The organism is Streptomyces sp. MI02-7b, from assembly GCF_033793585.1.
Classification (GTDB): Bacteria; Actinomycetota; Actinomycetes; order Streptomycetales; family Streptomycetaceae; genus Actinacidiphila.
On record NZ_JARAWX010000032.1, the window covers coordinates 1 to 57671 of the forward strand.

Consider the following 57671-nt stretch of genomic DNA (forward strand, 5'->3'; position numbering starts at 1 on the left):
CCCCGGCTTCTCCCGCTCCGGCGCGACGATGTCCACCGCGCTCATCCTCGACCTGGACCGGGTCGCCGCCACCCGGCTGTCCTTCTTCCTCGGCATCCCCGCGCTGACCGGCGCGGGCCTGTACGAGCTCAAGGACGCCCTCGGCGCCGGCGTCGGCACCGCCCCCCTGGTGGTCGGCACCGCGGTCTCGTTCGTCGTCGCCTACGCCTCCATCGCCTGGCTGCTGAAGTTCGTCGCCAAGCACTCCTTCAACGCGTTCGTGTTCTACCGGGTTGTCATCGGCGTCCTGCTCCTCGGGCTCCTGGGCGCCGGAGCGCTGACCGCCTGACCACCACCGCCTTTCATAATGGAGGGGCATGAGGGCAGACGATCCAGGGAGGGGACGGTCCATGGCGGACGCGGACAGCGAGCGACGGCCTGCGGGCGAGCTGGAGGCCAGCGTGCTCGCGGCGCTGTGGGCGGCGGGGGAACCGCAGACCGCGGCGCAGGTCAGGGAGGCCATCCCGCAGGAACTCGCCCGCACCACGGTGGCGACCCTCCTGGCGCGCCTTCACGAGAAGGGAGCGGTCGGCCGCAGCCCCGGCGGGCGCGGTTTCGTCTACTTCCCGGTGGAGGACTCCCACGGCCTGACCGCCCGCCGGATGCACCGCGAGCTCGACCAGGACGACGACCGGGGCAGAGTGCTGGCCCGATTCGTCGAAGGTCTCAGCCCCGGTGACGAGGCCGAGTTGCGGCGTCTGCTGGAGGGCGACGGCGGTTGATCGCCCTGCTGCTCCTTCCCCTGGTGCTGCCGTTCGTCCTGCCGTCGCTGGCCCGGCGGGTGGTGCACCAGGTACGGCCCGGGATCGCGCTGTGGGCCGTCACCTCCGCCGCGGCCGCGTTGGCGATCGGGGTGGTGGCCTGCCTGGGAGTCCTGCTGATCCCCCTGGCCCTCACGGTGCCGCCGGTCGCCGCGCTCGCGGAGCTGATCCAGCCCCTCCGGGTCGGTCCGGGGTTCTTCGTGACGGCGGTGTCGGCCTTGGCCGCCGGGGCGCTCGTCGTCACCTCGGTCACGGCCGTGCGGCGGGCGTGGTCGGAGGTGCGACGGTTCCGCGCGGCGCACGGCGACGTCGCCGGCCTCCCGCAGGCCGGGGGGCTGTGCGTGCTCGACGACCCCCGCCCGGACGCCTACGCGCTGCCGGGAACCCGTCGCCGCGCGGGCCGGATCGTGGTGACCACCGGCATGCTCCGCGCACTGGCCCCCGCTGAGCGTGAGCCCCTGCTGGCCCACGAGCGCGCCCATCTCGCCGGGCGCCACCACCTGTTCCTCGCCGCCGCACAGCTCGCCGGGTGGTGCCACCCGGCGCTGGCCGCCGTCGTGCCGCAGGTGTCGTTCGCCGCAGAGCGGGTCGCGGACGAGGCCGCCGCGAGGGTCGCCGGTGACCGGACGCTGACGGCGCAGGCCGTCGGCCGGGCCGCCCTGGCCGTCACCCGCAGCCGGGAGCGGTCCGAACGGCCCATGCTGGCCAGGGGTGTTGTCGGCGGTCCGGTTCCTGCCCGGGTCAAGGCGCTGCTGGCCCAGGCTCCCACCCGCCGTCTCGCGCCTGTGCTGGTCGCCGTCACCCTGCTGTGCGGTACCGCTGCCGCCTCCTCGCTCACCGGCGCGCTCTGGCTGCACGACGGGGTGGAGGTCGCGCAGGGGGAGGACCCCGACCACTGCATCCCGTCATTGCCGTGACGGTCCCGCCCTCCGGGTAGGTCCGCACGCGGGAGATGAGGGCAGCCTTCCTTTGTCGTCTATAGATCTGTAGACGCGCCGGTACGCGCCGGCCGAGCCGCTGTCCGAGTTCGCCGCGGGCGTTTTCACACAGCCCGGGAAGGACACCCCGTGTTCGGCAACTACCTCATCGGCCTGCGCGAGGGCCTCGAGGCCAGCCTCGTCGTGTGCATCCTCGTCGCCTGCCTCGCCAAGACCGGCAACCGCCGCCGACTGGTGCCGGTGTGGACCGGAGTCGGCATCGCCGTCGTCCTGAGCCTGGCCTTCGGCGCCCTCCTGCAGTTCGGCTCCTCCACCCTCACCTTCCAGGTCAAGGAAGCACCGGTGGACCCGCCGGCCCCGCTCATCCGCAACCGCCCCGCGTGAGTTGGTTCTTGCGTGTTTCCAGCCGATTATTTCGTTCGGTGCGCGATGTATTGCCGATGCGTCATCGCGTCGTTACGCTCCCCGGCGCCAGGCTCCCCGTTGCCGCGTATCGCCGATGAGCCGCGGAGTGGCGGGAGTTGACAGCCGACCGGAGGAGTCCAGATGGGTGTCACACGCAGGGTCTTCCTGCAGGCCGCGATCGCGGCCACCGCCGCGGGCGGGATCGGGACCGCGCAGACGGCGCTGGCGTCACCGGCCGGTGCGGCCGGAAGTCCGCCCGGCGACGTGGTCGGCAAGATCACCGTGGGGTACCAGGGCTGGTTCGCCTGTCCCGGCGACAACGCGCCGATCAACGGCTGGTGGCACTGGAGTCAGGACTGGGGCCGGCCGCCGTCCCGGACCAACACCGCCGTCAGTTGCTGGCCCGACATGCGCGAGTACGCCCACGGTTACCAGACGGCGTACGCCAACCTGGGCAACGGCCAGCCGGCCACGCTGTTCTCCTCGTACGACCAGCAGACCGTGGACCTGCACTTCTCCTGGATGCAGCAGAACGCCATCGACACCGCCGCCCTGCAGCGCTTCAACCCCAACGGCGGGGAGGGCGCCACCCGCGACCAGATGGCGACGAAGGTCCGCGGCGCGGCCGAGTCGCACGGCGTGAAGTTCTACATCATGTACGACGTCTCCAACTGGTGGAACATGCAGTCCGAGATCAAGACGGACTGGACGACGAAGATGTCGGCGCACACGTCCTCGCCCGCGTACGCGCGCCAGAACGGCAAGCCGGTGGTCTGCATCTGGGGCTTCGGCTTCAACGACGACAACCATCCGTTCTCGGTCGGCGCCTGCCTGGACGTCATCAACTGGTTCAAGGCCCAGGGCTGTTACGTCATCGGCGGGGTGCCGCGCGAATGGCGGACCGGCGGCGCGGGCACCAAGACCGGGTACACGGACGTGTACCACGCCTTCAACATGATCTCGCCGTGGATGGTGGGCGCGATCGGCAACGCCCAGGAGTCCGACAACGCCTACACCACCTACACCGTCGGCGACGAGGCGGACTGTGTTGCGCACGGCATCGACTACCAGCCGTGCGTGCTGCCCGGCGACGTCTCGGGCCGGCAGCGGGCGCACGGCGACTTCATGTGGCGGCAGTTCTACAACATGTGCCGGGCCGGCGTGCAGGGCATCTACATCTCGATGTTCGACGAGTACAACGAGGGCAACCAGATCGCGAAGACCGCCGAGACCCAGGCCTCGGTGCCCACCGACTCCGGGTTCCTCGCCCTCGACGAGGACGGCACCTTCTGCTCCTCGGACTACTACCTGCGGCTGACGGGCGACGGCGGCCGGATGCTCAAGGGCCAGATCGCCCTGACCCCGGTCCGGCCCACCCCACCGGTGGCCGGCGGCGACACCACCCCGCCGTCGGCGCCGGGATCGCTGCGGGCCACCGGCCACAGCGACACCACGGTCGCGTTGGCCTGGAACGCCGCCGCCGACAACACCGGCGTCACCGGCTACCGGATCATGCGGGTCAACGGCTCCACGAGCACCCAGGTCGGGACCGCCACCGGGACGTCCTTCACCGTCACGGGCCTGAGCCCGTCCACCGCCTACACCTTCGACGTCGTGGCCGCCGACGCGGCCGGCAACCTCTCCCAGCCCTCGAACCAGGTCTCCGTCACCACCGACCCGGGCTCGGGCACCACCGATCTGGCGCTGCACAAGCCCACCTCGGAGAGCAGCCACACGCAGGTCTACGGGTCGGGCAACGCCACCGACGGCGACCTCAACAGCTACTGGGAGAGTGTGAACAACGCCTTCCCGCAGTGGCTGCAGGTGGACCTCCAGGCGGCGACCGCCATCCGCCGGCTCGTCCTGCACCTGCCGCCGTCCACGGCCTGGGGCACCCGGACCCAGACCCTCTCGGTGCTGGGCAGCACCGACGGCGGCACCTTCACCACGCTGCTGTCCTCCACCAACTGCACCTTCGACCCGGCCACGGGCAACGCCGCGACCCTCACCCTGTCCGCCCCGGTCACCACCCGGTACGTGCGGGTGAACTTCACCGCCAACACCGGCTGGCCGGCGGGCCAGTGCTCGGGACTGCAGATCTTCAGCGCCTGACCGCCCGACCGCCCGACCGCCTGGTCGCCCGGTCGGCCCGCGGACGGACATCGTCCCCGGGCCGACCGGGCCGACACCTCGCAGGGAGTGAGCTCCGCGATCCTGGTGAACTGGTTCGGCGTCGCCGTCACCACCACCCTGAGCCGGTCCGTGGTCACCTCGGACGCGAACGGGATCCAGCGCTGCGCCAGCCGGGTCGCGGAACTCACCCCCTGACGGTGAGGCCCCCCGCCGTCCTGTCCCGCCGCGATCGGCCGTTCCGCGGCGGCACAGTGCGGCGGCATCCCATGATGGGCGCGTGGACTTCGAGCCGTACCGGGGTGAGCTGGTGGCGTACTGCTACCGGATGGTGGGGTCCTTCCACGAGGCCGAGGACCTGGTGCAGGAGACGATGCTGCGGGCCTGGCAGGCCCGCGACCGGTACGACCGCACGCGCGCGTCCGTGCGGACCTGGCTGTACCGCATCGCGACGAACGTCTGCCTGACCGCTCTCGAGCGGCGCGCGCGGCGGCCGTTGCCCTCCGGACTGGGCGCCCCGAGCGACGACCCCGGGGCGCCGCTGACGCCGGCGCCCGACGTCCCCTGGCTGCAGCAGTTTCCCGACGCGCGGTTCGACACGGGTCTGCGGGCCGACATGCGGCTGGCGCTGGTGGCCGCGATGCAGGTCCTGCCGCCGCGGCAGCGCGCCGTGCTCGTGCTCCGGGAGGTCCTGGAGTTCAGCGCCGCCGAGGTCGCGGAGCACCTGGGCACGACGGTCGCGGCCGTCAACAGCGCTTTGCAGCGGGCCCGCGCCGCCGTGGTGGACGTGGGTGAGATGAGCGATGTCGCCGAGCCGGACGATCCCGGGGTACGCGCGGTGATCCAGCGCTATGTGCGGGCGTTCGAGGCGGCCGACGTCCCCGCCCTCGTGCGTCTGCTGACGGACGACGCGGTCCTGGAGATGCCGCCGGTGCCGCTGTGGTACCAGGGCAGCCGCGACTACGGCCGGTTCATGCGCCGCGTGTTCGACCTGCGCGGGACGGGCTGGAGCACGAGGCGCCTCACGGCCAACGGCCAGCCCGCGTTCGCCGCGTACGCGCCGCTGCCCGGTGGCGGTCATCACCTGCACACTCTCCAGGTCCTGACGGTCACCGGCGGCCGCGTCGCGCACAACGTCGTCTTCGCCGACCCGCGCGTGCTCGAGATGTTCGGCCTGCCCCAGCGGATTTCCTCCGACGCGTCGCGCCCGGGGCGATGAGTCCTGCCGGTGCCGCCGGTACGTACCGGTGAGCATCGACCGGAAGGATCAACCGCTGTGAGCGTCATCGTCATCGAGTTCATCACCCTGGACGGGATCGTCTCGGACCCGGACGGGTCCGGGGGCACGCCGGCCGGAGGCTGGGCGTTCCGCCACGGCCCCGAGACGGTCGCCGGGGACAAGTTCCGGCTCGGCAGCACGCTGGACGACGGGGTCCTGCTGCTGGGCCGAGGCACCTGGCAGTTGTTCTCGCGGCTCTGGCCGCGACGCGACGACCCGTTCTCCGCCCGGATGAACGCCGTGCCGAAACTGGTCGCCTCCCGCACGCTGACCGACACCTCGGCATGGGCGAACTCGCGGGTCGTCCCCGGCGCCCTGGTCGACGCCGTCCAGCGGGAGGACCGCGACGTGATCGTCGCCGGCAGCCTGAGCGTGGTGCACACGCTGATGGCCGAGGGCCTGGTCGACGAGTACCGGCTCCTGACCTTCCCCACCGTCCTCGGCGCCGGCGAGCGGCTCTTCCCCGCCGACGGCCCGCCCGCCCACCTGGAGTGCCTGTCGGCGGAACGGGCCGGCGCCGCCGTCCTCACGCGGTACGGGAGGGCGGCCCGATAACCGCTCCGGCCCGCCCCGGCTCCCGCATCGGGGGGCCGGGGCGGGGCCGGCTGCCGGTCAATCCACCGGGCGCACCTGCACCGTGTGCCTGCCGGGCGCGATGTCCGTCAGATGCACATAGCTGTCGGCGAGCCGCACGCCACGATCCTCGGCCCTGGTGCCGGACCAGACCAGGCGGTGGTCGACACGGACGCTGACGGACCGGCCGTCGGTGGGCACCGCGATGGTGCCGCGCGTCCCCCGGGGGCTGTCGCAGCTCAGCGTGAAGTGCCCGGGCGCGGCGTGCTGCCAGTCGGCGTCGAGCGGTCCGTGCGGGGTGGGCACCCGGCCGCGCGTCCAGGCGACGGACCCCGGGTGGGGCCGGAGCGCCCAGGTCGCGAAGCCGGGGGAGGTGGGCCGCAGGCCCAGCAGCTGGTTGGTCAGGGCGGGCAGCACGCCGGTGGACCAGCCGTGCGCCATGCTCGTGTAACCGTCCTCGTACGGCGAGCCGTTGGGCCCGATGCCCTCCCAGTTCGTGATGCCGGGGTCGTGGGTGTGCATCCACCCGTAGGTGCGCCGGATCTGGTCGATCGCGGAGTCCGCCCGGCCGGTCTCGAAGCGTGCCACGAGTTCGGGGTAGGAGGTGAAGGCGTAGACCCGCTGGGAGGCCCCGGCGAAGATCGTGTCGTTGTCCATGAAGGCGTTGCCGTAGGGCAGCTTGGTCGTGCCGTCCAGGTGGGCGAGGGCAGCGGCCGCCCGCTCGGGAGAGGCCACGCCGGAGGTGATGGCGATGGCGTTGCCGTCCTGCGCGTGGCGGGCCGGGCCGGTGGCGGAGTCGAGATAGGCGCCGGCGCGCGCGTCCCACAAATGGGCGTTGACGGCGTCGGCGACGGTCCGGGCGCGCGCGGACCAGCGCGCGGCGTCCGCCTCGTGCCCGAGCAGCCGCGCGATCGCCGCCGCGTCGTCGAGCGCCTGCACGTAGTTGACGTTGTAGTAGGTGATCCGCCCGGAGCGCGGCAGGAAGGCGTAGTCCCCGTAGCCCGACGTGTTGTTGAGGCCCTTGCTGAGCAGGCCGTCGGCGTCGGTGACGGACGGGTACCAGGTGTCGAGAACCTTCACCAGATGCGGGTAGTAGTCGGCGGCGTAGTGGAGGTCACCGGTGTAGAGGACGTAGTCCCAACTGCAGGTGACCCACCACAGCGGATAGTCGAAGAGCGGCAGTGTGTAGTTGTTGATGGAGGCGGGCGGTATCCAGCCGTCGGCGCGCTGGTGGTCGGCGAGGTCGGCCAGTACGTTGCGGGCGGCCTCGGGCGTGTCGTCGTGGGTGAGGTACATGGTGCGCGCGGAGACGGCGAGGTCGCCGATGTACGGGTCCCGGTCGCGCTTGGCCCCGTCCTGCAGGACGAGCTTGCCGCGCAGCGAGGGCGTGTCGGCGCCGCGCGGGTCCACGTCACCGGAGCGGAAGGTGTCGGTGACCAGCTCATTGGTGTAGGCGGCCGCGTACCAGTAGCGGTTGAGCTCGTCGTCGGAGCTGAGGAACCAGCCGCTGTAGGTGTCGGGAGTGCCCAGGTACGCGGTGAAGTCCAGCCAGACCGAGTCGACGGCCACCTGCCCCCAGGGCAGCGCGACCGGGGCGTCCGCGTCGAGCGCGTCGAGGCTGATCCTCAGATAGCGGAAGCCGTGCAGCCCGTCCGCGTAGACCTTGCCGTCCTTCTGGTAGCCGCCGGTGTCCGTCCAGTGGGCGCCGGAGGCCGGCACGGCGAACTGGTCGGTGCCGCGGCCGGGCGCACCCGACTGGTCGGACCGGGTGAAGTCGCTGCGGTCGCTGAGGAATTGCAGCGTCTCGGAGAAGGCCAGCCGCACACCGGGGTTGTTCGCGGAGGCCCAGGCGAAGCGGACGTGCGGGTAGCCGACCACGACCTTGCCGAAGTCCAGGACGACGCTGGGGATCTGCTCCACCGGCACGACGGCGGGCCACACCTCGTTGACCCGGGTGAAGGTGCCCTTGGGGGTCTCCTGGTCCGCGGTGACCGTGATCCGGACGCCGCTGGTGGAGGCCGCGGTCTCGAACCGCACGGGGATCTGCACGGCGGCGTTGCCGGTGACGGTCGCGGCCGTCCGCCACACGCTGCCGTCCCAGGTCTCGACGGTGAAGGCACTGGGCACGCCGTCGGGGTTGGACAGCACCGTAATGCCCGACAGGGTCACGGGGGAGGGCGTGGTGATCGTCAGGACGTCCGGGTAGGCGGCGATCGTGTCGTCGTTCCAGAAGGTGTCGGGATTCCCGTCCACGGCGTTGGTCGCGTCATAGGTGCGCGGATTACCGTCGTTGCCGCTGTTCGGCGCGTGGGCCGAGGAGGCGGCCGCCGTCGTGCCGTCCGGCCAGCGCGGGGGTGCGGTGGGTTCCGGACGCTTGAACACGGTGGGCCTGCCGTGGGGACGCAGCAGTGCTTCCGGCTCGGTGACGTCACCCGTGGTGCGCAGCACGCGGACCGGCCGGACGGTGCGTTCGGCGGGCGCCTGGACGTACGGGTGCCAGCTGTGCGGGGCCGCAGGACCGCTGGGGGCGGCGCGCCCGGCGCCCCCCGTACCCGCGTCGCGCGCGGCGGCGGGAGCGGCGGAGGCGAAGGTGAGGCCGGTGGCGGCGAGCGCGGCCCCGCCGATGCCCGCCTGAAGGACGGCACGGCGCTGCGGACCGGACGGCTGAGGGGTGCCTCGTCTGGGGTTGCTCGGCATGTGCGGCTCTCCTTGTAACGATTCAATCCCTGATTGCGGGATGAGGCTACAAGGGGGAGCCCGTGAAGCGTCCAGAGGCGCGGCGAGGCCGACGACCTGCCTCACTCGGCCACTTCGCAGAGGATGGGAGGAGGTGGAGCGGTGTCCTGCGGGGCTGCTGCCGAGGCGCTCCGGTTGGCGGCAGTGGCGTGATGCTCAGACAGGTTCCGGCGAGGCGGCCGCCCATGAGGCGGGATCGGGGCCGGATGTGTCGCAGGGCCGGGCCCCCGCCCATCTGTCCTGCGTACCCGCGGTGAGGTGGCTTCGCCCCGAACGAGCAGAAAGGGTTCGCCAGCGAACTGACGAACCCTCACGCAAGATCGAGGTCATTTCCCCGTCTTCATGGACCGGTATTTCTGGCAAGCGGTCGAGAATGCAAGAAGCGCGATACTCGACGGGCGTGCGGGGGGTTTGCGAAAGAGCTCAGCTCTCTTCCCTGCAGAGGCTGGGCTGGCAGCCTGGGTCGGTGCCGACGTACTGCCAGTACACGTACCACTTGCCCCCCTCCTGCACGCACTTCACGTTGATGATCGTGCCGTTCTGTTCGTAAGCTTCCTGCTTGTATCCCAGCGCCGCGTTCCAGCACTTCGTGTAGTCCGCGTGGCCGAAATCGATCTTGTTCCAGGGGCCTGCGCGGTACCCGGAGGCATCCCCTGTCGGCCTCGCATTCTGTGCGGCGGCGGCCACCGCGTGGGCAGTCACAGGGGCCGCATGGGCCGTACTCGCGGTAGTCGCAACTCCCACGGCGGCCAGCGCAGTCAAGGCGCCGACAACGAAAAGGCGCTGCATTTGCACGGAATTCCTTTCGATTCAGTTCGGCATGCATCCGTCTCGACAATGAAAGCATGTGTCCAGCATGCTGCAATGTAATCCGTGTGCCAATCCTTCCGCTTTGTGGCGCCGGAATTCGAGCTTCCCTTTTGGGTGTTTCGTATCGTTTCCCAGGTGATGCCCTGTGGGGGATGTGTCGGGCGCTGGGTGCGGATTTGCCGGTTTTCGTGATCACCCATCCGGTTTTTCGATTGCGTCGGCCGGCATCGACATCGGTCCGGGACGCTCCTCGCGGCTGATCCACCGTCCTTGTTTCCAGCCGCCGTTCGAAGGGGGCACACAAGAGCTTTCGCGCGGCCCGGTCGTGCTCGTGTCGAACAACGTGAACACCCCTGGCCGTGTGCGCGGCCGACCCCGACCGGCTCACCGACTTCCGCCTGCCGAGTCACCCACCCGATCTCAACCGGGTGGAGGGCATCCGGTCGCTCCGGCCGTGCGGACCTGGGGGAGACGTCGCATTCACCGATCCCGACCGGCCCGCCCGGCCCCTCCAGCGCGCCGGTCGACCGCGTGCGGAGGTCCGGAGAAGGGGTGCCCGCGCGGGCACCGGCCAGCCGTGCGGGCCTCGACGGCGCCTGCGGGACGGCGGCCCGTGGAGCGGCCGTCGTGGGATCGGTGCTGTTCACCGGCGTACACTTGCTCTGGGAAATCCGAGAACGGCGGTCCGGCACCGGCCGTGATCCGCTTCCCGATCTGCCCCGGAGTGCTCGCCGACCGGTTCCGGGAGCGGGGAGGCCAGCGGCACCGCATCCTGCCGGCACCCGACAGGGGGATGGCCCGCTCAGCCGGAATCGGCAGCTTATTGTGGGCGTGTCCCACCGCACGTTCCTCGGTGTGCACGAGCCCTGCCGGACCCGGTGTCCACGCCCGCCCACGGCCCGGAGGCATCCGATGAACCACAAGCGCCCCGGAACGGGCCCGCTCACCGTGACGGTGTTCGCCTTCCCGGGAGTGCGCCTGCTCGATGTGACCGGTCCCATCGAGGTGTTCTCGACCGCGAACGAGTTCGGCGGGCGCTACCGGGTGCAAATCGTCTCCGAGGACGGTGCAGAGGTGATCACCTCCGCGGGGACCCGGCTCAGCGCCGACCTGTCCGTCGCGGACGTGCGTGAGCCCGGCGACGTCCTGGTGATCCCGGGCGGCCCGGAGTGGGAAACGCTGATCAAGGACGACGATGTCCTGAACGCCGTCCGGCAGCTGAACGAGAAGAGCCACTGCACGGCGTCGGTGTGCACCGGGGCGTTCCTCCTGGCCGCCGCCGGTCTCCTGGACGGCCGTCGCGCCGCGACGCACTGGCGGTACTCGCAGCAACTCGCGCTGCGCTTCCCGTCCGTGCGGGTCGAGCCCGACGCCATCTTCGTCCGGGACGGCCGGCTGATGACGTCGGCGGGCGTCACGGCGGGGATCGACCTGGCCCTGGCCGTCGTCGAGGAGCACCACGGTGCGGATGTCGCCCGGGCGGTCGCCAAGGACATGGTCGTCTTCATGCAGCGACCGGGCGGCCAGTCCCAGTTCAGCGCCCGGTGCCAGGCCCCGCACACCCAACAGGACACCCTACGCCGGGTCCTGGACGCGGTCGCCCAGGAACCCGGGGGCAACCACACGCTGACCGCCATGGCCCGCAGGGCGGGCGTCAGCGTCCGCCACGTGACCCGGCTCTTCTACGAAGAGGTGGGAACCACCCCGGCCCGCTACGTGGAGCAGATCAGGCTGGAGGCCGCCCAGGGACTGCTGGAGCGCGGTGACGACTCCATGGCGGTCGTCGCGCGCCGCACCGGCTTCGGCTCGCCCGAGTCGCTGCGCAGGGCGTTCGCTCGGCACCTGGGCGTGACGCCCGGCGCGTACCGGGCCCGCTTCCGGACGACCGGCGAGGACACGAAGGACTGACACCGCGGCCGGCCCGCGCCGCGGCACCCGCGGCGCGGCCCGGCCGCGTCGAGTACGTACGACGCGTCGGCACGGCGCGGGCCGGCATCGTCCCGGCCCGCTCCCGCATGCCCGCATGCCCGTGCCCGCGTGACGGCACATCACGGCACATCCCGCGGCGGGCGCCGGCGCCTGCCGCCTGCTGCCGACCGCCGACCGCGGTCGCCGTCCGTGCGAGGCCCTGCCGGAGGGCCGAATGTGCACCCCTGCTGTCCGTATCTGCGGCCAGCACGCGCGGCTCCCGGGGAGTTGAACGCAAAGAAGAACACCCAAGGACCGGGACCGTCCCGAAGCGTCGCCTCGCACAGAGGCGTCCGAGGCGCGCCGCGGTGGCCCGACCGAGCAGAAGGCGATCAACGATGGCTTCGACCAGTCCGACTCCCGCACCCGATCCGCGCAGATGGCGTGCGCTCGCGGTCATCTGTCTGGTGCAGGTGATGCTGCTGCTCGACGTGACCGTGGTCAACGTCGCGCTGCCGCCCATCCAGCGGGATCTCGGCTTCACGACCACCGGCCTGGCATGGGTCGTCAACGGCTACACCGTCACGTACGGCGGACTGCTGATGCTCGGTGGGCGGCTGGGCGACCTGCTCGGCCGAAGGCGCCTCTTCCTCGTCGGCCTGGCGGTCTTCGCGCTCTCGTCGGCGAGCGCCGGGGTGGCCCAGCAGGCCGGTGTCCTGGTCGCCAGCCGCTTCGTGCAGGGCGTCGGCGCGGCACTCGTGAGCCCGGCGGCCCTGTCCCTGGTGACGCTGATGTTCACCCAGCGCCAGGAACGGGCGCGGGCGATGGCCATCTGGAGCGGCCTGGCGGGAGTCGGCGTGGCGCTGGGTGTCGTGCTGTCAGGGATCCTGACCGACATCGCCTCGTGGCGGTGGATCTTCTTTGTCAACCTCCCCGTGGCCGCCTTCGCGTTCCTCGCCACCCCCAGACTGGTCTCCGAGAGCCGGGCCGCCGCCAGGCGCGGGCGGCCCGACGTCCTGGGAGCCGCCCTGGTCACCCTCGGCCTGCTCCTGCTGGTGTTCGGGTTGTTGGAGAAGGCGGGCCACGCGTGGGTCTCGCTCTCCGTCCTCGGCTCGGTGGGGATCGGGGTGCTCCTTCTGATCGGCTTCGTCCTGGTCGAGGCCCGGGTGTCCGCCCCCCTGGTGCCCCTGGCGTTCCTGCGTTCGCGCAACCGGAGCATCGCCAACGTGGTGCGCATCTGCTATTACGTGGGCTTCGCCACGTTCTTCTTCTCGCTGAGCCTGTACGTGCAGCACACGCTGCGGTTCTCGCCGCTGGCGACCGGATTCGCCTTCATCCCCTTCGGGTTGGTCATCCTGTTCAGCGCGACCGTGCTCGCGCCACGCCTCCTTCGCCGCTTCGGGCTGCGGATGCTCAACGGGGGAGGACTCGCGATCTCCACGGCCGGCTACCTTCTGCTCGCCGGTCTGAGCGTTCACGGCAGCTACGCGGCCGACGTGCTGCCCGGCCTGCTCCTGGTGCCGCTGGGAGGCGGCCTGGTCCTGGTCGGGTCCACCGTGGCGGGAGTCGACGGCGCGACGGGCGAGGACGCGGGCATCGCCACCAGCATGAACAACGCGTCCATGCAGATCGGCAGCGCCCTCGGCCTGGCCGCCCTGGTCTCCGTGGGCACCAGCCATGCCACCGTGCTGCGGCACGCGGGCATGGACGCGATGACCGCCACCGTGCGCGGTTACGCCCTCAGTTTCGCCATCGCCGCGTGCCTGACGGCCTTCGGCGCGGTACTGGGCTTCCTCGGGATCCACCGCACGGTGGCCGAGGTCCCGGCGGTGCCGCCGAAGCCCCGGCAGCGCGTGGCCTGATCCGTCCCGGACGGTGAGAACGTGAGCCCCCGGCCGGGATGCCGGGGGCTCACGGACCTGACCCCGCCGGCCCTCCGACTGCTGGAAGGGAATCATGAACAACATCGCTGAGAACGGCGCCGGTTCCGCGGCGCCCGTCCACGGTCAGGACTGGCGCGTCGCCTACTGCCCGCCTCCAGGACCGCCACCGGGTACGCCGTACGGCGCGGAGGTGGTGTGCGTCGTCGGTGACCGCATCCTCCTCGTCAGCGAGGACGGACAGCGCTGGCGGCTGCCCTCCTCTCCCGCCGAGCCGCGGGAGAGGTGCCGCGACACGATGCGCCGGGAGGTCCGTGAGGAAGCCTGTGCCTCGGTGGTGGAGCGCCGGCTCCTCGGGTTCAGCCGGGGCGTCTGCGTCCGCGGCCCGCAGGAGGGGCTGGTGCTGATCCGCGCGATGTGGCGGGCGGAGGTGCGACTGGCTCCGTGGGACCCGCACCGCGGGACGGCCCACCGCCGGCTCCTGCCGGTGGGAGAGGCCTTCAGGACCCTGACCATCCCCGACGGCCTCGGTCCCTTCTACCGCAGGCTGTTCGCGCAGGCCGTCGTCTCGCGCACCGCCGTCCACCACCGCTGAACCACCGGACGCACCCGCACCGGCGGAGCCCCCTCGGACCTCGGTCCGAGGGGGCTCCGCCGGTGCGGGTGGCAACCGGCCGGTCAGCGGAAGGCCGACTCCACCAGGTCCTTCTGCTCGCCCGCGTGGCGCCGGGCGGAGCCGACGGCGGGTGCCGGAGCCTGCGGCCGGCTGACACAGCCGATCCCGCGGTGCAGGTGCGGGGCCACGAAGGACCACGCGCCCTGGTTCTCCGGCTCCTCCTGCACCCACCGCACCTCGGCATCGGCCGGGAAGCGGGCCAGTTCCGCGCCGAGCTCCTCGTCCGGGAACGGGTAGAGGCGCTCCAGGCGGACGATGGCGGTGTCCGTCAGGCCCGCGTTCCGCCGGTGGGCGTCCAGGTCGTAGAAGACCTTCCCGGAGCACACCAGCACGCGCTTGATCCCCGCGGTGTCCGTCGTGCCGTCCGGTACGACGGGACGGAACGCGCCCGTGGTGAACTCCGGCAGACGGGAGGTGGCTGCCTTCAGCCGCAGCATCGACTTGGGAGTGAAGACGACCAAGGGCTTCTTGTGCCCGTCGAGCGCCTGCTGCCTGAGCAGATGGAAGTAGTTGGCCGGCAGCGAGGGCATGGCGACGGTCATGTTGTCCCGCGCGCACAGCTGGAGGAACCGCTCGATCCTCGCGGAGGAGTGGTCCGGCCCCTGCCCCTCCAGGCCGTGCGGCAGCAGCAGCGTCACTCCGGAGCGCTGCCCCCACTTCTGTTCGGACGACGAGATGTACTCGTCCATGACGGTCTGGGCGCCGTTGGCGAAGTCGCCGAACTGGGCCTCCCACAGCACCAGGGCCTCGGGCCGGGCCACTGAGTAGCCGTACTCGAAGGCCAGCGCCGCGAGTTCGGAGAGCATCGAGTCGTAGGGCGTGAAGGCCGCCGCCCGCGGGTCCAGGGAGTTCAGCGGCGTGTGCTCCGCGCCGGTGCGCCGGTCGGTGAGCACCGCGTGGCGCTGGCCGAATGTGCCGCGGCGGGAGTCCTGTCCGGACAGCCGCACCGGAACCCCGTCGAGCAACAGGGAGCCCAGGGCCAGGGTTTCGGCGGTGGCCCAGTCGACCGTCCCGGCGTCCGGCATCGCGGTGCGCCTCTGGAGCTGCGGCAGGACGCGCGGGTGCACGGTGAAGCCCTGCGGGACGCCGGTCTGGGACGCGACGACCCGCCGGACGGTCTCCTCCGTGATGGCGGTCGCCGCCCGCGGGGCGGTCACGTCCGCGGGGTCCCCGATCGCCACCGGGCGCGTGGGCTCCGGGGGAACGGGCCCCGCCGCCGCGTGGGTCTCGGCGAAGGCCTGCTCCAGGTGCGCCTGGTAGTCCCGCAGCGCGCCTTCCACCTGCCGTTCCCCGATGTCACCGCGGCGGACCAGCGCCTCGGCGTACAGCTTGCGCACCGAGGGCCTGGCGTCGATGCGGTCGTACATCGTCGGCAGCGTGATGGACGGGTCGTCGACCTCGCTGTGCCCGTTGCGCCGGTAGCAGACCAGGTCGATGACGACGTCCTTGTGGAACGTGCGCCGGTAGTCGAAGGCCAGCCGGGCCGCCCTGACGACGGCCTCGGGGTCGTCCCCGTTGACGTGCAGGACCGGGGCCTCGACCGTCCTGGCGACATCCGTGGCGTACGTGCTCGAACGGCCGCTGGCGGGCGACGTCGTGAACCCGACCTGGTTGTTGATGACGATGTGCACGGTGCCGCCGGTGCGGTACCCCGGCAGCTGGGACATGTTCAGCGTCTCGGAGACCACTCCCTGACCGGCGAAGGCGGCATCGCCGTGGACGACGACCGGCAGGACGGAGCGGGCTTCGTCACCGCCCGCGGCCAGGTCCTGCTTGGCGCGCACGACTCCCTGCGCGACCGGCCCCACGATCTCCAGATGCGAGGGGTTCGCCACGACGGAGACGGCGATCGCGCTGCCGTCCAGCGCACGGTAGGTGCCCTCCGCGCCGAGGTGGTACTTGACGTCCCCGGACCCCTGGACCGAGCGGATGTCCACGGCGTCCTCGAACTCGTGGAAGATCTCCGCGTAGGACTTGCCGACGATGTTGGCCAGCACGTTGAGCCGGCCCCGGTGCGCCATCCCGATGACGGCTTCCCCCACGCCGGCCCTGATGGACCGGAGCAGCAGGGCGTCCAGGAGCACGATCGCCGATTCGCCGCCTTCCAGCGAGTACCGCTTCTGGCCCACGTACTTGGTCTGCAGGAACGTCTCGAAGGCCTCTGCCGCGCCCAACCGGTACAGGATCTGCAGTTGTTCGGCGCGGTCCGGCCGGGGCTGCGGCGATTCGACCCGCTGCTGGATCCACCGGCGTTCCTCGAAGGCCTTGATGTGCATGTACTCGGCACCGACGGTGCGGCAGTACGAGTCCCGCAGGGCGTCCAGCACCTGGCGAAGGGTCATCGCGTCCCGCCCGGCGAAGCCGTCGACGACGAACTCCCTGTCCAGGTCCTCGTCGCCGAGCCCGAACGCCGTGATGTCGAGCTCCGGGTGCGCGGCCCGGTGTTCCGTCGCGAGCGGGTCGGTGTCGGCCACCAGATGTCCGCGCACCCGGTACGCGTCGATCAGCGCCGCGACCCGGACCGCCTTGAGCGCCGCGTCTCCCGCGTCACCCGCGCGGTGGGCGGGGGCCGTCACTCCGTGGCGCGCCTGCCGGCCGATCGCGGACGCCGGGACGGCGAAGAAGTCCCGCCACGTCTGGTCGACCGAGCCCGGGTCCTCCAGGTAGCGCTTGTACTGTTCGTCCACGAGCCATTCGTTGAGGCCGAATTCCAGCCTGCGGAGCACCGGCTCCCCGGCGTGTGACTGCGACACCATTGGGTCGTCGCCTTCTTTCCTCACTCGGAGCGATCGATGGTGGACGCGGCCGGTGTCCTTGGCCGTACCCCATGGCGTCCAAGGACCTCGGTTCCACATCTCGTCGTTGAGGCGAACCCATCCGCCGTGTCGCGCCATCGACGCTACGACCGTCCGGACGCCGGAAGGGAGAGCCGGACCTGCCACAACGGCGGCACATCCGGACATCGCCCGCGCCCGCGGCAACAGCCGGCCGGCGGCAGCCCGGGCGGCACCACCCGTCGTGTCCGGAAGTGAGGCTGTCGTGGCACACGGTGTTATGCGCCGTGCCCGGGAAACCGTCATAGCCTCCTTGCGCCAGCGAGCCAACGGGCCGACGGACTCGGCCGCGACTCGCGAGCTGTTGTGCGTGGGCCCACGTCGCCGGCCGACCACCGACGGTGTCCCCACGACGAGGAAAGAGGCGTTCTACGCCGTGCCGCCCCACCCGAGCAGTGCCCGAGCCATCCCGACCACGGACGACGCGGGCCCGAGACGTCCCGTCCACGCCCGCCCCCGGCCGCGCAGGGCCGAGCGAACGAGACGTCCGCTGCTCGGTCCCAGCTGGTTCGCGGCCGTCATGGGCACCGGGATCGTCGCCAACGCCGCGGTCACGCTGCCGCGGAGCTTCCCCGCACTGCGGAATGCCGCGACGGTGGTCTGGATGGGGGCCGCGCTGCTCCTCGTCCTGCTCACCGCCGAATACGTCCGGCAGCGGGCGCTGCGGCTGCACGCCGCCGATCCGACGCTGTCCCAGTTCTTCGGCGCGCCGCCGATGGCACTGCTGATCGTGGGCGCCGGAACACTGCTGCTCGGCAAGCCGGTCATCGGGGCACGGGCGGCGCTGGACGTGGACTGGGTCCTCTGGTCGCTCGGCACCGTACTCGGCCTCGCCACGGCCTGCACGGTGCCGTACCTGATGGTCACCCGGCACCGCTACGCACCGGATGCCGCGTTCGGCGGCTGGCTGATGCCGGTGGTGCCGCCGATGGTGTCGGCCGCGACCGGCGCGCTGCTCGTCCCGCACGCCCCGGCGGGCCAGCCACGGCTGGCGCTCCTGCTCGCCTGCTACGCGATGTTCGGGCTGGCCCTGGTGGCGATACTGCTGGTGCTGGCCATGATGTACAGCCGCCTGGTGCACCACGAGGCGCCCACCGGCGCGGTGGTGCCCACGGTGTGGATCGGCGTGGGAGCGCTGGGACAGGGCGTGACGGCGCTGGGTGCACTGGCCACGGCGGCACCGAGCACACTGCTCGCCCCCTACGCGCGGGGCGCGGCCGTCTTCGCGCTCTTCGGCGGCATCGGGGTGTGGGGCTTCGCCATGCTGTGGCTGGTGCTCGCCACCGCGCTGACCGTGCGGGAGGTCCGGGCGGGACTGCCCTTCGCGCCGACCTGGTGGTCCTTCATCTTCCCCCTGGGCGCCTGTGTCACCGGCACCGGCGCCCTTGCCGTCCGCACCGGCTCCCAGCTGTTCGTCTGGACCGCCGTCGGCTTCTACGTGCTGCTCGTCGCCGCCTGGGCCGTGGTCGCCTGGCGCTCCCTGCACCACGCCGCGGGGCACGCGGCCAGGCCGGGAGGCCGGCCGTAGCCCAGCGCCCGGCGGTGGGGTGTCGCGCGTCACATCGACCGCGCGTCACGGACCGGGCTCCCGACTCCATCCGGTGGTCGTCAACAGCGGCTCGGAGGAAGGCGGAGGGATGAACGCACAGCAGGGAGGCGGCAGGGCCGGCGCACACCGCGTCCTGATCCTGGGCGCGGCTGCGCGGGCACGGCCACGGCCGTCCAGCTCGCGGCCAGGGTCGACGGGCGTCAGGACGTACAGGTGACCCTCGTGAACGCGCAGGAGCGCTTCACCGAGCGCATGCGGCTGCACATGACGGCGACCGGGCGGCGGGTCGCCGAACTGGACGTCCCGGAGCTGCTGGCCGGCACCGGTGCGCGGTTCGTCCACGGGCTGGGCGGCGTCGAGTCGGCCGCGGAGATCGCCGAGCGGCACCCCGGCATGAACGTCGTCCTGCTCGGCCGGGCCGAGCCAGGCGCGGCCGTGGGCCCGATGGCCAGGACGGATCTGCGGGGCGCGCTCGACCGGCTGGGTGTCCCGAGGGGCTGCCCGGCGCGGTGGGGCTGACGGGCGGGGAGAGCATCACCGCCGACGTGGTCGTGTGGGCCGGTGGCACGCCGGCGGTCCCCGCGGACCCCGGGGGGCCGAACCCGGCCCGGCCCGCGGACAGGCCCGGGTCGCGGTCGGTACCGCCGGTTCACGGGCACGGTAGTCTGCCCCGGTGACATCGGATGCCCCCCTGAACCCGGACGAGGAACGCTTCTGGCGTGCCCTGATGCACGTCATGGTGGCGCTGCCGAAGGCGCTGGACGAAGACCTGCTGAAGGTGACCGGGCTGACGATGTCCGAGTACGCGGTGCTGGTCCACCTGTCCGAGGCCGCGGGGCGCGAGATGCGCATGACCGACCTGGCGGCCGCCACCGCGCTGTCCGTCAGCCGGATTTCCCGCGTGGCCGATGCCATGCAGACGCGCGGGTGGGTGGTGAAGCAGCGCGACGCCAACGATGCCCGCGGGAGCGTGGCGAAGCTGACGGCCGAAGGCCGGCGGCGGCTGCAGTCCGCGTATCCGACCAACCTGGCGAGCGCCCGCAGGCGCGTCATCGATCACCTGGACGCCGCCATGCTCGCCGGTTTCGCCGGACAGCTCGAAACCATCGCCGCTCGACTGGACTGAACCCGGCCGCGGCGCACGGACCGGTGCGACCAGGGGCGTCTGTTCGGTCATGGCCTGCGCGCCGAGCACGGTGAGCAGGGCGAGGCGTTCCGCGTCCTCCGTGCCGGGCTCGGCGGTGTAGATCATGATCCGGAGGTCGCTGCCGGCCACCGTGAGCACGTCGCAGTCCAGCCGCACCGGGCCCACCTGAGGGTGGTCGATGGTCTTGCGCGCCGCCTCGTGGCGGCCGGCCGTGCCGGCATCCCACAGTTCCGCGAAGCGGCGGCTGCGCCCGCAGTTCGCCGACCATGTGCCGCAGCCGCTGGTCGGACGGGTAGCGTGCGGCGGCGGCGCGCAGGTCGGAGACGATCGCCGTCTCGAAGGCCGCCGTCTCCTACGGGGTCCGCCGGACGCGGGTGTTGCCGGCGCCGAGGAAGTGCCGCCAGACGCCGTTGCGCTCGTTGCCGCGCCAGCCGGAGGGGTCGCCCATCAGGGCCGCGTAGGGCGGGTTGTACTGGAGCAGCGTCCAGGACGCGTCGTAGACCGCGACGGGCGTGCCCGCCATACGGTCCAGCAGCCGGTGGACGCTCGGGGTGATGTACGCGGGCACCGACTCGGGCCCCGGCGGCGCCAGCCCGGCCAGCTCGAACAGGTGGGCCCGCTCGGCCGGGGACAGCCGCAGGGCACGGGCCATGGCCTCCACGACCTGCGCCGAGGGGTGGGAGGCGCGGCCCTGTTCCAGCCGGGTGACGTAGTCGACGGAGATCCCGGCGAGCTGGGCCAGCTCCTCACGGCGCAGGCCCGCCGCGCGCCGGTGGCCGCCCGTGGGCAGACCGGCCGCCTCCGGGGACACCTTGTCGCGCCACCGGCGCACCGCACTGCCGAATTCCACCGCCCCCATGCCCCCAGTGTCCCGCTCCGGCGCCGGGAACACGTCCGCATAACGCGAGCGGGCCGCCCCCGGGATCTAATGCGTCGTGGAATCGAGGGCGGGGTAGAACGCCTGATGGGCACGGCGCTGAAATGCGTCACCGCCGCTCAGTGCACGGATCACCTCGGCGCAATACAGGTGATGTTCCCGCAGTGGCGTGCGGCCGTTCATGGACGTCGTGAGCAGCTCTCGGGGTGCGCGGAGACTCAGGACCCGCAGCATCCGTGAGAAGGTCTCCACGAGGTCCATCCCGCCCCCTATCTCCTCGAGGATTTCTCCGAGCGGGTTCGCGGTTCCCTCTTGCCGTGCATTGCGCAGCATCCGGCAGCACCGGTCGAGGGCGTCGAGGTCCGCCGGGCCGATGGCGACGGGATGGAGGCGGGGCAGGGGCGGATCCGCGCATTCGCCGGGATCGCCCTGGTCGTCCTGCCCGGAATGACATTCCCAGATCAACCGGCGGAGCCGTAGGGGGAACGCCCGCAGAACAGTCCCGTAACTGGAGTACGCGGTGTCCACGACGTCGACCTGGCCCTCGGAGATCTCCCCTCGGTACCAATAGTGCAGGGAATGCAGCAGAGGCTCTTCAACGGTACGGAATGTGGAAGCGAAGACGGGGTCTTCCGGTACCAGGGTGTGTGGCGGGATCTCCGGCTCCATTCGCACAGCGGGCCCTAGAGGTCGGTGGTGGGAGTGTATCCTCGCACGGCAGTTCGGGTGCTGCATTCCGCCGGGACAAAGGGCAACGCGGTTCCCGCGGGCACGCGATGCGGTGGCGGGCTCAAGCCGGCAACGTGTGCGTACGCAAGCACGTGGTGTGTCCCACCGCATGACCCGGACACACCGTGTGCCTCGCGTGATCCCGGTGGACCCTCCCCGTACAGGACGCCCGCGGGACGGCAGCCGGGCGGGACGGAAGCGGTCTGCTTAGGCTGAAAGGACACCTACCCGTCGGTGGTCCTCGCCGCAGGCCCATCGACGGCAGCCGACCTGCAGTGGACGCCGGCCTGCGGGCGTCACTCGCGTGACGGGACCGAGTATGGGCACTTCTTCTGCGAGCCGTCCCCCGCCCGGCGACGAGAGGATCGCCGGCTTCGTACTCGATCGGCACGGCGTCGTCTCCGCGTGGAGCGCCGCGGCCGAAGAGCTCTTCGGCTACGGCTCGTCCGAGGTCGTCGGGCGCGCGGCGGCCGAGCTGTGGCCGGAGGCCTTCGCGCACCGTTCCCGAGGGGCCGAAGGACCGGCGGATCCGGCGGTCCCCGGCCACCGCGCCGTACTCGCCCGCCGGGAGGGCCCACCCGTCGATGTCGTCCTGCACACGTCGCGACTGCAGGAGCCCGGAGACCGGTGGGAACAGGGGTGCGTGGTCATCGCCGTCCCCGTGAGCCCCTGCGCGGCCGCGGACGGGCAGGCGATCCTGGAGGCGCTGTTCACGCAGGCGCCGATCGGCATCGCGGTCTACGACCGGGACCTGCGCGTCGTGCGGGTCAACACCGCTCTGGAACGCATCCACGGCTTTCCCGAGGAACAGGCCCTCGGCCGTGCCATCACCGATCTCCTGCCGGGGGTCGACACCACGGCGATCGAGTGCAGGATCAGGAAGGTCCTGGAGACCGGGCAGCCGATCCTCAACGCCGTGCATCGCGGGCGTACCCCCGCGGATCCGGACAGGGACCATGTGTGGAACGTGTCGTCGGTGGTCCTGACCGGGCCGGACGGTGGCGTCCTCGGAGTCACCGACCTGATCATCGACATCACGGACCAGCACCAGACGCGTGAGCGTCTGTCGCTCATCGGCGAGGCCGCGGTCCGCATCGGGACGACGCTCGACGTGCGCTGCACGTCGGAGGAGCTCGTGGAGATGCTGGTGCCGCGATTCGCCGACGTCGCGGTGGTGGACCTCCTGGACAACGTCATGGCGGGGACGGAGCCGCAGTCCACGGACCCGGGACCGGTCGTGGTGCGTCTCGTCGCCCGGAAGGCCGGGAACCCGAAGATCTTCGAGGGCCTCGCGGAGCCCGGGCAGTTGCGCAGCTACCCCTACGACTCGCCGCATGTGCAGAGCCTCACCGACGGGCGGCCGCGGCTCGTGCCCCGGCTCGACCTCGATGACGCGTGGCTGCGGGATTCCGCCGACGAGCGGGTCCGGGCCATGCGCACGTACGGCATCGGTTCCCTGATCCTCGTGCCGGTGCGCGCCAGGGGCGTGACCTTGGGCTTCGTGCACCTCTACCGGAGCCACAAGAAGCCCTTCGAGGCGGACGACCTCGTTCTCGCCCAGGACGTCGTCGCACGGGCCGCGGTCTGCGTGGACAACGCCCGCCGTTACACGAACGAGCACACGGCCGCCCTCACCCTCCACGCGAGCATGCTGCCCCGCAGCGTCGCGGAGCAAAGTGCCGTCGAGGTGGCCCACCACTACCGGCCGTCCCGGGTGCACGAGGGCGTCGGCGGTGACTGGTTCGACGTGATCCCCCTGTCGGGCGCGCGGGTGGCCCTGGTCGTGGGTGCGGTGCCGGGGGAGGGGTTCGAGGCGGCCGCGTGCATGGGACATCTCTGCTCCGCGATCCGTACTCTGGCGCAACTCGACCTCACACCGGACGAGTTGCTCGGTCAGATCGACGAGATGGTGCCACGTCTCCTGGAGCGCGAACACGCCTCGGGAGCCGCCCCCGTGGTGGAGGCGCTGAAGGGTTCCACCTGCCTGTACGCCGTGTACGACCCCATCACGCGGCGCTGTGTGATGGCGAGCGCCGGTCATTCACCGCCCGCCGTCGTCGGCGAGGCGGGGCAGGTGGACTTTCCCGATCTGCCGGTCAACAATCCCCTCGGTCTGGGGGACCCGGTCTTCGAGCCGCTGGACGTCGAGCTCAGCGAAGGCAGCACCCTGGTGTTCTGCAGTCAGGACCTCCTGCGCTGCCCCGACCGGACCGGCGCCCTCGCCTCACGGCTCGGTACGGTCATCGCCGGCCGGAGCCGTCCGCTCGACGACATGTGCGGCGTCATCGCCGATCTCATCGCACCGCACCTCACCCAGGACAACGGCCTGGCCGTGCTCCTGGCCCGGACGTGCACCCTGGACCCCGAGAAGGTGGCGACGTGGACCGTGCCCCCTGTCCCGGGGGCGGTGGGCAACATGCGCTCACTCGCGCGACGGCAACTCGACCAGTGGGGTCTGGAGCACCTGGCCTTCGAACTGGAACTCATCGTCAGCGAGCTGATCACCAACGCCATTCGGCACGGCCATGATCCGATACGGCTCCGGCTGGTGCTCGACCGGACGCTGATCTGCGAGGTCAGCGACGCGTCGAGCACCTTCCCGCACATCCGCAGGGCGGCCACCACCGACGAGGGAGGGCGCGGGCTCTTCCTGGTGGCCCAGTGCTCCCACCGCTGGGGAACCCGGTACCTGCCCGTGGGCAAGACCATCTGGGCCGAGCAGGTGCTCGATCCGGTGGCCTCCTGAGAACTGGTGTCCCGTGCGTGCCGCCGTGCGGCCCCGGGGTCACGGGCCGCACGGCGTGGCACACGGGCCGTGCCGGAGCGCGGGGGTCGCCGGGCCGGCACCGCCCGTGGTGGGAGACGGGTCACAGGCCGCGGTCACCGGCCGGTTCCGCCGCGGTCTCGGCCGCGGCCATGTTCGTGGCACTGATGGTGGACGGGGCCCGCCGCAGGTTCAGGACGGCCAGTGCGGTCAGGCCGATACCGGCGGCGATGGCCCAGACAGCGGCCCTGACGCCGTCGACGACTCCGGCGGGATCGCCTTCCGCGGGCGTTCCGTTGAACGCACCGGCGAGAGCGATGCGGAGGGCCAGGCCGACGGCGCCGCCGATCTGCCGGCCGGTCGTGGCGATGCCGCTGCCGATGCCCTGGTCCTCGGCCGGAACGCCCGTCGACGCGGCGGCGAACATCGTGACGAAGACCATCCCTTGGTGCGTGCCGGCATATATTTGCTTGCGTACGCACGTACCTGGTAGAGTCGGCCGTCGTTCGGAGGATTTTCCGCGCCCTGCGGGCGAAATCCCCGACGATGTCGCCGGTGCGCGGATGTTCGCTTCCGTGAATTGTGCGTGTCCGGTAATCCGGGCGGTCTCCCGACGTGAACCGGGAGACCGGCCTGCAATTTTCCGGACGGATTTCCCTCCGTCCCTCCCGAGCCGCCGCCCCGCCGGGCGGCGGCCGCACATCGTGGTTCCCAGAGCAAGTGAGGTGTCAAGTGACGCGGGTGAACGAGCCCATGGCCGATGTACGAGACATGTTCATGGCGCACGCCATGCTGCGCCGGGAGTTCCGCCTGCTCCCGCAACTGGTACGAGAGGTGACGCCAGGTGACGTCGGGCGTGCGGACATCGTCGGCGCCCACGCGGAACACGTCTGCTTCCTGCTGCACCTGCACCACGAGGGAGAGGACGTGCTCCTGTGGCCGCGGCTGCTCGAGCGTGCCGGCGACCGGGCGACGGCGATCGTCCCCACGATGGAGGAGCAGCACGGCGCCATCGAGCGGAGCTACACCGAGGTGACCGGGCTCCTGCCGCAGTGGCGTGCCACGGCGCAGCACGGTGAGCGGCTCGCCGAAGCCGTCGAGCGACTGCTGCCCGCGCTCGTGGAGCACCTGGCGCTGGAGGAGAAGGAGATCCTTCCCCTCGCCGAGCAATACGTCACCGCGGCCGAGTGGAAGCAGCTCGGTGAGCACGGCATGGCCAGGACGCCCCAGGAGAAACTGCCGTTGTCCCTCGGTATGGCGATGTACGAGGCCGATCCCGACGTGGTCGAGGCACTGCTCGCCGAGGTCCCCGAGCCGGACCGCCTCGCTCTGACGGACGCCGCACGGCACACGTACGCGGTCCACGCCGAGCGGGTGCACGGCACGAGCACCCCGCCTCGCGTGGGCGACTGACGCCGCCGGCGCTCGGGACCCGCGGCCGGCCGGTCCGGCGGTGCCGGAGGGGCCGGCCGCGGGCCCGGGGGTCACACCCGCGCGGCCGGCGGGATGGTGAAGTTGCCGTGGAAGACGTTCTCCGGGTCGTACGTCGCCTTGATCCGGCGCAGCCGCTCCAGCGTGGCCGGCGGGAAGGCCTTGCGCAGCGCGGACTCCTGGGCGTGGCTCTCGAAGCTCAGGTACAGGCCGTCGAAGTCGAGTCGTCCCAGTCGTGAACTCGGCGGCGCTGCCGCGGGGGACCACGGCCAGGGAGAAGTTCCGCGTCCGGTGGGCTAGGCCGGGGTGTCGTTGACCGCGCCGCCCACGGAACGGACCTGGAAGCAGCCCGTCTCGCCCTCGTCGAACATCCGGCTGATGACGCCGGTGGTCCGGTCGTCCAGGTGCTCGACGAGCGCGGAGCGGAAGTTCGGGCCGCCGTGCCCGTCGTGCCGGGTGTTCTGCGGGGCCATGAACGCCGCGTACGGGGTGACGGCGGCCTGCTGGTCGAGGACCGCGCCGGGTTCAGGAACGCCTTCAGTGCCTTGGTCGCGCGGCCGGTGTCGTCGTCGGCCCAGAGGACGGTCGTATGGGCGATCCTCCGGCCGCCCTGGGCTGCCACGACGAGGAACGGCGTCAGCTCGCGAGGACTGCTCTCGGTGAGCCCCGGCCCCACGCCTGAAGGAAGGCGCCGACGTCCTGGACCTCGTGGGCGAACCGCGCGTGGATCACGTCGCCGAGTTCGGTCGCCTCGATGTCGAAGGACGTGACGATGCCCATGCCGGCGCCGGCTCCGCGCAGCGCTCAGAAGAGGTCGGGTTGGTGTCCGCGTCGGCACGCACCACCCGCCCGTCGGTCAGCACCACTTCGGCACCCTTGACGTGGTCGATGGTCAGTCCGTACGAACGGGGCAGGAAGCCCACGCCTCCTGCCGTCGGCAGTCCGCCGCCTCCCACGTCGGTGAAGTCACCGGAGCTGATCGCCAGTCGCTCCGGCGCGAGCTTCTGCGCGACCTCGCCCCAGCAAGCCCCGACGACCGCCCGGCCGAGGTCTTCGGCGGCACCACCACGCTGCTCTCCGGGCCGGAGCGCCCGTCCCACCTGCTGGTTCCGCACGTGCCGCGCGCCCCGCGGGACTCGACGTGACCCGCGCCCACTACCCGTCCACCAGGCCGGAACGCCAAGCCCACAGCGCGATCTCGACCCGGTTGCGGGCGGCGAGCTTGGTCTGGATGTTCCCCAGGTGGGTCTTGACCGTGCCGAGGGACACGAAGAGCGCGGCCGCGATCTCCGCGTTCGTCATGCCGTCGGCCACCAGCCGCACCACCTCGGTCTCGCGTGAGGACAGGTCCGACGCGGCCGAGGACACCGTCCGCGGCGGCTGGATGCCCCTCAGCAGACGGACCGTGATCGCCGGACTCACCAGGGCCTCGCCGGAATGGGCCGCCCGCACCGCCTCGGTGAGCAGCACCGGACCCGAGTCCTTGAGGAGGAAGCCGCAGGCACCGCTGTTCAGCGCCTCGTAGACGTAGGCGTCGTCGTCGAAGGTCGTGACGACCACGACCTTGGGGGCGGCCGCGGCGCCGGCGCGGTTCAGCTCGCGCAGCGCCTGCAGCCCGTCCATCCGCGGCATGCGGATGTCCATCAGCACGACGTCCGGGTTGAGCTGCCGGCTCAGCTCCAGGGCCTGGACGCCGTCCTTCGCCTCGCCCACCACCTCGATGTCGTCCTCGGCGCCGAGGATCAGGGAGAAGCCGGTGCGGACCATGGCCTGGTCGTCGGCGAGCAGCACGCGGATGGTCATCGCGGGCCTCCCGCCGGGATACGGGCCCGGACGGTCCAGCCCTCCGGGGTCCTCGGACCGGCGGTGAAGGAGCCGCCGAGCGCCACGGCCCGCTCGCGCAGACCGGCCAGTCCGTAGCCGCCCCCGGACGAGTGGCCGACGCGGCCGACGCCGTCGTTGGAGACCTCGACCGTCACCGCGTCGGGCCGGGCTTCGCGGCCCACGAGGATCTCCAGGGCCCGCACGCCCTCGGCGTGCCTGCGGACGTTGGTCAGGGCCTCCATCACCACCCGGTGCACGGCCGACTGGACGTCGATCGGCACGTCGTCGAAGTCCCCGTCGATCCGCAGCCGCACCTCCACGTCGTCGCCGGAGGTGAAGTGATCGGCGAGCGAGGCGATGTCGGTGATCGTGCCCATCGGTGTCATGCGGACCTGCGAGCCGGGTTCGTGCAGCAGGGCGACCATGCGGCGGATGGCGGTCATCGCCTCGTCCCCGGCCGCCTCGATGCGCTCCAGGGCGGGGAGCACCGCCTGCGGCTGCTTGGCCGCCACGCTCTGGGCGGCCTGGGCGAGCACCACGATGCCGGTGACGTGGTGGGCCACGTAGTCGTGCAGGTCGGACGCGATGCTGGTGCGCTGCGCCAACTGCTCGGCGATCGCCTGGCGGCGGCGGCCGGTCTGGAGCATGCGGGCCCACATGCCCGTGGCGCAGGCGATGACACCGGCCAGCGCCAGGGCGAGGGACACGACCGGCGTGATCCTCGCGGTGGACAGCTGGAGGGGCTGCAGGACCATGCCCGCCAGCAGCAGCGGGACCGCGAGCGCGGCGCGGACGGCCTCCGCGCGCCAGGCGGCCAGACCGATGACCAGGAGGGTGACGGCGGCGACGGTCAGCCCGAACGGCAGAGCCTCGTGGACCGTGACGGAGGGGCTCATCGTCGCCAGCAGCACCACCGAACCCAGGGCCAGTGCCCAGGCGCCCAGCGCCCGGCCGGTCAGCCGCCAGGTGACGGTGGCGGTGATGACCGCCAGCAGGATGACGGACGAATGGGCCAGTCCCAGCTGCAGGTCCACGATGCCCAGGCCCAGGAGGACCCCAAGGCCCGCCAGCCCCACCACGCCGCGCACCAGCCGCTCCAAGAAGCGGTTCGCGCTGTTCTCCACGCCTTCGTCTTCCCCACTGTCGTTCGCCGCTCCGGCTTGCCGGACGAGCGTTCGGCCCTCCACGGTTCCCTCCAGTGTCACCGAAGCGCCTCGGATGCCCCTGAGACGCCGCTCACTCCGGAGACCGCCCGGTGGCGCCCGGCCGGGACCGCCGAGGCCTCCGGGTGGCAGTCCTCGGGCCGGGCGGAGCCCGGGTCCGCGGTCACGAGGTCCGAGCCCGCGCCGAGGAGGGCGACTTCGAGGGCGGTCAGCGTGTAGACCCGGGCCGAGTGCAGCAGCCGGGGCAGGGAAAAGGACACGGGAAGCCTCCTGTGGTGAGGGACGGGTTCCCGGTCGCGGCCGGGAAGGACGGCATCGAGCGGGGCGGTCATGCGTGGCTCCGCCCGGCCGTGGCGCCGTGGGGGCGGACACGGGTGCCGGAGTCAGGGCGCAGGGCGCCGCGCACGAGTTCGTCCAGCAGCGCGGGATAGCTCAGCCCCTGCTGCGCGAACATCTTCGGGACCTGCGACTGCGCGGTCATGCCCGGCATGGTGTTGACCTCGTTCAGCACGGGCCCGCCCGCGGTGAGGAAGAAGTCGCACCGGGCGACCCCGCGGCACCCCAGTGCGGTGAACACGGCCAGCGACGCCTCGACCAGTTGGTCGTGCTCGTCGGCGGACAGCGGGGCGGGTATCAGGAACCGGGCCCCTCCGTCGTACTTCTGCTCGGTGTCGAAGAGGCGTCCGTCGTCCAGCACGATCTCCAGCGGCGGCCCCACCGTCAGGCTGCCGTCCGCCCGCCGCAGCACGGCGAGATCCACCTCGCGCCCGACGACCAGCTCCTCGACCAGGACCCGGTCGTCGAGCCGCAGGGCCTCGGCGAGTGCCGGGGCCAGGTCCGCGGGCCGCAGGACGAGGGAGACGCCGTGGCTGGATCCGGCGGCGACGGGCTTCACCACGACCGGGCCGTCGAAGAGCACCTGGTCCGCGTCGTCAGCGGTGACCAGGCACCCCGGGGCCACGGCGACGCCGACCGCCTCGGCCACCAGCTTGGTCGCCCACTTGTCCATGGCCAGCGCGCCGCCCCGGACCCCCGCACCGACGTACGGCACGTCCGCCAGGTCCAGCAGCGCGGCGAGCGTGCCGTCCTCACCGTAGGGGCCGTGGACGGCGGGGAACACGACGTCGCAGCCGGCCAGCAGCACCAGTGCGGCGGCCACGCTCTCCGCGGCGCTGCCCGCCAGCGGCCGCCCGTCGGCGTCCTGCCACCGTCCGTCCCGGCCGATGGTGAGGGCCAGGACGTCGTACGCGGCGGGGTCGAGGGCGGAACGCACCGAGGCGGCCGACGCCAGGGAGACTTCGTGCTCGCAGTTGCGGCCGCCGCCGATCACCGCGACGCGGACTCGGCCGGACTGCGAGGGCGCGGTGCGGTTCATGCGGCCACCGCCTGACGGCGCACGGTCCGGCGCAGGCGCGCGCCCAGACCGGTCACGATCTCGTGCTCCAGGGTGCCGGACCACCCGGCCCATTCCCCTACCGTGGGCTCGCCGCGGTCTCCCGGACCGAAGACGGTGGCGATCTCGCCGGTTACGGCCGGCCGGTCGCCGGTGTCGACGATGACCTGGTCCATCGAGATCCGGCCGGCGACGCGGCACCGGCGTCCCCCGAGCAGGACCTCCGCCCGGCCGGACGCGGTGCGGGGGAGGCCGTCCGCGTACCCGACCGGCAGCAGGGCCAGATGCGTGCGCCGTTCCGCGCTCCAGGCGTGTCCGTAACCCGCCCGGGCGCCCGCGGGCACCGCGCGGACCGACACCACGGGCGCGGTCAGCGTGAGGGCGGGGCGCAGCCGGGTGGTCCCGGTCGGGTCGATGCCGAAGAGCCCGGCGCCGACCCGGGCGAGGTCGAAACGGGTCCGGGGATCGGTGAGGGTCGCCGACGTCGCGGCCAGGTGCCGCCACCGGGGACGCAGCCCGGCCTCCGCCGCGGTGGTCACCGCGGCCCGGAACAGGGCGAGGGCGCGGTCGGTGCACGGGTCGCCGGGGGTGTCCGCGCAGCCGAGGTGGCTCATCACGCCCACCACCTCGACCAGACCGTCCGCTTCCGCCACCCGCGCCCGCCGGCACAACTCCGGCCAGGCCCCGGGCTCGGCGCCGTCGCGGCCCATCCCGGTGTCCACCTGCAGATGCAGCCGCGCCGGGCGGCGGGTCCGGGAGGCGGCGCGCACCACGGCGGCCAGGTGCGCGGATCCGGGAACGGCCAGCGAGACACCGGCCCGCAGCGCCTCGTCGAACGCGGCGTCCACCGGATTGAGCCAGCTCAGGACCGGTACCCGGAAGCCGGCACCGCGCAGGAGCAGCGCCTCCTCCACCGACGCGACGCCCAGCGACGTCGCGCCCGCGCCGAGCGAGGCCGCAGCCGCCTCGGCGGCGCCGTGCCCGAACCCGTCGGCCTTGACCACCGCCATCAGGCGGGCGGCCCGCGTGGCGAGGTACCGGGTGTTGGCGGCGATCGCCGCCGGGTCGAGCGTCAGCTCCGCACCGTCCGCGCGGCCGGGCCGCCGGGACGGCTCGACGACGCGGAGGCCGGAAGCGATCGTTGGTGCGCAGTGCATGCGGCGCCTTTCCTGGGGTCTCACGGCCGGGCCCGTGCCCAGGGGGTCACGAGGGCCGCCGGCCGTCCGGAGTGCCGAGTCCACGAGAGGGAGCTCATGACCAGGAGGCTATGAAGCCGGTGCGCGTGCCGGCTTCGGGCAGAAGTCGGACCTGTCCGGGGGCGCTACGACTTTCGGCCGAGTGCGGACGTGGTCCTTCGGTGAGCGCGGCGGAGGCCGCCGGTCACGCCGGCACGACACGTACCGCGCCGGCGCCGGCCATCGCTTCCGCTTCCCGGGTGTCGCGGGCACTGCGGTGGACGACGACATTCCCCAGAGCACGCGAGAGCCGCGCGACGAGGGCGGCGACGCCGTCCTCCCAGTCCACCGGCCCGTCGGCGGGGCGGACGACGATCAGCTCCAGCACTTCCGCGGGATGTGTCGCCGTTCCTTGGACGACGGCGCCGCTGAGCGCGAGGTACTCCGGTGCCGGGTGGAGGTGGGCCGGCATCTGTTCGCGGACCGTGTCCGCCACCCGGCGGTGCAGGTGGGTCAGCTGGTGCAGCGCGTTCCAGGCGATGTGGCCGGGGACGAGGCGTACGGCTTCTCCGCTGCGCCGGGGGGCGATGAGGCCGAGCAGACCGAGGCGGAAGAGCGCCGTTTCCAGCTGGGCCGGCGTCACCGCGGCGGTGTCGGACAACTCGTCGAGCGGCAGCGGCCGGACGGCATCGAGGGAGCGATGGCCGACGAGGGCGGTGAGGAGCCGTCCCGAGGTTCCGGGGAACAGGGCGGACAGCGGGGACCGGAAGTTCATGGGCGTCCCTCCGTGGGAGGCAGGGGTCCCGACCGGCTTCGCGGGCAGGTGGCATCGACGACGAAGCCGGCGGGAGTCCGATGTCCGGACGGCCGTTACGGCCGGCGGCGGAGCGTTACGGAGGGCCGGTCGTCCACCTTCATTGGCAGCGCGGTGACGGATTCCCGGAGCGTTTCGACGACGTCGAGGAATCCTGCTCTTCCCCACAGCGCCAGGCTCAGGGCGGCGACGAGTACGGCCGTCATGTGCACGGCCTTCAGGGACGTCCCGGAGGCCGTGCCCGGAAGAGGCGCGCAGCGCCGATGTGTCTCCGAGGGCCCACGCGCGCACGGCCTCGCCGACGGCGAGCTCGTGGTGGAGCGGGGCCGCGGCGGCGACCTCGTCGGCGTACCGGACCAATTGACCGAGCTTTCCCTGCTGTCCGGTCAATTCCATGATGCCGAGGTGGAGTGCAGCAGACCGTTCAGGAGGGCATGGACCTCTGTCCAGCCGTCCGCGTCGAGATCGGTCAGCGCCTCCCGTACCGCGATGCCGTCGTGGCGCCCGTAGCCCCGGACGACCTCGATCGCGCGCTCGTGGGACGCCTTCCCGGAATCTCGCTCATCTGGCTGACGCTATTGCTCCCCGGAGCGGCGGGAATCGGTCTCCCGGTGCATTGCGCATCGGAAAAAGGCACTGGGCCTACAGGACCCGGGACTCCCGCCGCTCCTCCAGGAAACGGATTCAGGCCCCGGAGGCGTCCAGCATGGCCTCACGGTCGACGACCTTGATGCGCTCACGACCTTCCGGCACGCCCAGAGCCCGCTCGTGGGCGTCCAGCCGGTACCAGCCCTCGCGCGTCGTGTAGCGAACGCCGCGCCGTTCGAGGAACTCGACGACGGCACCGGGGTCCGGCGCGGCCGGAGCGGGCAGCCGGCCGGCCGCGTGGTCCTCCAGGAGACAGGCGACGGTCTCGTTGGCGTCGCCCTTGGTGTGCCCGATCAGGCCCACCGGTCCGCGCTTGATCCATCCCGTCACGTAGACCGAGGTCATGGGCTCGTCGCCGTCGAGCACACGGCCGGCCGCGTGCGGGACCGTCCCCGAGACCACGTCGAACGGCAGCTTCGGCAGCTCGTCCGAGTAGTAGCCCACCGCGCGGTACACGCTCTGCACGTCCCAGTCCGTGAAGCGCCCGGTGCCGCGGACGTTGCCGGTGCCGTCGAGTTCGGTCCGTTCCGTCCGGAGCCCGACGACCCGGCCCTGGTCGTCCAGCACCTCCACCGGGGACTCGAAGAAGTGCAGGAACAGCTTGTGCGGCCGGTCGCCGACGTCGCGGATGGCCCAGTTCTCCAGGGTCTTGGCGACCATGTCCGTCTGCTTGCTCGCGCGTCGGGCGGCGATCGAGCCGTCGTCGTAGTCGATGTCCTCCGGGGCGACGACGACCTCGATGTTCGGGGAGTGGTCCAGCTCCCGCAGCTCCATGGGCGTGAACTTGGCCTGTGCCGGGCCGCGGCGGCCGAACACGTGGATCTCCCGTGCCCTGTTGCCCTTGAGGCCGTCGTACACGTTCGGCGGGATCTCGGTCGGCAGCAGCTCGTCCGCCGTCTTGGCCAGGATGCGGGCCACGTCCAGGGCGACGTTGCCGACACCGAGCACGGCCACCTTCTCCGCCGTCAGCGGCCAACTGCGCGGCCCGTCGGGGTGCCCGTCGTACCAGGAGACGAAGTCCGCGGCGCCGTAGGAGGCGTCGAGGTCGATCCCGGGAATGTCCAGCGCCCGGTCGGACAGCGCCCCGGTCGAGAAGACCACCGCGTCGTAGAACGCGCGCAGATCGTCCAGCTCGATGTCACCGGGATAGTCGACGTTGCCGAACAGACGCACCTGCGGCTTGTCGAGAACCTGGTGCAGAGCCTCGACAATGCCCTTGATCCGGGGGTGGTCCGGTGCCACGCCGTAGCGTATGAGACCGAAAGGCGCGGGCATGCGCTCGAACAGGTCGACGGACACACCCGGTTCCTGCGCGGATTCGGATTTGAGCAGCGCGTCCGCCGCGTAAATTCCAGCAGGGCCTGCCCCGACAATGGCTATGCGAATCGGACGCGACATGGAATACGTACCTCCCGAATTGCGGTACCGCGCAACGAGCAGATAATTTCCTTTCCGCGGCGACCCCGACTCTATCCGATGGCCCCCTGCCCCTTGGAACCGGCTCTTGGTCCTACGACTTTGTGCCCGGCCGAATGGCACTTCCGGCGGGTACGGGACCGTACTCAGGCGGTGCGGGGACAGGCGCCCGCCCCCGTCCGGCCGGCGACGGTGGCGTTCCCGTGCTTCCCCGCCCCGGTGTCGCACCAGCCCCGGGGCGGGGCGGTGCTCGGCGCGGCGGTACCGGCCGAGGGGCGCGCGGGCACGCGCCGGCCGGGGCCGCGGATACCGGGCGAGGGCTTTTCGTAGGGAATCGCGCACGTCGAGGCAGTGCCAAGAGAAAGCCGGCGGGACGGATACGGCACACGATTGACACTTCCGGTTCCGGGCGGCTTCCTCGCCGCAGGCGATGATCCGCCTCGTGATCGGAATTCGACGAAACGGAATTCGCTGGTCGGCCGCGGAGGGGCGCGAGGGTGCGGTGCGCACGACTCCCATGCATTCGGAGAGGGCACCGGCGGACACCGCGATCACGACGTCCGGCACAACGCCCGGCAGCCGGCGCATCCGGCGATGCGAGCTCGGCCTGCTGGACACGTCAGGCACCGGAGCCGCCGCGACCGCGCTTCTGGGCAGTCCGGCGACGGCGCGCCCGGCATGGGCGCCGTCCAGGCGTACTTCGACCTGCCGTCGACCGAGACCACCCCGAACCGGCAGGTGCGTGGTAGGCGTTCACCGCGGGCTCGGTGCGCGTCATCGCGCCGCGCAACGACGCTTCGTCCACCGGCGCGCGAGCGACTACTGCATCGCCGGCTCCTCAGGCGCCCGGCTCGCCTTCCTGGAGCGGGAGCCGAAGGCCGCCCGCGCCTCGTGCGACATCGACTGGATCGTCGTCGCCATGCACCAGGTCATGACCAGCTGCACCGACGACAGCGGCGCGGACACGGCCCTGCGCCGGCACTACGGGTCGCACCTCGACCGGTACGGCGTCGGCCTGGTGGTGTGCGGCCACGAGCACGACGACGAGCGGTCGCTGGCCGTGCGCGGCGTCGTCGCGGGCGGCGGGACCCTCACCCCGAACCCGGTCCCGCACCCCACGGACGTCGTCGGCACCTCCTTCGCCGCCGTGCACATGGTGCTCGGCGGCGGTGTGTCCGGCACGAACAACCAGTCGTTCTTCAAGGACGGCACCGCCAAGGTCGTCACCGGCTTCGACAGCACCGACGGCTCCCTCTACGCCAAGGAGCAAGCGGCCCGGTGTGGCACCCGCGACGAGGACCACCCCCCCCCACGGCCGACGTCACCACCCAGGCGGCGGGGCGGGGCGTCGGCGCGCCCCGCCCCCTCCGTTCGACCGGGTCAGTGGCCCGGCGGCGTGTGGCGCAGGTGCCGCCGTTCGGCCAGCTCCTCCGCGCTCACCACGGTCAGAACCGGGGACCCCGGAGCCGCGAACATGGTCACCACCAGCTGCGACTGGGCGTCCTGGAGGTTGTTGGCACCCAGGTAGTGGATCACGTCGCCGCCGGGCTCGAACAGGGCGTCACCGGCCTTCAGCACCCGGGGCGGCTCGCCCTCCAGCTCGAAGAGGATCTCGCCCTGTGTCACGTAGCCGAACAGCGGCCCGGGGTGCCGGTGCGGCGGCGCGCCGGGGTCGCCGGGCGACAGCGTGACGCGGATGGTCCTGGCCTCGGCGCCGTCCGGGACGCGGGGCGCCGCCTCCGGCAGGGTCGCGATCACCTCGACACCTGGGGGCAGGTGCGTGTGCTCAGCACTCATGAATTCCTCCAAACAGGGACTGTCCGCAGTGACGACCGGGCGGTCCGCCCGTTTGTGACAGCCGGAACGCGGCGAACCCGCCCCGGACGGGGCGGGGTTCCGGCGTCCGGACGCACGCGCACACGCCGGGCGGATGTGTCACAGGCGACACCGGCGGTTGTCACACCCCACCGGATTCCCCGGTCAGCTGTGAGGACCGCGATGCGACCCCGGCCAACGCGTCGCGCCGCGCCGCCCGCGCCGCTCCCACTGGAAAGGCATCTCATGGCAGGCCATGGCTCTCCCGAACCCGGCGGTGACAGTGCCCTCCCGTGGCCGCCGCGTTCCTCCCGGGACCCGGCCCTCGGTTTCGACGGCGATCAACCGGCCGTGGACAGGTACGGTGTGCTCGTCGGCTACAGCGGTTCCGCGCGCAGCAAAAGGGCGCTGTCGTACGCGGCCGGGATGGCGCGCCGTTCCGGCACGGCGCTCATCGTCGTCCACGTCGCACGACAGAGCGCGGTCGCCGCGTTCTTCGGCTTCGAGCCGCCGGCTGCCGGGCGGAATCCGTACGACGGTATGCGGACCCTGGCAGAGCAACTCGCCTGCGAGGAGCATCTGTCGGGGCTGTCGTGGACCCTCGTCCGGCGCAGCGGCGTCGTTGCCGACGAGCTGGAGAAGGCCGGCCGCACATACCGGGCGAACGCCATCATCGTGGGCCGGTCGCGTGGTGCCGGTGGCACGCTCTTCCGCTCGATCTCCCGCACACTGATGCGCCGGGCTCACCGGCCGGTCATCGTCGTCCCCTGACCGGCGCCCGCGCAGGCGCGGTCGGTGCCGCGGGCGTCAGCGCTGGGCGAGCCACTCGTCGAACGTCGTGCGGCTCGTCCGGGCGTGCGCCCCGGCAAGCAGTGACCGTTGCTGCAGGGCGGCGCCGAAGAACCAGGCGTGGGCGTCGGTGACGACGTCCCGCGTGTCGCACCGGGCCGCCAGCAGCTTCACGGCGAGTTCGTCGAGCCGGAACTCCTCCGGACCCGCGATCGCGACGGTGTCGCACAGCGGCACTCCCATGGCGACGTGCGCGACGGTGGTGGCGACCTCGTCCGAGGACACCGGCCGCATCAGGGCGGGCGCGACGCGCACGCCGCCGTCCCCTGGTGTGTCCGCGAGGACGGTGGCCTCGACGCACTCGAAGGACGGCGCGGCACGCACGATCGAGTGGGGGATCGGAGACCGCCGCACCTGCTCCTCCAGCAGCAGCTTCGCGCGGAACCAGCCGGACAGCAGCCGTTCGGTCCCCACGACGGACAGGATCACATGATGTGCGACGCCCGCCTTCTCCGCGGCGGCCAGCAGCCCGGTCGTGGCGGAGCGGAAGCAGCGCAGGCCGGCCTGCCCGGCGCGCGTGGTGGTGCACGTGACGTCCACCACGACATCCGCGCCGCACAGGGCCTGCTCCGGCCCGCGGTCCGTGACGGCGTCGGCGCCCTCACGGCGGGGGAGGGGGACGACGTCGGCACCCCGGTCCCGCAGCCTGGCGACGACCTTGGCTCCGACCGGACCGGTGGCCCCTGCGACAACGACTCTCATGCGGGCCCGCTTCCTTCCGGGGGCTCGGCGACCCCGCTGGTCCTCTGGTGGCGGTCAAGCCGGCCGCACCATCACCGTGACCGGGCCCGGACCGTCGTTGTGACACCTCGCGTGCCCGCGGGGGTGCGCTGGACCCGGGGGACCGTTCGGCCAGGACTTCGTACCGGCGGACTTCGTACCGGCCGAACCGGTAGGACTCCCTGCCGGCACGCAGGGTTCACTTCGCCCAGGCGCGCCGTGGCCACGGCCCGGGCGGACCACTCGGCTGTGCCGCCTTCGTCCCGCTGCGGGAGCCGTCCCCGAATCGGGGGCCACGGTGCGCGCCGTGCACCGTCCCGCCGCCGAGGCGGCGGTCCTCCGCCTGTGGGAAGCGATCGCCTACGGCGTGGGGGGCAGCACGGAGCGGACCGCGTCCTCGCTGCGGGCCACGACGGCCGTTCCGTCGTCCGCGGTGATGATGGGCCGCTGGATGAGGGCCGGGTGCCGGGTCAGCGCCTCGATCCACCGCTGGCGGGTGGAGTCGTCCCGGGCCCACGCCGTCAGACCGATGTCGGCCGCGACGGGTTCGCCCGTGCGCGCGATGTCCCAGGGCTCCAGAACGAGCCGGTCCAGCAACGCGGTGAGCTCGGCCGCGGTGGGCGGGTCGTCCAGGTAGCGCCGCACGGTGTACGCGGCCCCCTCCTCGTCGAGGATGGCGAGTGCCGAACGGCACTTCGAGCAGGCCGGATTGATCCAGATCTCCAAGAATTCGCCTCTTCTGTCGGAGCGAACGGCGACACGCCGAATTCACGGGGATATCCACCGCCGTCCGCCCGGACGCGTCACGGCCGACGACCCCGTCTGATCGCGTCACTCTTGTGCCATGGCACAAGAGTGACGCGTGCGACCCCTTGAACAACGGCGAGGGCGGCCGGAGGATCCAGTGATCTTTTCGCTCATCGCCCGCTCTTCGCCGCGTCTCAGGAGTCTTCCTTGCCCAAGGTTCCCATCCCCCGGCCCGGGCCGATCGCCCTCGCCGTGGCTGCCGCGCTGGCACTCGGCGTCATACCGGCGACAGCCGCTGTGTCCGCGTACTCCGTCGGTGAGGCGTCGCACAACGACGCCGGACACCGAATCCCCGGCCCTGCCGGCACGCACACCGTCACCCTGATCACGGGTGACAAGGTCACCGTCGGGACCGCCGCCGACGGCACCGTCGTGCACTCGTTCCAGGCCGCGAGCGGAGCCACCACCGGCTTCCACCGTGCTGTCCTGGACGGCGCCACCTACGTCTACCCCGACTCCGCGCTGCCGTACGTGAGTGCCGGGAAGCTCGACAAGCAGCTCTTCAACGTGACGCGGCTGATCGCCGAGGGGTACGACGACGCGCACAGCTCCCGGCTGCCGCTGATCGTGCGCTACACCGATGCGGCCGCCAAGTCCCGCACCCGGGCGAAGATGGCCGGCTCGACCGACGTCCGCCGCCTGGACAGCATCCAGGGTGCGGCACTGGCTCAGAACCACGAGCAGGCACCGGAGTTCTGGTCCTCGCTGACCGGCGGCTCCGGCGCCGCGGCCCGGTCCGCCGCGCCGTCCTTCGCGGGCGGCGTCGCCAAGGTGTGGCTCGACGGCAAGGTGAAGGCCGACCTGGCCGACTCCACCGCGCAGATCGGCGCGAACAAGGTCTGGGCGGAGGGCGACACCGGCCAGGGCGTGAAGGTCGCGATGCTCGACAGCGGCGCGGACACCGAACACCCCGACCTGGCGGGGCAGGTGTCGGACAGCGCCAGCTTCGTTCCCGGCGAGGACGACATCGCCGACTACAACGGCCACGGCACGCACGTCGCGTCCACCATCGTCGGCACGGGCAGCGCCTCGGACGGCAAGGAGCGGGGTGTCGCCTCCGGCGCCCGGCTGGCCGTCGGCAAGGTGCTCAACTCCGAGGGCAGCGGCCAGGAATCCTGGATCATCGCGGGCATGGAGTGGGCCGCCCGCGACCAGAAGGCCAGGATCATCAGCATGAGCCTGGGCGGGGGCGGTGACAAGACCGACCCGATGAGCCAGGCCGTCGACGAACTCAGCCACGAGACGGGCGCGTTGTTCGTGATCGCGGCGGGCAACGGCGGCCCCCACTCCATCAGCAGCCCCGGTGCCGCGGACTCCGCGCTGACCGTCGGAGCCGTCGACTCCACCGACACGCTCGCGGACTTCTCCAGCCAGGGTCCGCGCGACGGGGACGGCGGCCTGAAGCCGGAGATCACCGCGCCCGGTGTCGACATCGTCGCGGCGCGCTCCCACTACAAGCGAGGTTCCGGCTACTACACCACGATGAGCGGTACGTCGATGGCGACGCCGCACGTCGCGGGCGCTGCCGCGCTCCTCGCCTCCGCGCACCCCGACTGGACGGGCGCCCAGCTCAAGGAAGCGCTGGTCAGCAGCGCCAAGGCGACCCCGGCGTACACCCCGTACCAGGCGGGCGCCGGCCGGCTCGACGCACTGGCGGCCGTGCACACCACGGTCTTCGCCACCACGAGCGCCTACTCCGGCTTCTACACGTGGCCGCCGAAGCCGGGGCAGACCGACGCCCAGACGGTGACGTACACCAACGTCGGCGACGCACCGGCCGACCTCCATCTGGCGGTCGACGGCACCGTCCCGGCCGGGTTGTTCAGCCTCTCCGCCGACCACGTCACCGTGCCCGCCCACGGCACCGCCACGGCCACCCTGACCGCGGATCTGGACAAGCTGGGCGGCGACCAGTCGGTCAGCGCCATGATCACCGGTAAGGACGGCAGCGGCGCGGTCCGCGCCCGGACCCTGATCGGCGCGGCCCGCGAGGGCCAGCGGCAGAATCTGACCGTCGTCGCCAAGGACCGCTCGGGCAAGCCGCTGGAGGGCCGGGTCGTCCTGACCGCCGAGCACATCTTCACGGTGATGGACCTCGACGCGTCCGGCACCGGCACGGCGCGGCTGCCCGTCGGCAGTTACAGCGGCTGGCTCACCGGCGACGTGCAGGGCGCCGAAGGCCCGCACTCGCGCGGCATGGTGCTGCTCGCCTTCAACGACGTGAAGCTGGACCAGGACCGCACCGTCAGCCTGGACGGCCGCAAGGCGCGCCAGATCCTGGCACGCGTGCCGCAGCAGACCGCCGCCGTCGCGCCGCGCCTGGACGCCCACCGGTCCTTCGCCGACAGCCTGGTGGAGACGTCGATGCTGCCGAACCCGTCGTACGACAGCATCTGGGCGCTCCCGACCGGCAAGAAGGTCACCGACGGCGAGTTCGAGACCGGGGCCCGCTTCCGCCTCGAGCAGCCCGCTCTGACCGTGAGCACGAAGTCGACGACGTTCGACGACCCGCTGGTCAAGCGCGCGGCCACGCCACTGCCCGCCGGTACCCGGAACCTGACGGCGGTCTTCGCCGGTGACGGCACGGCCGGGGAGCTCGCGCGGCAGGACGTGCGCGGCAAGGCCGTGGTGGTGCGCGGCGCCGGCACGGAAGGGATCCAGGCCCAGGCCGAGGCCGCCGCGGCCGCCGGCGCGCGGCTGCTGCTGGTCGTCAACGACGGCGTCGGCCGCATGGAGCCCTGGGACGAGAACCCTTGGAGCCCGGAGAGCCCGGCCCCGGTGACGGTGGCGACGCTCAACGCCGACCAGGGCGCGGACCTGCTCGGCCAACTCCGGCACGGCACGGTCTCGCTGAAGGTCACCTCGCACCCCACGACCGACTACGTCTACGACGTCGTGCACCACTGGACGGGCGCCGTTCCGGCGGACCCGACCTGGCGTGAGGAGTCCAAGGACCTCGGCCGGGTGGACGTCTCCTTCCGGAACTACCGGCAGGGCAAGGCGATGGAGTTCCGTCCGGACGTCTGGCGCGGCTGGGCCGTCGGCAACCAGCTCACCGCGCCCGCCCAGGGCGAGCGCACCGACTGGGTCACCGCCGGCACCACGTGGCTGGACGACGCCTTCATCCAGGGCGAGACCGGGCAGCACTCGATCGACCCGCTGACCTACCCGGCGCGGAAGACCGGCAAGGTCAGCTGGTTCGGCCCGATCCAGCGGCCCCGCATGGGCCCGATCAACTACCAGCCGGTGCGCTACCTCGACACCATGTACATCACCGCGCCCGGCTGGGGTGACTCGGGGTCCGGCCACGTCGGCGAGGCCGGCGCGAACTTCGACGTCAAGGACTGGATGTCGCTCTACCAGGGCGACCAGCAACTCGACTGGGGCAACGCCGAGTACCTGCAGGTTCCCGGCCTCAGCGCCGAGCGGCTGCCCTACCGGCTGGTCGTCGACAACGACCGCGGCACCTGGGCCAACCCGTACTCGACGCACACGCTGACCGAGTGGGACTTCACCTCCGCGGTCACCGGCAGTGACGCGGCGGCGTCCCTGCCGCTCATCCAGCTCGACTACGGCGTGGACACCGACAAGTCCGGCCGTGCCGACCGGCACGCCGGCCTGACGGTGAGCGCCTCGCACCTGCCGGGCACCACGGCCGCCATCGGGAAGCCGACCGTCGAGGTGTCGTACGACGACGGTGCGACCTGGCAGCGGACCGACCTCAGCCGGTGCGACGACGGATGGCGCACGAACCTGCGCGCGCCGCGGTCCGCCGGCTACGTCACCCTCCGGGTCGGCGCCCGGGACACCGCGGGCAACACCGTCTCGCAGACGATCACCCGGGCCTTCGGCCTGCGCTGACGTCACACCCCGGGAGGTCACCCGGGACAGCACCGCGTGGGCGGGGCCGCAGCCGGCGGCCCCGCCCATGCGGCGTCCACGGGGCCGGGCGGAAGCCGTCACCCGGCTCGGCGGGCCGTGCCGCCGTGCCGCCGATAGAGTGATCACCACACGCCCCGCCCCGGCGTGGACGTTTTCGGACCGGCGCCGGGCAGGCCCACCGGGAAGGTGACGACGCCCATGACCGGACAGTTCAGTTGCCGGAGGATCTACGAGGACACCTCCTCGCGGGACGGCAAGCGCGTACTCGTCGACCGCCTGTGGCCCCGCGGAATGAGCAAGGAACGGGCCCACCTGTACGAATGGCTGCGCGACGTGGCGCCCTCGGCCGACCTGCGCCAGTGGTACCACCACGACCAGGAGCGCTTCACGGAGTTCCGGGACCGGTACATCGGCGAGTTGAAGGACGCGGAGCACCGGCCGGCCGTGCAGCATCTGCGCGACCTCGCCGCCCGCGACAAGGTCACCCTGCTCACCGCGACCAAGGACCTCGACCACAGCGAGGCCGCCGTGCTCGCCCAGTGGCTCGGCGCCGCCGGTAGCCCGCAGTAGGCGTGCGGCCCCCCACTTCCGGGCGAGCACCCCGCTCCAGGTGATCGTCCCGTCGGCGGCGGAGCCCCGGCCAAGCGCGGGAGAATCCCCGCCCTGTCGCTCTCCGGCGCGCGTCATGGGCCGCCCGGACGCCGTCACGCCGTCGCGTACGGCTGGTTACCGCGCCGTTAGAATCTCCTGATCGTCAGGCGTCCCCTCGGGGGCGGGACAGTGGAGAAGGGGCGTGAGGCGCGCGGTGCGCAACGTTGCTGACCCGGATCTCGGAGTGCTGGCCGGACGCCTGCTGTTCGCCGTCCAGACCGAGCTCTTCTCCCGGCTCCGCGACCTCGGCTTCGACGACCTGAAGCCCCGTCACGGCGCGGTCCTCGCCTACCTCCAGCCGCAGGGCATCCGGGCGACGGACCTGGCCCGCGTGTCCGGCCAGCACAAGCAGGTGATCGGCACGCTGGTCGACGAACTCACCGCGCTGGACTACGTCGAGCGGCAGAGCGACCCGGCGGACCGGCGGGCCAAACTGGTCTGCCCCACCAAGCGCGGCCGCGCCCAGATGGCCGCCGCGGACACGATCATGGCGGAGATGCAGGAGCGTCACGCCCAGCGCCTCGGCGGGACCGTCTACGCCGAGTTCAAGCGCCTGTTCGTGGACGTGGTCGAGCAGCAGCGCCGCGACGCGAGCACGGTCACCGGCGACTGACCGGCCGCGGGGACCCGGGACGTCGTCCCCCCTCGGTGTGCGTCGGGGAAGGTGCCGGCTTTCCGGACGGGTGCATGGTCACTGATCGTTACTTTCCGTGGTCAACGCTCATGCGAACGTGACGTCACCCGTGGGCGGGAGAGCCGCTGCTTGCGCTTGCCTGGGTCACTCCTTAGGGTCGCTAGTAAGGAAAATTGATAGTCACTGAAACTTACTACTTGCCTGCGTCGTGAGACGCCGCGTCGCCGGGAGTCCGTTCCATGTCTGTGATCGAGTTGACCACCTTCACCGTCGCGCCCGAGCGGACGTCCGCGATGCTGGCCGCTCGCGGCGCGATGCTCGCCGCGTTCCGTGAGGACCGGCGGGGGTTCGTGGACGCGCGGCTGGTTCGGGTGGCCGACCACACGTGGCTGGACGTCGTCGAGTGGGCGGACGCGCAGGCGTACGACGAATCGCGTGCGAAGGGCGGCAACCTGCCGGGGATAGCCGCCTTCTTCGCCACCATCGACACGCTGGTGAGCGCCGAGAGCGGTGTGCGCTACGACGACGCGGAGGACGGCCGGCGCACGGTGCGGACCATCGCGTACGGTCCGGAGCCCTCGCAGGTCGGAGAGCTGTACCTGCCGGAAGGGGACGGCCCGTTCCCCACGGTCGTCCTGATCCACGGCGGTTGGTGGGCGGCGATGTTCGACCGCAGGCAGTCGACACCCCTCGCGGAGGACCTGGTCTCGCGGGGGTTCGCGGTGTGGAACATCGAGTACCGGCGGATCGGTGAACCCGGCGGTGGCTGGCCCGGCACGTTCGACGACGTGGCCGCCGCGGTCGACGCGGTGCCCGATCTCGACCCCTCGCTCGACGGCGGCCGGGTGCTGGTCGTGGGCCACTCGGCCGGGGGCCTGCTCGCCGCGTGGACCGCACACCGGTCCACGCTGCCCGACGGCGTCCCCGGCGCCCGTCCGAAGCTCCGGCCGCTGGGCGTGGTGACCCTGGCCGGCGTGCTCGACCTCGTGGCTGCCGACGAGGCCCGGCTGGGGAGGGATCTCGCGGAGCCGGACGCCGAACCGCCGGCCGGTGCGCCGGCGCCGTCGCCGTTCGAGCCGGATCCGTGGCCCGGTCTCGCGTCGACGGCGCACGATGGGATGGTGGCGCTTCTGCTGGGCGGCCGAGCCGCCGACCACCCCGAGCGGTACGCGGTGACGTCCCCGGTACTGCTGAAGAACGGTGGCGTGCCGATGCTCGTGATCCACGGCACCGCCGACGAGGTGATCCCGTTCGGGTACGGGCGGACGTACGCGGAGGCGGCGGCCGCTGCCGGCGTGGAGGTCACCTTCACGGCATCGCCCGGCGCGGGCCACTTCGACGTCGTGGAACCGGACGGACACGCATGGGGCGTCGCACGGGCGTGGCTGGAGCAGCGGTCGGCGGCGGGCGGGGAGCACACGTCGTGAACGAGTGAGGGATGGGAGTGATCGTGTCCGGACGATTCGCGGGGAAGGTCATCCTGATCACCGGGGCCACCTCCGGTGTGGGCCGTGCGACCGCGGAGCGGATCGCCGGTGAGGGCGCGAGGGTCCTCCTGGCGGCCCGCGGCCGGGAGGCCGGCGACGCGCTGGAGGCCGGGATCCGTGCCACTGGTGGCGAGGCCGCTTTCGTGTCCGCCGACGTGACCGTCGAGGCGGAGGCGGCGGAACTGGTCCGGCAGGCGCTGAGCCGGTACGGCCGGCTCGACGGCGCGTTCAACAACGTGGGTGCCCCCACCGCCGTCCGCCCGGTCACCGAGATCGACGGTGACGCCTGGCGCGCGGACCGGGAGTTGAACCTCAGCAGCGTCTTCTACGGCCTGAGGCACCAGATTCCCGCACTCCGGGCGAGCGGTGGCGGCGCGATCTTGAACAGCGCCTCCACCTGCGGCGTCGCCGCCTACCCGAACATGGCCTCCTACAACGCCGCCAAGCACGGCGTGATCGGGCTCACCCAGTCGGCGGCGCTGGACACGGCCGCGGCCGGTATCAGGGTCAATGCCCTGATCATCGGCGGCGTCGACACCCCCCTGTCACGCGGACTGGCGCAGGCCGCGCCGGGCGTGCCGGAGGAGTCCTGGCGAGCGGCCGAGGAGATGCATCCGCTGGGGCGGATGGGCCGGCCGGAGGAGGTCGCGGCGTTCGCGGCGTTCCTGCTGAGCGATGAGATCCAGTTCATCACCGGGGCCGCGCTCGCGATCGACGGCGGGATGACCGCCCGCTTGTAGCTGGACTCCGTGGGGGCTCCATGAACGTGTCCGCGGCAGGCGGAACAGCGCCGGGACGGCCCTCAGGACGGTGTCCCCACCCGCCAGGGCCCAGGCGTCGGCTCCACGTCGGAGGCGTGACCCACCACCGAAGGAGCAGCCCATGCCCGGCTTCTCCCCGTAGGAGAAGCGCGCACTCGGCAGGAGAACCGCGCACTCGCCGACGCGCCCCTGGAGGACGAGCGGGCGGCAGCCGTCGCCGTCGACAGGCTGGTGGCCGAGGCGGTCGCCGTCTCGCCGGACGGCATCGTCACCGCGCCGATCCCCGTGCCGAACGGGAGCTTCTCCTTCGGCCGGGGCCAACTCCGGCTCTCGGACGCGGCTCCCCGACGCCGATCCCGGGATCAGGGCAGGTTGACGGGTGACACCTCGGACGGGGCGAGGACGTCCGCGTGTTCGCCGGTGACGAGGTAGACGACGCGGTTGGCCACGGCGACGGCGTGATCGGCGAAGCGTTCGTAGTAGCGGCCGGCGAGCGTGACGTCGACCGCGGTCTCCACGCCGTGCTTCCAGCGTTCGTCCAGCAGGTGCTGGAACAGCGCGCGGTGAAGGGTGTCGATCCGGTCGTCGTCCTGTTCCATGGTCAGGGCCGTGTCGACGTCCCGGGTCACCAGGACCTCGGCGGCCTTGGCCATGAGGTGCTGTGCCAGCCGGCCCATTTCCAGGATGGTGCCGCGCAGATCGTCCGGGACGGCCCGTTCGGGGGCGCGGCGCTGGGCGAGTTTGGCCACGTGCTTGGCCAGGTCGCCGGAGCGTTCCAGGTCCGCGCTCATGCGCAGCGAGGTCACGACGATCCGCAGGTCGGTCGCGACGGGCTGCTGCCGGGCAAGCAGGGCGATGGCCCGGTCCTCCAGCGCGTGCTGCAGGGCGTTGACCTCTTCGTCGCTCGCGATGACGAGCTCGGCGAGGGCCAAGTCGCCCTCCAGCAGCGCCGTGGTGGCCCGCTCCATGGCGGAACCGACCAGCTCGGCCATCTCGACCAGGCTCGTGCTGATGGATTCGAGTTCCTCATGATATGCGTCGCGCATTGTGTCCCCTCCGGTACCGATGACCTGCCAAGCCCCCGTCAGCGGTCAGCCTTCCACAAGATGACGGAAAGCGCCCTGACGGCGTGAGGGGCGACGGCGACGGCGGCGGCGCCGCGCGGCGCGCCACGCGTCACTGAAAAATGCCGGTGGACCGGTGTCGATCGCGGCATGTCCCGTTCGACGTCATGGTGTGCGGCGCTCCGCCGCACGACGACGCGACAGGATCTGGTGAGTGCGGACGTGGACCAGCTGCTGAGAGTGATGAACTTCAACGTCTCGACCGACGGAATCGGTGCCGGTGAGGACCAGAGTCTGGAGAGGCCGTTCGGTTGCGACGGCGCCGAGCGGCTGTTCGGCTGGGCCGGTGCGACGGCGAGCTGGCCGAATCGCACGGATCCCGGAGGAAGCCGGGGTCTGGACGACTACTTCACGCGGGATTTCGCACGCAACATCGGTGCCGAGATCATGGGCCGCAACAAGTTCGGGGCGCAGCGCGGGCCCTGGCACGACCACGAGTGGCGCGGCTGGTGGGGACAGGAGCCGCCGTTCCGCACGCCGGTGTTCGTCATGACCCATCACCCGCGTCCTTCGTTCACGCTGGCCGACACCACGTTCCACTTCGTCGAGGGGGATCCGGCGGCGGTCCTGAAACGGGCGCGTGAAGCGGCGCAGGGCAAGGACGTCCGGCTCGGCGGCGGGGTCACCACGGTCCGCCAGTTCCTCGACGCCGACCTGGTCGACTCCCTGCACGTGGCGGTCGCGCCGGTGAGGCTGGGGTCCGGGCTGCGGCTGTGGAAGTCTCCTGAGGAGCTGCTGGACCGCTTCCACCTGGAGGTCGTGCCCAGTCCGAGCGGTGTGACGCATCACCTGTTCTGGCGGAGGTGACGCCGAGGGCCGCGCGGGCCGGGCCCCGGCCGCGAGGGGTACGCCCCCGCCGTCAGCGGCCCGGGCGGGGCGGACGCGGTCACGCCCCGGGCCGGGTCGCCGGGTCAGTATCCGATGGCCTGTCGCAGGAGGAGTACCGTGCCGCGACCCGGGCGGGGATCCGCGTTGAGGACGAGCAGGCGGTTGATGGCGCTGGGCATCCCGTACACGGCCTGGGCGCGGGCGTTTTCCAGTGGGAGGGCGTGCTCCTCGACGCGGCGCAGTGCCGTGCCCAGGTCCGGCACCACCTTCTGCGCGCCGACGATCCAGACCGCGTGGGCGGCGCCGCCCGCGTTGGCGGGGAGCTGGCTGCCGCTGCCGGAGGCAAGGACGAGGGAGCCGGTCTCGGTGACCGCGGCGACGCTGTTCACGACGAATTCGGGGGTGGCGAGCAGCTTTCGGATCTCGTCCGCGTGGGTGGCGCGGTCCAGGGTCAGGACGTGTGGCCTGATGGCGTCGTAGCGGCCGCCGGCGTTGATGTCCTCGTCGATGCCGGACAGCCGGAGGGTCTCGCTGGCTCCGGTGAGCACGCCTGCGCCTTCGGGGAGCAGGGCTTCGACGCGGGCGCGCGCGGCAGCGGCATCGTCGAGGATCTCGGTGGCGAATCCGTTGGCGCGCAGCGCGGCGGCTGCCCGCTCCAGCCGTCCGGCCGGTGCGGGGTCGGCGAAGGACACGGCCGGAGTCGGACGGGTTCCGGACCCCTGTGGCGATCGGGGTGCCGTGCCCGCCAGCGGGGAGGTGTCGAGGTACCTGACCTCGTAGATCCGCTCGGCGAACCTCCAGCCCTCCGCGGTGCGCCGGTAGCGGTCGTGGTAGACGGCGTAGTTCAGGCCCTGGCGTCCGTCCAGGGTGCGCGCGAGTTCCTGGACGTAGGCACGGCCGGTCGCCGTGTCCCCGTCGAGCAGGATCGTGCCGGGGTGCGTGGTCTGGACGAAGAAGTCCCACTGGCTCTGCAGCCGCTCGCCCCCGGCACGGATCTCGTCGCGGCCGAGCAGTTCGACGGGGATGTCGGGCATGCGCAGGGCACCGTCAGGGGTGAACAGTGCGGCCAGGCGGGGCCGGTCGCGCATCATGGCCGCGTCGGTGAACTCGCCGCGCAGCGCCTCGATCTCGACGCGGTCCGCGATGGCCCGGAAGTCGTTCATCGGCGTCCTCTTTCCGTCGTGTCGTCGTCCTGACCGGTACGACAACGCAGCCCCGCGGAGTGTGAGGTGGCGCGCCGGCCTCACATTCCGGTGCGCTGCGGTGTCGTACCGGGTAGGGGCACAGAAGCGAGTGAGGGAGACGGCCGGACCATGACCACCACAGCCGGGCCCGGCGGCCAGCAGAGGGATCCGGGCCTCAGCGCGATCATGAGCGAGCGGCGCCGGCTGATCAACCTCGCCTATCGGCTGCTGGGGTCCCTCGCCGACGCCGAGGACGTCGTGCAGGAGACCTACGCCCGCTGGTACGCCATGTCCGCTCCCGAGCGGCGGTCCATCGAGTCGCCGGGCGCCTGGCTGGTGACGGTCGCCGGCCGCATCTGCCTGAACCTGCTCGGCTCGGCGCGGGCCAGGCGGGAGACCTACGTGGGCGACTGGCTGCCCGAACCGCTGCCCGAGCCCACGGAATGGATCGCTGGACGCTCCGGCGCGGGCGGGACCGACCCGGCTGATCGGGTCACTCTCGACGAGTCGGTGACGATGGCCTTCCTGGTGGTCCTCGACACGATGACCCCGGCCGAGCGCGTGGCGTTCGTCCTGCACGACGTGTTCCGCTACCCCTTCCGCGAGGTCGCCGGGATCGTCGGCCGCACACCGGCGGCGTGCCGCCAACTGGCCTCGTCCGCCCGCCGCCGGATCCGCACCGCGCGGACCCCGGCGGTTCCGAGTGCCGGGCAGGCCCGGATCGTCAGGCGCTTCAGGACCGCGTGGGAGGCCAAGGACATCGACGCCCTGATCGGCCTGCTCGACCCCGACGCCACCGCGACCGCCGACGGCGGCGGGCTGGCCGTCACCCACGTGCGCCCGATCGTCGGCGGTGTCCGGATCGCACGTGCCTATGCCGAGATCGCCCGGGTGTCCGGTGACCGCACGACGTTCCTGGAGCGCACGGTCAACGGTGTGCCCGGCTTGGTGGCGCGGCAGGACGGCGCCATCGCTACGGTGTTCGCCTTCGACTTCGCGGGGGACCGGATCAGGCACATCTGGGCGGTGCGCAACCCCGAGAAGCTCGGTCCCTGGAGGGCCACCTGAGGGGCGATCCGCACCCCGGGGGGCGGGCCTCCCGGCCCCGGCACCGACGGCACCGCGGTGACCTGCGAGGATCGGATTCTCCGCGGTGGGGATGCCGGGCGGAGACCTGGGTTCCGGCGCCGGCGGAAGGTCGTCCCGCCGACCGTGAAAGGAAGCGGGCGGTCCCGGACAGGTGAGGGTGTGGAATTGAGGCTGGTGCACGAGCGGTCCCGGGTCCGGGAGGCTCGATTCGAGGCGTTGCTGGGTGTGGTGGCGGAGCCGCTGCACCGCTATCTACGGCGGCGGGCGGACGCCTCCGCGATCGACGACGTGCTCGCGGAGACCATGCTTGTGCTGTGGCGCCGGCTGGAGGACGTGCCGGGGATCGACGCGGAGGGTTCGGTCGACCCCGACGAGGCGCTGCCGTGGTGCTACGGCGTCACGAGGGGCTGTCTGGCCAACGCGCACCGGGCGGAGCGGCGTCGGCTCCGGCTGGTGGAACGGCTGACTCGGACAGCCGAGCCGTCGCGCGAGGTGGCGGCGGACCACCTGGAACTGCATCGAGCGCTGGAGCTGCTGGGAGCGCTGGACCGCGAGGTCGTCCGGCTGTGGGCCTGGGAGGGACTGACGCCGAGCGCGATCGCGCAGGTGACCGGGCTGACCGCCAACGCGGCGAGCATCCGGCTGCACCGGGCCAAAAAGAAGATCGCCGCTCGGCTCGAGCGAAAGAATCCCCGGCAGGCCGGACACAGGACGGATGAAGAAGGGAGCCGATGGTGAACGACGACGAACTGCTGGCCCGGATGAGGGCCATCGACCCGGCACGGACATCCGAGGCTCCTTCCCCCGATCCCCAGCTTCTCCTGGAGGCCACCGTGACCGCCGACACCCGCGTTTCCCCGACCGAGCAGAGTGCCGGGGGTGAATCCCGCCGGCGCTTCCTGCCCATCGCGGTGGGCGCGGCCCTGCTCGTGGTGGTGGCCGGCCTGACCTGGGGTGTGACCTCGCGGGACACTCCGCCGTCGCCGTCGGCCGCGGCGACCCCGGCCGCCCCTGCGCTGACTCTGACCGTTCCGGACGCGCCCGCCGCGAAGTGCGCCCCGGTCACCGTCGACCTCCTGCGCGGCGTGCAGACCGCGTTCGAAGGCACGGCGACCGCCGTCAAGGGCGACCGGGTCGAACTCGGGGTGGACCGCTGGTACCGGGGCAGCGGCCCCACCACCGTCCGGCTCACCAGCGACGCGAAGCTGGCCCAGCTCCTGAGCGGAGCGGAGTTCGCCGTCGGCCGTCACTACCTGGTCGCCGCGAACGACGGCCGTGTCACCCTGTGCGGCTCCACCGCGGAAGCCACCCCGCAATTGCGGGCCCTCTACGAGCAGGCGTACACCGGCTGAGATCCGACCGCTGAGATCCGACCGCAGGGATCAGCGCCCGTTCTCCCGGGGGCTGGGCACGCGGGTGCCGTCGCACCCCGGGGAACGGGGTGCGACGGCGCCATGGTGCGTCGGCGTGCGGGCAGTGGCGACCGGTCAGAAGTCCAGGTGCCAGTCGTCCAGATAGCCCGGCACCGCGGCGTTGCCCGGGAACGACGGGGTGTTGTCCTGGATCCGCAGCTTCCATGTGCCGTTGGCCGCCACCGACGAGGCGTCGACGGTGTAGGTGGCGTGCAGTTCGCTTCCGGTGTCCCAGGCGAAGTCCTTCACCAGGAACGCGGTGCCGTCCGGCGCCACCAGCCAGATGATCTGTCCGCCGATCCACCCCTTGTACACGTCGACACTGACCTTGAGCGCGGCGGAGGCGTTGCCCTGCCGGCCCGTGACGGTGATCGGCGACTCCGTGGTCGCCCACGCGCCGATGTCGTACCGGTCGGGGTTGACGAAGTGATCGCCGCCCGAGGCCAGGACGGTCCAGGTCCACGGCACCGGCAGGGTCTCCGCCGCCGAGGTGCGGATCGTGACCACCGTCGCGAAGGTGCCGGCGGCCCTCGGGGTGCCCGTGATCAGGCCCGTCGTACGGTTGATGGACAGGCCGGTGGGCAGGTTCGCCGCCGAGTACGTCAAGGCGCCAGGACGACTGCTCGCCGCCACGATCTGCCGGCTGACCGGGATGCCCACCGCCGAGTCGCGGGTGGACGGCGGCACCACGGCGATGTGGTTGACGAAGCGCGGACCGACGTTCACCGCGGCCCACGCGTTGCCCACCGCCTCGTACGCGTCACTGGACTTGCCGAAGAGGTCCGCGGCGGCCTGAAGGGTGGCCACCCGCGCCGCGGCGTAGTCCGTGGTGCTGGTCATGTAGCGGGTCAGGGCCCGGTACCAGACGTTGGTGGCGTTGTGCAGCCCGAGGCCGGCGACCGGCTTGCCGTCGTAGGTGGGACTGTCGTAGGAGACACCGTTGATCGTCTTCTTCCCGCTGCCCTCGGACAGCAGGTAGAAGAAGTGGTTGCCGACGCCCGAACTGTGGTGGACGTCAAGGTTCTTGGTCTGCGGCGTCCAGTAGTCCTCTGACGTGCCCTTGACCGGGTCGGCGTCCTTGGAGGGCTGGTCCATGTAGCGCAGCGGCTTGCCGGTGCCGCGCACGTCGGCGAGCTCGCCCAGGGTGTAGTCGGGTGTGTCCGACGGGTTGTTGGCGTAGAACTCCACGGCCGTGGCCATGATGTCGCTGGTGGCCTCGTTGAGACCGCCCGATTCGCCCTCGTAGATCAGGCCGGCCGTCTCGGAGGTCACGCCGTGGGTCATCTCGTGCGCGGCGATGTCGAGTTCGGTCAGCGGGTGCGCGTTCTCCAGGCCGTCGCCGTACGTCATGCAGAAGCAGCCGTCGTCCCAGAAGGCGTTGGCGTAGTTGCTGCCGTAGTGGACGCGCGAGTACGACCCGGCACCGTTGTCGGCGATGCCGTTGCGGCCGTACATGTCGTGGTAGAAGTCCCAGGTCTTGCGCTGGCCGTAGGCGGCGTCGACGGCGGCCGTCTGGCGGTCGGCGGTGGTGCCGTCGCCCCACTGGTCGTCGGCGTCCGTGACGAGAGTGCCGTTGCCGCCGACGCCCGTCAGGTCGTAGGTGCTGTGGCCGCCGCGCTGCGGGTCGGTCAGCTCGTAGTGGTCGCCGTTGCGGACGGTGCCGATCTGCACGCGGCCGCTGTACTGGCTCTGCCCGGTACCGGCGTTGATCTGCTCCGCGTGCTGCAGTTCCTCGCCGGTCGCGGCGTCGGTGAGCACCTGGACGCTGCTGGGGGTTCCGTCGTCCTGGACTCCGGTGACGACCGACTGCCAGGCGAGCCGGGGCTTGCCCTCGCCACCGGCCCAGACCACCAGTCGGGGTGCGGCGGTGGCCTTCGCCTTGTCGTTCCGCTCCTCCTTGACGGAGGCCAGCGCCGACTTCCGCGCCGTGGCGGCCGGCACGGAGGCGACCGTCGTGGGGAGCGATATCCGTCCGGTCGGCTCCGTGGTGGTCCGCGTGGCACCTTGCTGGTGCACCACCAGGTCACCGCCGATGACGGGGAGTCCGTGGTACGTGCGCTCGTAGCGGGTGTGCACGGTGCCGTCGGCGTCCTTGACGACGTCCTTCGGCACCAGCTTCTCGCCGCCGTCGAGCCGCAGCGCGTGTGCGGTGTCGGCGCTGGTCCGGGCGGCGTCGTCCAGGAGTTCGGCGCGCTGCGCGGTGGAGAGCCGGAGGGACGCGGCGCCGGCCCGGGCCGCCGCGGATATCCGGGGCGGCGCGGGCTGGTGCGCGGCGTCGAGTGCGGCCCGGGGCGCGGCGACGGCGCCGGCTGCCGGGAGGACGGTGACGAGGGCGGCGGCCAGGGCGACCGTCGCGGCGACGGCGGCCGTGCGGCGCCGAGTCGGTGAAGTCCGTGGCGAAGTGGCGCCCGTGACAGGGGGGTTGTGCGTCACTGGTGCAGCTCCTTGAGCCCGGGCCGGGAGGGGCCCGGGGGGAAGGGGGACGGGAGGCGACGGTGCCTCCGTGGCGAAGTCGCACGGTGCGAATGCGCGTACGACCAGGGGATCGTTTCAACCACCCGATCCACCGTCCACAGTTCGGAGATCATTGTCCGAAAAGCGGTGAGCGGTTCACGGCTCGGCCATCCGTTCCCAGGTCGTGCCACTTGGGGCTTCATCCGGGTGTAACAGGGCGCGGTTCCGGCCGCGATGGCGAGTTTCGGCCAACCGCGGTCGTGGTTTCGGTGTCGGTATCCCGACAGCTGTCGTGGATGCGACAGCGGTTGTGCGGAGGCATCGCTCGTGGCGTCGGCGCCGTGCCGCCGCCGTGCGAGAGCCGGCGAACGGCTCTCGCTCGAAATTCCGGGAGGCTCTGCGGAGTCGCGGTCACCGCGCTGTTCCGTATGTGTCAAATCTTCGAAATTCGACGGAACGGGGAAATGCGGGAATTGGCCATGGAGGGCTCCGGTGGCGTGGTGCGGAACCCGGCCCGGGGACGTTCTGTGAGGTCAAGTGCCGTTGTGGCGTGACTTGTCCGATTGTTGAGCGCTGCATGTTACGACCATGGAAGCTATTTGTTCAAGGGCTTTACATTTCCTCTTCAGGGATGGTCGGATGCGATCCATGGTCGACCTTGGAGACAAAGTGCGAGTTCCCATTGTCCGAAGATCTGCGGCATCGGTTGCCGCGGTTCTCGCCGTCACCCTGGCCACCCCCGGGGTGGCCCACGGTGTCGCACCGGTACTGCCGGCCGCCGCGTCCTCGGCCGGGACGGACGGCGCGCAGCGTCCGCCGGTCACGGTGACGCTGATCACCGGAGACAAGGTGACGGTGGCTCAGGGGTCGGACGGGCGTACCCCCACGCTCGACGTCAAGCGTGCGCCGGGCGCGACAGGGTCGGTGCGCGTCGTCGGCGAGGGCGGCGACACGTTCGTGTACCCCGACGAGGCCATGCCCTACGTCGCGACCGGGCGGCTGGACAAGCAGCTCTTCAACGTCACCCGGCTGGTGTCCCAGGGCTACGACGACGCCCACGCCAGTGCGCTGCCCTTGATCATCACCCACCCCGACGTCGCGTCCGCTCGCACGAGCGCCGCCACCGGCGACACACTGCTGCCGGGGGCGAAGACCACCCTGGCCCTTCCCTCCGTCCACGGAACGGCCGTTCGCGCCCAGCGGTCGAAGGCCGCCGCGTTCTGGTCGGCGCTCACCGGCACCGGCTCCGGCGGGCCGGACGAGAACGTCCAGCGGTCGACCGCGCGGACCGGTGAGGCCACGGACGACGCGCACGCGCCGTCCTTCGCCGCCGGTGTGTCCACGGTGTGGCTGGACGGAAAGGCGGAGGCGGACCTGGCCGACAGCACGGCACAGGTCGGTGCTCCCGCCGCCTGGGCCGCCGGCGGCACGGGCGCCGGGGTACGGGTCGCGGTGCTGGACTCGGGCGTGGACTCCACCCACCCGGACCTGGCGGGCCGCGTTGTGGCGTCCCGCAGTTTCGTCCCGGGCGACGACGTGCTCGACCGGAACGGCCACGGCACCCACACCGCCTCCACCGTCGCCGGAACCGGCGCCGCCTCCGACGGCAAGGAGCGCGGTGTCGCTCCTGGCGCGGACCTGATCGTGGGCAAGGTCCTCGGCGACAACGGCTCGGGTGCGATATCCGGGATCATCGCCGGCATGGAGTGGGCGGCGCGGACCGAGCACGCCAAGGTGATCAACATGAGCCTGGGCACCGCGGCATGGCACACCCAGGACGACCCGCTGAGCCAGGCGGTCAACCAGCTGAGCGCCGAGACGGGCGCGCTGTTCGTCATCGCCGCGGGCAACAGCGGCAACAGCCCCTACAGCGTGAGCGCGCCGGGCACCGCCGACGCCGCGCTCACCGTGGGCGCGGTGGACTCCTCCGACCACCTCGCCGACTTCTCCAGCGCCGGACCCCGCCTGAGCGACGACGCCCTCAAGCCCGACCTTACGGCCCCCGGCGTGGACGTGCTCGCGGCGCGTTCCCAGTACATGAACGACGGCGGTGAGGGCTACTACCGTTCCGACAGCGGCACTTCCATGGCGGCGCCCCACGTCGCCGGCGCGGCGGTCCTGCTGGCCCAGAAGCACCCGGCGTGGACCGGGCAGCAGATCAAGGACGCGCTCATGGGCACCAGCGTCCTGACGCCCGACTACACCCCCTACCAGGCAGGCACCGGCCGCCTGGACGTGGCCGCCGCCTACCTGAAGGACCAGATCGTCGCGACCGGATCCGTGGACGCCGGGCTCGTCCCCTGGTCGCCCGGCAAGCAGCGGAAGCCGGTCACACGGCAGATCACCTACACCAACACCACCGACCGGTCCATCACGTTGCAGCTCTCGACCCCTCGCGGCGCCTCGCCCGCGGGTGTGTTCACCCTCGCCGCCGACCACGTCACGGTCCCGGCCCGCGGATCCTCGACGGTCGGCCTCGTGGCGGACCCGAAGGGACTGGCGGCCGGCCAGTACGCCGCCCAGGTCACCGCCCGTTCGTCGGCCGGTGCGGTGCACACGGCCGTGGGCCTGTCCGTCGAGTCCGAGAAGTACGCACTGACCGTCCACCTCAAGGACCGGGCGGGCAAGCCCGTCAGCGGAGAGGTCGAGATCACCGGCGCCGACGGGAAGACCACCGTCCTGTGGGTCCCGGACGGTACGCTCACCAGCCGCTGGGCCCCCGGCTCCTACACCGTCGTCTCCACCCTGGACGTGGAGGGCCGCCACGGCCCGCACTCCCTGGGATACGCGGTGCTGACCGTTCCCGAGCTCGACCTGACGGCCGACCGGACCGTGGAGCTCAACGCCTCGGGCATACGCCAGGTCAAGGTGGCCACGCCCAAGCCCACGTCCGTCACCACCAGCAGGATCGACCTGTTCCGTTCCTTCACCTCGAGCAAGCCCACGCCCGCGGACTGGCAGGCGCTGCACGAGATCCTCATTCCCTCGCCCGCCTACGACAGCCTGTGGGCCCTGCCGACCAAGGGCAAGGTGAAGAAGGGCAGCTTCGTCTTCACCACCCGCATCCGCGCCAAGCAGACTCCGCTGAAGATCACCTACGGCGGGCGCAGCCTCGACGACACCCTGCTGGTGCAACCCGGATCCCGCCCGTTCAAGGACGGCACCGCGCACGTCGACGCCGTGTTCGCCGGCGACGGAACGGCCGCCGACTACGCCGGAGTGTCCGCGCGCGGCAAGGCCGTCGTCGTCCGCAGCAGCGCGGCGGCGGCCCCCACCGACCAGGCAGCCGCGGCGCGGACCGCCGGGGCCGCGATGCTTCTGGTCGTCAACGACACCGACGGCCGCAAGATCGACTGGTACGGCGACCCGGACGGCATGACGACCGGTCCGCTCCCGGTCGCCACGCTCACCACGGACGAGGGCGAAGCCCTCATCAAGAAGATCAGGTCCGCGGGGAAGGGCGGAGCGAGACTGACCGTCGAGGCCCATCCTTCGCCGAAGTACCTGTACGACCTGGCCGACTACCACCAGGGAGGCATCCCGCAGGACCCCTCGGCGGCAACGGATCCCGGCAGCCTCGCGCGCATCGAGAACGACTTCGCCCCGCCCGCCGGCAAGCAGGTCACCGAGAGCCGGGAGGACAGCCCCTCGTACGAGTACTGGCCGGCCGCCTACCCCTACGCGGTGTACGGGTCGGTGCGGGTCCCTGCCTTCCCCAGGGAACCGGTCGCCGCCGGGCACCGTACCGACTGGGTCTCCGCCAAGAACGGCGTCAAGTGGCAGCAGTACGCGACCACCGACGACTGGTCGACCTTCAGCGACATCGTGGGCTACAAGCCGGGCAGCGTGCACAGCGAACGCTGGTTCGGCCCCATCACCCGGCCGCGCATCCTCGGCTTCGAGGTCCCGCACCGTGTCGGCAACGGCATGGGAGGAACGATCGCGGGATTCGGTGACGGTGGGTCCGCCCACAGCGGCCTGACCTCATCCCTGTGGTCGCGGAGCTTCGCGCTCTACCAGGGGGACCGGCTGCTGGCGCAGAACGGGCCGCGGCCCGATCTCGGAGTGGGCGACC

Annotated in this window: 49 protein-coding genes and 3 pseudogenes (1 of these 52 running past the window's edge); 28 read left to right on the forward strand and 24 right to left on the reverse strand. The window is 72.0% G+C overall.

Translation table 11 applies throughout. The features are described from left to right. From PV364_RS35475 to PV364_RS35510, 8 genes and pseudogenes are all read left to right on the forward strand, one after another. Positions 1 to 328 (forward strand): undecaprenyl-diphosphate phosphatase (locus PV364_RS35475; RefSeq protein ID WP_319664900.1); only part of this gene is annotated, 328 nt, incomplete at its 5' end. A gap of 61 nt (positions 329 to 389) precedes the next feature. Further along, positions 390 to 761, forward strand: coding sequence for a BlaI/MecI/CopY family transcriptional regulator (locus PV364_RS35480; RefSeq protein WP_319664901.1), 372 nt, complete (start codon positions 390 to 392; stop codon positions 759 to 761). Next, entirely contained in the window at positions 758 to 1717 is a 960-nt protein-coding gene (locus tag PV364_RS35485) for a M56 family metallopeptidase (RefSeq protein ID WP_319664902.1), read from the forward strand. Before PV364_RS35480 ends, PV364_RS35485 begins: the two co-directional genes overlap by 4 nt. A 150-nt stretch (positions 1718 to 1867) precedes the next feature. Beyond that, a pseudogene (locus tag PV364_RS35490) lies at positions 1868 to 2077 on the forward strand (FTR1 family protein); the annotation flags it as partial. A 207-nt stretch (positions 2078 to 2284) separates the two neighbouring features. Continuing rightward, entirely contained in the window at positions 2285 to 4255 is a 1971-nt protein-coding gene (locus PV364_RS35495; RefSeq protein WP_319664904.1) for a discoidin domain-containing protein, read from the forward strand. Positions 4256 to 4342: 87 nt separating this feature from the next. Continuing rightward, complete coding sequence (locus PV364_RS35500) at positions 4343 to 4471, forward strand: hypothetical protein (protein ID WP_319664906.1); 129 nt, start codon at positions 4343 to 4345, stop codon at positions 4469 to 4471. 55 nt (positions 4472 to 4526) lie between these two features. Then, positions 4527 to 5492, forward strand: a pseudogene (locus tag PV364_RS35505) (sigma-70 family RNA polymerase sigma factor); the annotation flags it as partial. A gap of 57 nt (positions 5493 to 5549) precedes the next feature. Further along, positions 5550 to 6107, forward strand: coding sequence for a dihydrofolate reductase family protein (locus PV364_RS35510; RefSeq protein ID WP_319664908.1), 558 nt, complete (start codon positions 5550 to 5552; stop codon positions 6105 to 6107). A 57-nt stretch (positions 6108 to 6164) separates the two neighbouring features. Here PV364_RS35510 and PV364_RS35515 read toward each other — a convergent pair whose 3' ends face one another. Both PV364_RS35515 and PV364_RS35520 read right to left on the reverse strand, forming a co-directional pair. After that, positions 6165 to 8822, reverse strand: coding sequence for an alpha-L-rhamnosidase C-terminal domain-containing protein (locus tag PV364_RS35515; protein ID WP_319664909.1), 2658 nt, complete (start codon positions 8820 to 8822; stop codon positions 6165 to 6167). Positions 8823 to 9284: 462 nt separating this feature from the next. After that, positions 9285 to 9650, reverse strand: coding sequence for a hypothetical protein (locus PV364_RS35520; RefSeq protein ID WP_319664910.1), 366 nt, complete (start codon positions 9648 to 9650; stop codon positions 9285 to 9287). Between the two features lie 933 nt (positions 9651 to 10583). Here PV364_RS35520 and PV364_RS35525 point away from each other — a divergent pair. The 3 genes from PV364_RS35525 to PV364_RS35535 all read left to right on the forward strand — a co-directional run bounded on the left by PV364_RS35525 (position 10584) and on the right by PV364_RS35535 (position 14054). Further along, complete coding sequence (locus PV364_RS35525) at positions 10584 to 11579, forward strand: GlxA family transcriptional regulator (protein ID WP_319664912.1); 996 nt, start codon at positions 10584 to 10586, stop codon at positions 11577 to 11579. A 398-nt stretch (positions 11580 to 11977) separates the two neighbouring features. Beyond that, positions 11978 to 13441, forward strand: coding sequence for an MFS transporter (locus PV364_RS35530; protein ID WP_319664914.1), 1464 nt, complete (start codon positions 11978 to 11980; stop codon positions 13439 to 13441). Positions 13442 to 13535: 94 nt separating this feature from the next. Next, the gene (locus tag PV364_RS35535; protein ID WP_319664916.1) at positions 13536 to 14054 is read left to right on the forward strand and encodes an NUDIX domain-containing protein; all 519 of its coding nucleotides are present in this window, start codon (positions 13536 to 13538) and stop codon (positions 14052 to 14054) included. Positions 14055 to 14137: 83 nt separating this feature from the next. On the opposite strand, the gene PV364_RS35540 is transcribed toward PV364_RS35535, so the two are convergent. Further along, on the reverse strand, positions 14138 to 17215 hold the full coding sequence (locus PV364_RS35540) for a multifunctional oxoglutarate decarboxylase/oxoglutarate dehydrogenase thiamine pyrophosphate-binding subunit/dihydrolipoyllysine-residue succinyltransferase subunit (protein WP_415924649.1): 3078 nt from the start codon (positions 17213 to 17215) through the stop codon (positions 14138 to 14140). Positions 17216 to 17489: 274 nt separating this feature from the next. Here PV364_RS35540 and PV364_RS35545 point away from each other — a divergent pair, with 274 nt between their 5' ends. From PV364_RS35545 to PV364_RS35555, 3 genes are all read left to right on the forward strand, one after another. Beyond that, positions 17490 to 18497: a TDT family transporter gene (locus PV364_RS35545; RefSeq protein ID WP_401981432.1), complete on the forward strand. Its 1008-nt coding sequence runs from the start codon at positions 17490 to 17492 to the stop codon at positions 18495 to 18497. Between the two features lie 234 nt (positions 18498 to 18731). Next, a complete protein-coding gene (locus tag PV364_RS35550; RefSeq protein WP_319664917.1) occupies positions 18732 to 19037 on the forward strand; it encodes a hypothetical protein in 306 nt (101 codons plus the stop codon). 154 nt (positions 19038 to 19191) lie between these two features. Next, positions 19192 to 19644, forward strand: coding sequence for a MarR family winged helix-turn-helix transcriptional regulator (locus PV364_RS35555; protein WP_319665003.1), 453 nt, complete (start codon positions 19192 to 19194; stop codon positions 19642 to 19644). Between the two features lie 45 nt (positions 19645 to 19689). Here PV364_RS35555 and PV364_RS35560 read toward each other — a convergent pair. Together PV364_RS35560 and PV364_RS35565 are read right to left on the reverse strand one after the other, a co-directional pair. After that, a pseudogene (locus tag PV364_RS35560) lies at positions 19690 to 20524 on the reverse strand (helix-turn-helix transcriptional regulator); the annotation flags it as partial. A 66-nt stretch (positions 20525 to 20590) separates the two neighbouring features. Beyond that, complete coding sequence (locus tag PV364_RS35565) at positions 20591 to 21211, reverse strand: hypothetical protein (protein ID WP_319664919.1); 621 nt, start codon at positions 21209 to 21211, stop codon at positions 20591 to 20593. Between the two features lie 379 nt (positions 21212 to 21590). On the opposite strand from PV364_RS35565, the gene PV364_RS35570 reads away from it, so the two are divergent. Then, positions 21591 to 24017: a SpoIIE family protein phosphatase gene (locus PV364_RS35570; protein WP_319664920.1), complete on the forward strand. Its 2427-nt coding sequence runs from the start codon at positions 21591 to 21593 to the stop codon at positions 24015 to 24017. Positions 24018 to 24138: 121 nt separating this feature from the next. Here the strand turns inward: PV364_RS35570 and PV364_RS35575 are convergent, their stop codons facing one another. After that, positions 24139 to 24477 (reverse strand): hypothetical protein, encoded by a 339-nt coding sequence (locus PV364_RS35575; RefSeq protein ID WP_319664922.1) that lies wholly within the window; start codon positions 24475 to 24477, stop codon positions 24139 to 24141. A 311-nt stretch (positions 24478 to 24788) separates the two neighbouring features. Here PV364_RS35575 and PV364_RS35580 point away from each other — a divergent pair, with 311 nt between their 5' ends. Continuing rightward, positions 24789 to 25448 (forward strand): hemerythrin domain-containing protein, encoded by a 660-nt coding sequence (locus PV364_RS35580; protein ID WP_319664923.1) that lies wholly within the window; start codon positions 24789 to 24791, stop codon positions 25446 to 25448. Positions 25449 to 25519: 71 nt separating this feature from the next. Here the strand turns inward: PV364_RS35580 and PV364_RS41405 are convergent, their stop codons facing one another. From PV364_RS41405 to PV364_RS35595, 4 genes are all read right to left on the reverse strand, one after another. Then, positions 25520 to 25699, reverse strand: a complete 180-nt coding sequence (locus PV364_RS41405; RefSeq protein ID WP_415924650.1) for a BBE domain-containing protein — start codon at positions 25697 to 25699, stop codon at positions 25520 to 25522. A 63-nt stretch (positions 25700 to 25762) separates the two neighbouring features. Continuing rightward, a complete protein-coding gene (locus PV364_RS35585; RefSeq protein WP_319664924.1) occupies positions 25763 to 25939 on the reverse strand; it encodes a hypothetical protein in 177 nt (58 codons plus the stop codon). 163 nt (positions 25940 to 26102) lie between these two features. Beyond that, positions 26103 to 26246: a hypothetical protein gene (locus tag PV364_RS35590; RefSeq protein WP_319665008.1), complete on the reverse strand. Its 144-nt coding sequence runs from the start codon at positions 26244 to 26246 to the stop codon at positions 26103 to 26105. Beyond that, positions 26195 to 26452, reverse strand: a complete 258-nt coding sequence (locus tag PV364_RS35595; RefSeq protein ID WP_319665004.1) for an FAD-binding protein — start codon at positions 26450 to 26452, stop codon at positions 26195 to 26197. The genes PV364_RS35590 and PV364_RS35595 overlap by 52 nt, the downstream gene beginning before the upstream one ends. On the opposite strand from PV364_RS35595, the gene PV364_RS35600 reads away from it, so the two are divergent. Further along, positions 26348 to 26611: a hypothetical protein gene (locus tag PV364_RS35600; protein ID WP_319665010.1), complete on the forward strand. Its 264-nt coding sequence runs from the start codon at positions 26348 to 26350 to the stop codon at positions 26609 to 26611. The genes PV364_RS35595 and PV364_RS35600 overlap by 105 nt on opposite strands. A 10-nt stretch (positions 26612 to 26621) precedes the next feature. On the opposite strand, the gene PV364_RS35605 is transcribed toward PV364_RS35600, so the two are convergent. From PV364_RS35605 to PV364_RS35645, 9 genes are all read right to left on the reverse strand, one after another. Further along, positions 26622 to 27269 (reverse strand): response regulator transcription factor, encoded by a 648-nt coding sequence (locus tag PV364_RS35605; protein ID WP_319664925.1) that lies wholly within the window; start codon positions 27267 to 27269, stop codon positions 26622 to 26624. Further along, positions 27266 to 28414: a sensor histidine kinase gene (locus PV364_RS35610; protein ID WP_319664927.1), complete on the reverse strand. Its 1149-nt coding sequence runs from the start codon at positions 28412 to 28414 to the stop codon at positions 27266 to 27268. Before PV364_RS35610 ends, PV364_RS35605 begins: the two co-directional genes overlap by 4 nt. A gap of 77 nt (positions 28415 to 28491) precedes the next feature. Continuing rightward, positions 28492 to 28713, reverse strand: coding sequence for a hypothetical protein (locus PV364_RS35615; protein ID WP_319664929.1), 222 nt, complete (start codon positions 28711 to 28713; stop codon positions 28492 to 28494). A 68-nt stretch (positions 28714 to 28781) separates the two neighbouring features. Next, on the reverse strand, positions 28782 to 29828 hold the full coding sequence (locus PV364_RS35620; RefSeq protein WP_319664930.1) for a D-alanine--D-alanine ligase family protein: 1047 nt from the start codon (positions 29826 to 29828) through the stop codon (positions 28782 to 28784). After that, on the reverse strand, positions 29825 to 31003 hold the full coding sequence (gene alr, locus PV364_RS35625) for an alanine racemase (RefSeq protein WP_319664932.1): 1179 nt from the start codon (positions 31001 to 31003) through the stop codon (positions 29825 to 29827). Before alr ends, PV364_RS35620 begins: the two co-directional genes overlap by 4 nt. A 223-nt stretch (positions 31004 to 31226) precedes the next feature. Next, positions 31227 to 31796, reverse strand: coding sequence for a hypothetical protein (locus PV364_RS35630; protein ID WP_319664933.1), 570 nt, complete (start codon positions 31794 to 31796; stop codon positions 31227 to 31229). A 95-nt stretch (positions 31797 to 31891) separates the two neighbouring features. Next, on the reverse strand, positions 31892 to 32041 hold the full coding sequence (locus PV364_RS35635; RefSeq protein WP_319664934.1) for a hypothetical protein: 150 nt from the start codon (positions 32039 to 32041) through the stop codon (positions 31892 to 31894). A gap of 478 nt (positions 32042 to 32519) precedes the next feature. Then, complete coding sequence (locus PV364_RS35640; RefSeq protein WP_319664935.1) at positions 32520 to 33881, reverse strand: FAD-dependent oxidoreductase; 1362 nt, start codon at positions 33879 to 33881, stop codon at positions 32520 to 32522. Between the two features lie 1398 nt (positions 33882 to 35279). Then, positions 35280 to 35696 (reverse strand): cupin domain-containing protein, encoded by a 417-nt coding sequence (locus PV364_RS35645; protein ID WP_319664937.1) that lies wholly within the window; start codon positions 35694 to 35696, stop codon positions 35280 to 35282. A gap of 369 nt (positions 35697 to 36065) precedes the next feature. On the opposite strand from PV364_RS35645, the gene PV364_RS35650 reads away from it, so the two are divergent. Beyond that, the gene (locus PV364_RS35650) at positions 36066 to 36485 is read left to right on the forward strand and encodes a universal stress protein (protein WP_319664939.1); all 420 of its coding nucleotides are present in this window, start codon (positions 36066 to 36068) and stop codon (positions 36483 to 36485) included. A 36-nt stretch (positions 36486 to 36521) separates the two neighbouring features. Here the strand turns inward: PV364_RS35650 and PV364_RS35655 are convergent, their stop codons facing one another. Further along, entirely contained in the window at positions 36522 to 37265 is a 744-nt protein-coding gene (locus PV364_RS35655) for an SDR family oxidoreductase (RefSeq protein ID WP_319664941.1), read from the reverse strand. Between the two features lie 378 nt (positions 37266 to 37643). Continuing rightward, positions 37644 to 38009 carry an ArsC/Spx/MgsR family protein gene (locus PV364_RS35660; protein WP_319664943.1) on the reverse strand — a complete coding sequence of 122 codons (366 nt, stop codon included), beginning with the start codon at positions 38007 to 38009 and terminating at the stop codon, positions 37644 to 37646. Positions 38010 to 38237: 228 nt separating this feature from the next. Here PV364_RS35660 and PV364_RS35665 point away from each other — a divergent pair, with 228 nt between their 5' ends. The 5 genes from PV364_RS35665 (at position 38238) to PV364_RS35685 (ending at position 45484) form a co-directional block, all read left to right on the forward strand. Beyond that, positions 38238 to 41951, forward strand: coding sequence for a S8 family serine peptidase (locus PV364_RS35665; protein WP_319664945.1), 3714 nt, complete (start codon positions 38238 to 38240; stop codon positions 41949 to 41951). 219 nt (positions 41952 to 42170) lie between these two features. Then, positions 42171 to 42542: a DUF488 domain-containing protein gene (locus tag PV364_RS35670; RefSeq protein WP_319664947.1), complete on the forward strand. Its 372-nt coding sequence runs from the start codon at positions 42171 to 42173 to the stop codon at positions 42540 to 42542. Between the two features lie 235 nt (positions 42543 to 42777). Then, entirely contained in the window at positions 42778 to 43236 is a 459-nt protein-coding gene (locus tag PV364_RS35675) for a MarR family winged helix-turn-helix transcriptional regulator (RefSeq protein ID WP_319664948.1), read from the forward strand. A gap of 260 nt (positions 43237 to 43496) precedes the next feature. Then, positions 43497 to 44684: an alpha/beta hydrolase gene (locus tag PV364_RS35680; protein ID WP_319664949.1), complete on the forward strand. Its 1188-nt coding sequence runs from the start codon at positions 43497 to 43499 to the stop codon at positions 44682 to 44684. Positions 44685 to 44707: 23 nt separating this feature from the next. Beyond that, a complete protein-coding gene (locus PV364_RS35685; protein WP_319664950.1) occupies positions 44708 to 45484 on the forward strand; it encodes an SDR family NAD(P)-dependent oxidoreductase in 777 nt (258 codons plus the stop codon). Between the two features lie 383 nt (positions 45485 to 45867). On the opposite strand, the gene phoU is transcribed toward PV364_RS35685, so the two are convergent. Continuing rightward, a complete protein-coding gene (gene phoU, locus PV364_RS35690) occupies positions 45868 to 46551 on the reverse strand; it encodes a phosphate signaling complex protein PhoU (RefSeq protein WP_319664953.1) in 684 nt (227 codons plus the stop codon). 240 nt (positions 46552 to 46791) lie between these two features. Between phoU and PV364_RS35695 the strand changes: the two genes are divergently transcribed. Next, on the forward strand, positions 46792 to 47436 hold the full coding sequence (locus PV364_RS35695) for a dihydrofolate reductase family protein (RefSeq protein ID WP_319665006.1): 645 nt from the start codon (positions 46792 to 46794) through the stop codon (positions 47434 to 47436). 104 nt (positions 47437 to 47540) lie between these two features. On the opposite strand, the gene PV364_RS35700 is transcribed toward PV364_RS35695, so the two are convergent. Next, entirely contained in the window at positions 47541 to 48620 is a 1080-nt protein-coding gene (locus PV364_RS35700) for a nuclear transport factor 2 family protein (RefSeq protein WP_319664954.1), read from the reverse strand. A 150-nt stretch (positions 48621 to 48770) separates the two neighbouring features. On the opposite strand from PV364_RS35700, the gene sigJ reads away from it, so the two are divergent. The 3 genes from sigJ to PV364_RS35715 all read left to right on the forward strand — a co-directional run bounded on the left by sigJ (position 48771) and on the right by PV364_RS35715 (position 51082). After that, entirely contained in the window at positions 48771 to 49709 is a 939-nt protein-coding gene (gene sigJ / locus PV364_RS35705) for an RNA polymerase sigma factor SigJ (protein WP_319664956.1), read from the forward strand. Positions 49710 to 49889: 180 nt separating this feature from the next. After that, positions 49890 to 50468 (forward strand): sigma-70 family RNA polymerase sigma factor, encoded by a 579-nt coding sequence (locus PV364_RS35710; RefSeq protein ID WP_319664958.1) that lies wholly within the window; start codon positions 49890 to 49892, stop codon positions 50466 to 50468. After that, a complete protein-coding gene (locus tag PV364_RS35715; RefSeq protein WP_319664959.1) occupies positions 50462 to 51082 on the forward strand; it encodes a hypothetical protein in 621 nt (206 codons plus the stop codon). Before PV364_RS35710 ends, PV364_RS35715 begins: the two co-directional genes overlap by 7 nt. 135 nt (positions 51083 to 51217) lie before the next feature. On the opposite strand, the gene PV364_RS35720 is transcribed toward PV364_RS35715, so the two are convergent. Then, complete coding sequence (locus tag PV364_RS35720) at positions 51218 to 53575, reverse strand: M4 family metallopeptidase (RefSeq protein WP_319664960.1); 2358 nt, start codon at positions 53573 to 53575, stop codon at positions 51218 to 51220. Between the two features lie 765 nt (positions 53576 to 54340). On the opposite strand from PV364_RS35720, the gene PV364_RS35725 reads away from it, so the two are divergent. After that, positions 54341 to 57671 carry the 5' portion of a S8 family serine peptidase gene (locus PV364_RS35725; protein WP_319664962.1) on the forward strand. The gene runs 443 nt beyond the window's last position, so the window shows 3331 of its 3774 coding nt (coding positions 1-3331); its start codon is at positions 54341 to 54343; its stop codon lies off the right edge, out of view.

Coding starts and splice junctions, on each gene's coding strand:
- PV364_RS35655 (WP_319664941.1), bottom strand. CDS start 37,265: ATGAGAGTCGTTGTCGCAGGGGCCACCGGTCCGGTCGGAGCCAAGGTC.
- alr (WP_319664932.1), bottom strand. CDS start 31,003: ATGCACTGCGCACCAACGATCGCTTCCGGCCTCCGCGTCGTCGAGCCG.
- PV364_RS35585 (WP_319664924.1), bottom strand. CDS start 25,939: ATGGCCCCGCAGAACACCCGGCACGACGGGCACGGCGGCCCGAACTTC.
- PV364_RS35530 (WP_319664914.1), top strand. CDS start 11,978: ATGGCTTCGACCAGTCCGACTCCCGCACCCGATCCGCGCAGATGGCGT.
- PV364_RS35540 (WP_415924649.1), bottom strand. CDS start 17,215: ATGACGGTTTCCCGGGCACGGCGCATAACACCGTGTGCCACGACAGCC.
- PV364_RS35525 (WP_319664912.1), top strand. CDS start 10,584: ATGAACCACAAGCGCCCCGGAACGGGCCCGCTCACCGTGACGGTGTTC.
- PV364_RS35605 (WP_319664925.1), bottom strand. CDS start 27,269: ATGACCATCCGCGTGCTGCTCGCCGACGACCAGGCCATGGTCCGCACC.
- PV364_RS35515 (WP_319664909.1), bottom strand. CDS start 8,822: ATGCCGAGCAACCCCAGACGAGGCACCCCTCAGCCGTCCGGTCCGCAG.
- PV364_RS35645 (WP_319664937.1), bottom strand. CDS start 35,696: ATGAGTGCTGAGCACACGCACCTGCCCCCAGGTGTCGAGGTGATCGCG.
- PV364_RS35700 (WP_319664954.1), bottom strand. CDS start 48,620: ATGAACGACTTCCGGGCCATCGCGGACCGCGTCGAGATCGAGGCGCTG.
- PV364_RS35480 (WP_319664901.1), top strand. CDS start 390: ATGGCGGACGCGGACAGCGAGCGACGGCCTGCGGGCGAGCTGGAGGCC.
- PV364_RS35635 (WP_319664934.1), bottom strand. CDS start 32,041: ATGACGGCCGTACTCGTCGCCGCCCTGAGCCTGGCGCTGTGGGGAAGA.
- sigJ (WP_319664956.1), top strand. CDS start 48,771: ATGACCACCACAGCCGGGCCCGGCGGCCAGCAGAGGGATCCGGGCCTC.
- PV364_RS35680 (WP_319664949.1), top strand. CDS start 43,497: ATGTCTGTGATCGAGTTGACCACCTTCACCGTCGCGCCCGAGCGGACG.
- PV364_RS35545 (WP_401981432.1), top strand. CDS start 17,490: ATGGGCACCGGGATCGTCGCCAACGCCGCGGTCACGCTGCCGCGGAGC.
- PV364_RS35670 (WP_319664947.1), top strand. CDS start 42,171: ATGACCGGACAGTTCAGTTGCCGGAGGATCTACGAGGACACCTCCTCG.
- PV364_RS35630 (WP_319664933.1), bottom strand. CDS start 31,796: ATGAACTTCCGGTCCCCGCTGTCCGCCCTGTTCCCCGGAACCTCGGGA.
- PV364_RS35520 (WP_319664910.1), bottom strand. CDS start 9,650: ATGCAGCGCCTTTTCGTTGTCGGCGCCTTGACTGCGCTGGCCGCCGTG.
- PV364_RS35580 (WP_319664923.1), top strand. CDS start 24,789: ATGGCCGATGTACGAGACATGTTCATGGCGCACGCCATGCTGCGCCGG.
- PV364_RS35535 (WP_319664916.1), top strand. CDS start 13,536: ATGAACAACATCGCTGAGAACGGCGCCGGTTCCGCGGCGCCCGTCCAC.
- PV364_RS35575 (WP_319664922.1), bottom strand. CDS start 24,477: ATGGTCTTCGTCACGATGTTCGCCGCCGCGTCGACGGGCGTTCCGGCC.
- PV364_RS35590 (WP_319665008.1), bottom strand. CDS start 26,246: ATGGGCATCGTCACGTCCTTCGACATCGAGGCGACCGAACTCGGCGAC.
- phoU (WP_319664953.1), bottom strand. CDS start 46,551: ATGCGCGACGCATATCATGAGGAACTCGAATCCATCAGCACGAGCCTG.
- PV364_RS35570 (WP_319664920.1), top strand. CDS start 21,591: ATGGGCACTTCTTCTGCGAGCCGTCCCCCGCCCGGCGACGAGAGGATC.
- PV364_RS35620 (WP_319664930.1), bottom strand. CDS start 29,828: ATGAACCGCACCGCGCCCTCGCAGTCCGGCCGAGTCCGCGTCGCGGTG.
- PV364_RS35565 (WP_319664919.1), bottom strand. CDS start 21,211: ATGGAGCCGGAGATCCCGCCACACACCCTGGTACCGGAAGACCCCGTC.
- PV364_RS35640 (WP_319664935.1), bottom strand. CDS start 33,881: ATGTCGCGTCCGATTCGCATAGCCATTGTCGGGGCAGGCCCTGCTGGA.
- PV364_RS35495 (WP_319664904.1), top strand. CDS start 2,285: ATGGGTGTCACACGCAGGGTCTTCCTGCAGGCCGCGATCGCGGCCACC.
- PV364_RS35715 (WP_319664959.1), top strand. CDS start 50,462: ATGGTGAACGACGACGAACTGCTGGCCCGGATGAGGGCCATCGACCCG.